This is a genomic window from Alcaligenes parafaecalis, from assembly GCF_026344135.1.
GTDB classification, from domain to species: domain Bacteria; phylum Pseudomonadota; class Gammaproteobacteria; order Burkholderiales; family Burkholderiaceae_B; genus Alcaligenes; species Alcaligenes parafaecalis.
Window position 1 is genome coordinate 1 of record NZ_JAPKNA010000007.1, and the last position, 56,914, is coordinate 56,914.

At 56.4% G+C, this 56,914-nt stretch carries 57 protein-coding genes (1 of these 57 cut by a window edge); 24 read left to right on the forward strand and 33 right to left on the reverse strand.

Translation table 11 applies throughout. The features are described from left to right. Positions 1–771: 771 nt before the first annotated feature. The 3 genes from OSH09_RS17480 to OSH09_RS17490 are packed head-to-tail and all read left to right on the forward strand — an operon-like array spanning position 772 to position 5,267. Complete coding sequence (locus tag OSH09_RS17480) at positions 772–2,850, forward strand: LamG-like jellyroll fold domain-containing protein (protein WP_266121716.1); 2,079 nt, start codon at positions 772–774, stop codon at positions 2,848–2,850. A 20-nt stretch (positions 2,851–2,870) separates the two neighbouring features. After that, a complete protein-coding gene (locus tag OSH09_RS17485; RefSeq protein ID WP_266121717.1) occupies positions 2,871–3,068 on the forward strand; it encodes a hypothetical protein in 198 nt (65 codons plus the stop codon). 21 nt (positions 3,069–3,089) lie between these two features. Beyond that, complete coding sequence (locus OSH09_RS17490; RefSeq protein WP_266121718.1) at positions 3,090–5,267, forward strand: phosphocholine-specific phospholipase C; 2,178 nt, start codon at positions 3,090–3,092, stop codon at positions 5,265–5,267. A gap of 145 nt (positions 5,268–5,412) precedes the next feature. On the opposite strand, the gene OSH09_RS17495 is transcribed toward OSH09_RS17490, so the two are convergent. From OSH09_RS17495 to OSH09_RS17515, 5 genes are all read right to left on the reverse strand, one after another. Beyond that, complete coding sequence (locus OSH09_RS17495) at positions 5,413–5,889, reverse strand: hypothetical protein (RefSeq protein WP_207875573.1); 477 nt, start codon at positions 5,887–5,889, stop codon at positions 5,413–5,415. A 24-nt stretch (positions 5,890–5,913) separates the two neighbouring features. Further along, entirely contained in the window at positions 5,914–6,456 is a 543-nt protein-coding gene (locus tag OSH09_RS17500) for a hypothetical protein (protein WP_207875574.1), read from the reverse strand. A gap of 64 nt (positions 6,457–6,520) precedes the next feature. Further along, complete coding sequence (locus tag OSH09_RS17505; RefSeq protein WP_266121719.1) at positions 6,521–7,294, reverse strand: OmpA family protein; 774 nt, start codon at positions 7,292–7,294, stop codon at positions 6,521–6,523. A 74-nt stretch (positions 7,295–7,368) separates the two neighbouring features. Beyond that, the gene (locus tag OSH09_RS17510; RefSeq protein WP_266121720.1) at positions 7,369–11,277 is read right to left on the reverse strand and encodes a YadA-like family protein; all 3,909 of its coding nucleotides are present in this window, start codon (positions 11,275–11,277) and stop codon (positions 7,369–7,371) included. After that, complete coding sequence (locus OSH09_RS17515) at positions 11,274–12,476, reverse strand: EAL domain-containing protein (RefSeq protein WP_266121721.1); 1,203 nt, start codon at positions 12,474–12,476, stop codon at positions 11,274–11,276. The genes OSH09_RS17510 and OSH09_RS17515 overlap by 4 nt, the downstream gene beginning before the upstream one ends. 665 nt (positions 12,477–13,141) lie before the next feature. On the opposite strand from OSH09_RS17515, the gene OSH09_RS17520 reads away from it, so the two are divergent. Then, on the forward strand, positions 13,142–13,705 hold the full coding sequence (locus tag OSH09_RS17520; RefSeq protein WP_266121722.1) for a recombinase family protein: 564 nt from the start codon (positions 13,142–13,144) through the stop codon (positions 13,703–13,705). A gap of 102 nt (positions 13,706–13,807) precedes the next feature. Here OSH09_RS17520 and gspF read toward each other — a convergent pair whose 3' ends face one another. Genes gspF through gspG form a run of 11 tightly spaced genes read right to left on the reverse strand, consistent with a single transcriptional unit; the run spans position 13,808 to position 23,760 of the window. After that, on the reverse strand, positions 13,808–15,010 hold the full coding sequence (gene gspF, locus OSH09_RS17525) for a type II secretion system inner membrane protein GspF (RefSeq protein WP_266121723.1): 1,203 nt from the start codon (positions 15,008–15,010) through the stop codon (positions 13,808–13,810). Between the two features lie 14 nt (positions 15,011–15,024). Continuing rightward, positions 15,025–16,443 carry a type II secretion system ATPase GspE gene (gene gspE / locus OSH09_RS17530; protein ID WP_266121724.1) on the reverse strand — a complete coding sequence of 473 codons (1,419 nt, stop codon included), beginning with the start codon at positions 16,441–16,443 and terminating at the stop codon, positions 15,025–15,027. Beyond that, a complete protein-coding gene (gene gspD, locus OSH09_RS17535; protein ID WP_266121725.1) occupies positions 16,440–18,734 on the reverse strand; it encodes a type II secretion system secretin GspD in 2,295 nt (764 codons plus the stop codon). The genes gspE and gspD overlap by 4 nt, the downstream gene beginning before the upstream one ends. A gap of 13 nt (positions 18,735–18,747) precedes the next feature. After that, positions 18,748–19,494, reverse strand: coding sequence for a type II secretion system protein N (gspN, locus tag OSH09_RS17540; RefSeq protein ID WP_266121726.1), 747 nt, complete (start codon positions 19,492–19,494; stop codon positions 18,748–18,750). Next, positions 19,491–20,042, reverse strand: a complete 552-nt coding sequence (gene gspM / locus OSH09_RS17545) for a type II secretion system protein GspM (protein WP_266121727.1) — start codon at positions 20,040–20,042, stop codon at positions 19,491–19,493. The genes gspN and gspM overlap by 4 nt, the downstream gene beginning before the upstream one ends. Next, positions 20,039–21,025: a GspL/Epsl periplasmic domain-containing protein gene (locus OSH09_RS17550; protein WP_266121728.1), complete on the reverse strand. Its 987-nt coding sequence runs from the start codon at positions 21,023–21,025 to the stop codon at positions 20,039–20,041. The genes gspM and OSH09_RS17550 overlap by 4 nt, the downstream gene beginning before the upstream one ends. Beyond that, positions 21,009–21,869, reverse strand: a complete 861-nt coding sequence (gene gspK / locus OSH09_RS17555; protein ID WP_266121729.1) for a type II secretion system minor pseudopilin GspK — start codon at positions 21,867–21,869, stop codon at positions 21,009–21,011. Before gspK ends, OSH09_RS17550 begins: the two co-directional genes overlap by 17 nt. Further along, complete coding sequence (locus tag OSH09_RS17560) at positions 21,866–22,465, reverse strand: PulJ/GspJ family protein (RefSeq protein WP_266121730.1); 600 nt, start codon at positions 22,463–22,465, stop codon at positions 21,866–21,868. The genes gspK and OSH09_RS17560 overlap by 4 nt, the downstream gene beginning before the upstream one ends. Beyond that, entirely contained in the window at positions 22,462–22,806 is a 345-nt protein-coding gene (gspI, locus tag OSH09_RS17565) for a type II secretion system minor pseudopilin GspI (protein ID WP_266121731.1), read from the reverse strand. The genes OSH09_RS17560 and gspI overlap by 4 nt, the downstream gene beginning before the upstream one ends. Positions 22,807–22,817: 11 nt before the next feature. Next, complete coding sequence (locus tag OSH09_RS17570) at positions 22,818–23,288, reverse strand: type II secretion system protein (protein WP_266121732.1); 471 nt, start codon at positions 23,286–23,288, stop codon at positions 22,818–22,820. Position 23,289: 1 nt separating this feature from the next. Then, positions 23,290–23,760 carry a type II secretion system major pseudopilin GspG gene (gene gspG, locus OSH09_RS17575; RefSeq protein ID WP_266121733.1) on the reverse strand — a complete coding sequence of 157 codons (471 nt, stop codon included), beginning with the start codon at positions 23,758–23,760 and terminating at the stop codon, positions 23,290–23,292. A gap of 127 nt (positions 23,761–23,887) precedes the next feature. Between gspG and OSH09_RS17580 the strand changes: the two genes are divergently transcribed. Further along, complete coding sequence (locus OSH09_RS17580; RefSeq protein WP_266121734.1) at positions 23,888–24,328, forward strand: hypothetical protein; 441 nt, start codon at positions 23,888–23,890, stop codon at positions 24,326–24,328. Positions 24,329–24,383: 55 nt separating this feature from the next. Continuing rightward, entirely contained in the window at positions 24,384–25,517 is a 1,134-nt protein-coding gene (locus tag OSH09_RS17585; RefSeq protein ID WP_266121735.1) for an HPP family protein, read from the forward strand. 89 nt (positions 25,518–25,606) lie between these two features. On the opposite strand, the gene hppD is transcribed toward OSH09_RS17585, so the two are convergent. From hppD to OSH09_RS17600, 3 genes are all read right to left on the reverse strand, one after another. After that, positions 25,607–26,683: a 4-hydroxyphenylpyruvate dioxygenase gene (gene hppD / locus OSH09_RS17590; RefSeq protein WP_222669489.1), complete on the reverse strand. Its 1,077-nt coding sequence runs from the start codon at positions 26,681–26,683 to the stop codon at positions 25,607–25,609. Between the two features lie 267 nt (positions 26,684–26,950). Continuing rightward, positions 26,951–27,700, reverse strand: a complete 750-nt coding sequence (locus OSH09_RS17595) for a sulfite exporter TauE/SafE family protein (protein WP_207875795.1) — start codon at positions 27,698–27,700, stop codon at positions 26,951–26,953. Positions 27,701–27,850: 150 nt separating this feature from the next. Then, positions 27,851–29,269, reverse strand: coding sequence for an aspartate ammonia-lyase (locus tag OSH09_RS17600; RefSeq protein WP_266121736.1), 1,419 nt, complete (start codon positions 29,267–29,269; stop codon positions 27,851–27,853). Positions 29,270–30,110: 841 nt separating this feature from the next. On the opposite strand from OSH09_RS17600, the gene OSH09_RS17605 reads away from it, so the two are divergent. From OSH09_RS17605 to OSH09_RS17630, 6 genes are all read left to right on the forward strand, one after another. Then, positions 30,111–30,668, forward strand: coding sequence for a MarR family winged helix-turn-helix transcriptional regulator (locus tag OSH09_RS17605; RefSeq protein ID WP_207875593.1), 558 nt, complete (start codon positions 30,111–30,113; stop codon positions 30,666–30,668). Between the two features lie 111 nt (positions 30,669–30,779). Continuing rightward, positions 30,780–31,385 carry a DUF2946 family protein gene (locus OSH09_RS17610; protein WP_266121737.1) on the forward strand — a complete coding sequence of 202 codons (606 nt, stop codon included), beginning with the start codon at positions 30,780–30,782 and terminating at the stop codon, positions 31,383–31,385. 20 nt (positions 31,386–31,405) lie between these two features. After that, positions 31,406–31,996 (forward strand): NUDIX hydrolase, encoded by a 591-nt coding sequence (locus tag OSH09_RS17615; RefSeq protein WP_207875595.1) that lies wholly within the window; start codon positions 31,406–31,408, stop codon positions 31,994–31,996. 2 nt (positions 31,997–31,998) lie between these two features. Beyond that, positions 31,999–32,727, forward strand: coding sequence for a leucyl/phenylalanyl-tRNA--protein transferase (gene aat / locus OSH09_RS17620; protein WP_266121738.1), 729 nt, complete (start codon positions 31,999–32,001; stop codon positions 32,725–32,727). 48 nt (positions 32,728–32,775) lie between these two features. Beyond that, positions 32,776–33,501, forward strand: coding sequence for an arginyltransferase (locus tag OSH09_RS17625; RefSeq protein ID WP_207875597.1), 726 nt, complete (start codon positions 32,776–32,778; stop codon positions 33,499–33,501). A 21-nt stretch (positions 33,502–33,522) separates the two neighbouring features. Beyond that, positions 33,523–34,557, forward strand: coding sequence for a quinone-dependent dihydroorotate dehydrogenase (locus OSH09_RS17630; protein WP_266121739.1), 1,035 nt, complete (start codon positions 33,523–33,525; stop codon positions 34,555–34,557). A gap of 133 nt (positions 34,558–34,690) precedes the next feature. On the opposite strand, the gene phaP is transcribed toward OSH09_RS17630, so the two are convergent. The 4 genes from phaP to OSH09_RS17650 form a co-directional block, all read right to left on the reverse strand. After that, on the reverse strand, positions 34,691–35,290 hold the full coding sequence (gene phaP / locus OSH09_RS17635; RefSeq protein ID WP_207875599.1) for a TIGR01841 family phasin: 600 nt from the start codon (positions 35,288–35,290) through the stop codon (positions 34,691–34,693). Positions 35,291–35,533: 243 nt separating this feature from the next. Next, positions 35,534–36,283: an IclR family transcriptional regulator gene (locus tag OSH09_RS17640; RefSeq protein ID WP_042486997.1), complete on the reverse strand. Its 750-nt coding sequence runs from the start codon at positions 36,281–36,283 to the stop codon at positions 35,534–35,536. A gap of 121 nt (positions 36,284–36,404) precedes the next feature. Next, the gene (locus tag OSH09_RS17645) at positions 36,405–37,214 is read right to left on the reverse strand and encodes a competence/damage-inducible protein A (RefSeq protein ID WP_266121740.1); all 810 of its coding nucleotides are present in this window, start codon (positions 37,212–37,214) and stop codon (positions 36,405–36,407) included. Further along, positions 37,204–38,022 carry an EI24 domain-containing protein gene (locus tag OSH09_RS17650; protein WP_266121741.1) on the reverse strand — a complete coding sequence of 273 codons (819 nt, stop codon included), beginning with the start codon at positions 38,020–38,022 and terminating at the stop codon, positions 37,204–37,206. The genes OSH09_RS17645 and OSH09_RS17650 overlap by 11 nt, the downstream gene beginning before the upstream one ends. A gap of 73 nt (positions 38,023–38,095) precedes the next feature. On the opposite strand from OSH09_RS17650, the gene OSH09_RS17655 reads away from it, so the two are divergent. Beyond that, positions 38,096–38,485, forward strand: coding sequence for a thioredoxin family protein (locus OSH09_RS17655; protein WP_207875602.1), 390 nt, complete (start codon positions 38,096–38,098; stop codon positions 38,483–38,485). Here OSH09_RS17655 and OSH09_RS17660 read toward each other — a convergent pair. The 3 genes from OSH09_RS17660 to OSH09_RS17670 form a co-directional block, all read right to left on the reverse strand. Continuing rightward, positions 38,465–39,844, reverse strand: a complete 1,380-nt coding sequence (locus OSH09_RS17660; RefSeq protein WP_207875603.1) for a DEAD/DEAH box helicase — start codon at positions 39,842–39,844, stop codon at positions 38,465–38,467. The genes OSH09_RS17655 and OSH09_RS17660 overlap by 21 nt on opposite strands. 113 nt (positions 39,845–39,957) lie before the next feature. Next, positions 39,958–40,293 carry an AzlD domain-containing protein gene (locus tag OSH09_RS17665; RefSeq protein ID WP_009460095.1) on the reverse strand — a complete coding sequence of 112 codons (336 nt, stop codon included), beginning with the start codon at positions 40,291–40,293 and terminating at the stop codon, positions 39,958–39,960. Next, positions 40,293–40,979: an AzlC family ABC transporter permease gene (locus OSH09_RS17670; RefSeq protein WP_207875604.1), complete on the reverse strand. Its 687-nt coding sequence runs from the start codon at positions 40,977–40,979 to the stop codon at positions 40,293–40,295. The genes OSH09_RS17665 and OSH09_RS17670 overlap by 1 nt, the downstream gene beginning before the upstream one ends. 286 nt (positions 40,980–41,265) lie before the next feature. Between OSH09_RS17670 and OSH09_RS17675 the strand changes: the two genes are divergently transcribed. Next, positions 41,266–41,478 carry a zinc-finger domain-containing protein gene (locus OSH09_RS17675; RefSeq protein WP_189391320.1) on the forward strand — a complete coding sequence of 71 codons (213 nt, stop codon included), beginning with the start codon at positions 41,266–41,268 and terminating at the stop codon, positions 41,476–41,478. A gap of 105 nt (positions 41,479–41,583) precedes the next feature. Next, complete coding sequence (locus OSH09_RS17680) at positions 41,584–42,675, forward strand: YheT family hydrolase (RefSeq protein WP_266121750.1); 1,092 nt, start codon at positions 41,584–41,586, stop codon at positions 42,673–42,675. A 34-nt stretch (positions 42,676–42,709) separates the two neighbouring features. Here the strand turns inward: OSH09_RS17680 and OSH09_RS17685 are convergent, their stop codons facing one another. From OSH09_RS17685 to OSH09_RS17700, 4 genes are all read right to left on the reverse strand, one after another. Then, positions 42,710–44,203 carry a M48 family metalloprotease gene (locus OSH09_RS17685; protein WP_207875605.1) on the reverse strand — a complete coding sequence of 498 codons (1,494 nt, stop codon included), beginning with the start codon at positions 44,201–44,203 and terminating at the stop codon, positions 42,710–42,712. A 17-nt stretch (positions 44,204–44,220) separates the two neighbouring features. Further along, positions 44,221–45,075, reverse strand: a complete 855-nt coding sequence (locus tag OSH09_RS17690) for a cytochrome c oxidase assembly protein (RefSeq protein ID WP_266121742.1) — start codon at positions 45,073–45,075, stop codon at positions 44,221–44,223. Between the two features lie 30 nt (positions 45,076–45,105). After that, on the reverse strand, positions 45,106–45,441 hold the full coding sequence (locus OSH09_RS17695) for a hypothetical protein (RefSeq protein ID WP_003803097.1): 336 nt from the start codon (positions 45,439–45,441) through the stop codon (positions 45,106–45,108). A gap of 341 nt (positions 45,442–45,782) precedes the next feature. Next, positions 45,783–46,232 carry a TM2 domain-containing protein gene (locus tag OSH09_RS17700; RefSeq protein ID WP_222669500.1) on the reverse strand — a complete coding sequence of 150 codons (450 nt, stop codon included), beginning with the start codon at positions 46,230–46,232 and terminating at the stop codon, positions 45,783–45,785. A gap of 149 nt (positions 46,233–46,381) precedes the next feature. Here OSH09_RS17700 and OSH09_RS17705 point away from each other — a divergent pair, with 149 nt between their 5' ends. The 6 genes from OSH09_RS17705 (at position 46,382) to ruvA (ending at position 51,694) form a co-directional block, all read left to right on the forward strand. After that, the gene (locus OSH09_RS17705; RefSeq protein WP_266121743.1) at positions 46,382–47,542 is read left to right on the forward strand and encodes an FAD-dependent monooxygenase; all 1,161 of its coding nucleotides are present in this window, start codon (positions 46,382–46,384) and stop codon (positions 47,540–47,542) included. Between the two features lie 95 nt (positions 47,543–47,637). Beyond that, a complete protein-coding gene (gene dusB, locus OSH09_RS17710; protein ID WP_207875609.1) occupies positions 47,638–48,633 on the forward strand; it encodes a tRNA dihydrouridine synthase DusB in 996 nt (331 codons plus the stop codon). Between the two features lie 55 nt (positions 48,634–48,688). Beyond that, positions 48,689–48,928 (forward strand): helix-turn-helix domain-containing protein, encoded by a 240-nt coding sequence (locus OSH09_RS17715; protein WP_003803089.1) that lies wholly within the window; start codon positions 48,689–48,691, stop codon positions 48,926–48,928. A gap of 26 nt (positions 48,929–48,954) precedes the next feature. Continuing rightward, positions 48,955–50,547 carry a bifunctional phosphoribosylaminoimidazolecarboxamide formyltransferase/IMP cyclohydrolase gene (purH, locus tag OSH09_RS17720; RefSeq protein WP_266121744.1) on the forward strand — a complete coding sequence of 531 codons (1,593 nt, stop codon included), beginning with the start codon at positions 48,955–48,957 and terminating at the stop codon, positions 50,545–50,547. Between the two features lies 1 nt (position 50,548). Beyond that, the gene (ruvC, locus tag OSH09_RS17725) at positions 50,549–51,094 is read left to right on the forward strand and encodes a crossover junction endodeoxyribonuclease RuvC (RefSeq protein WP_003803085.1); all 546 of its coding nucleotides are present in this window, start codon (positions 50,549–50,551) and stop codon (positions 51,092–51,094) included. An 18-nt stretch (positions 51,095–51,112) separates the two neighbouring features. Continuing rightward, on the forward strand, positions 51,113–51,694 hold the full coding sequence (ruvA, locus tag OSH09_RS17730) for a Holliday junction branch migration protein RuvA (protein WP_207875611.1): 582 nt from the start codon (positions 51,113–51,115) through the stop codon (positions 51,692–51,694). A 154-nt stretch (positions 51,695–51,848) separates the two neighbouring features. Here ruvA and OSH09_RS17735 read toward each other — a convergent pair whose 3' ends face one another. Then, positions 51,849–52,808 carry a threo-3-hydroxy-L-aspartate ammonia-lyase gene (locus tag OSH09_RS17735; protein WP_266121745.1) on the reverse strand — a complete coding sequence of 320 codons (960 nt, stop codon included), beginning with the start codon at positions 52,806–52,808 and terminating at the stop codon, positions 51,849–51,851. Between the two features lie 201 nt (positions 52,809–53,009). On the opposite strand from OSH09_RS17735, the gene ruvB reads away from it, so the two are divergent. Next, a complete protein-coding gene (gene ruvB / locus OSH09_RS17740) occupies positions 53,010–54,080 on the forward strand; it encodes a Holliday junction branch migration DNA helicase RuvB (RefSeq protein WP_207875613.1) in 1,071 nt (356 codons plus the stop codon). 4 nt (positions 54,081–54,084) lie between these two features. On the opposite strand, the gene OSH09_RS17745 is transcribed toward ruvB, so the two are convergent. Next, positions 54,085–54,906, reverse strand: a complete 822-nt coding sequence (locus OSH09_RS17745) for a hypothetical protein (protein WP_266121746.1) — start codon at positions 54,904–54,906, stop codon at positions 54,085–54,087. Between the two features lie 66 nt (positions 54,907–54,972). Then, a complete protein-coding gene (pyrC, locus tag OSH09_RS17750) occupies positions 54,973–56,031 on the reverse strand; it encodes a dihydroorotase (RefSeq protein WP_266121747.1) in 1,059 nt (352 codons plus the stop codon). 319 nt (positions 56,032–56,350) lie between these two features. On the opposite strand from pyrC, the gene OSH09_RS17755 reads away from it, so the two are divergent. Together OSH09_RS17755 and OSH09_RS17760 are read left to right on the forward strand one after the other, a co-directional pair. Beyond that, positions 56,351–56,629: an SWIB/MDM2 domain-containing protein gene (locus tag OSH09_RS17755; protein ID WP_009459783.1), complete on the forward strand. Its 279-nt coding sequence runs from the start codon at positions 56,351–56,353 to the stop codon at positions 56,627–56,629. A gap of 106 nt (positions 56,630–56,735) precedes the next feature. Further along, positions 56,736–56,914, forward strand: partial view of a cryptochrome/photolyase family protein gene (locus OSH09_RS17760; protein WP_266121748.1) — the 5' portion only. 1,267 nt of this gene lie beyond the right edge of the window; 179 of the gene's 1,446 nt are visible here — the first part of the coding sequence; its start codon is at positions 56,736–56,738; its stop codon lies off the right edge, out of view.

The following is a 56,914-nucleotide window of genomic DNA, read 5'->3' on the forward strand; positions in this document are numbered from 1 at the left end:
TTGAAAACCCTCCTCCCGGACGGTTTTCAAAGCCAGCCCAAACAACAAGTTCCAGCCATCACGATTCAAAACAGCAGTCCGCACATACAAGAACTCCGGGCATCACTCTACGCCCCGTTGAGAGCTGCTCGGGGTGCAGGCACAGGGGGCGCAGGGCGAGTCAGACTACTTGCCGCGGTCGGAGTGTTAATCGGGGATGCAAGCGGCCTGCTGTTTGAGCCCGACGCTTGTGGTTTGTCCGGGGGACAAACCACCGGGCGAGTTCAGGCTGCGCCCCGATTGACACTCCGACAAGGGCACCGACGCGCAGCGTCGGCAAGTAGTCCGCCCCAGCCCCCTGTGCCTGCACCTCGAGCAGTGGCCTACGAAGAATGCCCTCCGGTAATCCTCCCCTCAGTTACCCCCATCAATCCCCCCGAGCCTGCACTCCACCTCAACCCAAACCCAAACCCAAACCCAACAACTTTGAACCTAAAACATAAAAAAATCGCTCAAATCCCGCCACTCCCCCCTCCCCGTAACAAACCATCCATCAAACCGCCACATCCCCGCCAGGCCGCAGCCAGCCAACGCTCCCCCTCCCCCTACTCCCCCGCTAATCAGCCCACCCCATAAAACACAATCCAATCATCGGCGGATTTAGCCATCCGTTCACAGGGCAGTCATACGCCCTTCCTACACTGCCCGCAGTCCTGATCCGATGCCGACTGAGCAGCCCACCCCCACGCACAGTCCGGCCTCTCTTTTTTCCTTCTCTCCACGAGTGGCTGTATGACCTTCACCTCCCGTCCCCAAAAATCCCACACCGTGCAGCGCCTGCAGCAAGCCGGGATCTCCCTGTCCCTGGCACTGCTGCTGACCGCCTGCGGCAGCGGCTCCGGTGGTAACGATGGCCCGGCAAACCCCGGCGTCGACCCCGAAACCCCTACCGTCGAACCCGGCGACAAACCCCAGGCACTGGGCGGCAAAAAAGCCCTGATCGTCACCCTTGACGGCCTGAGCTACGAAGCCCTGCTGCAAGCTCGCCAGGCAGGCCAACACCCCGCCCTGAAAAACCTGACCATCGCCCCCGCCCAAACCGGTGGCTATGTCGGCACCGCCAGCGAACAGCGCACCTTGCCACTGCCCGGCTGGGCCTCCCTGATCACCGGCGTCTGGGCAGACCAGCACGGCCTGCGCGGTGTCGGCCAGGAAGACACCAAACTCAATAGCCCCACCCTGGTCGCTCAAACCTCCAAACCCACCCAGGCCGCCCTGGCCTTGAGCAATGCCAACTACCGCACACTGTGGAGCCAGGACCTGCAAGAAGGCCGCATCATCGAAGCTGCCAACTGTACCGACTCCGATAGCTGTGTCAGCGAGCAAACACAAAAGTACCTGCAAGAAGGCAAATCCCTGATTCTGGCCCAGATCCAGGCCCCCGCCCGCGCTGCCACCCAAGGTGGCCTGGGCAGCCCGGCCTATCAACAAGCCGTACAGGAGTCCCTGGCCTCGCTGGACAAACTGTTTGCCCTGATCGACAAGCGCAAACAGGCAGACGCCTCGGAAGACTGGCTGATCATTCTGACCACCAGCTACGGCCTGGACGAATTCGGCGGCACCACTGGCTCCCAATTCAACCGCAACAAGACCAGCTTTATTGCCACCAATAAAACCCTGGCCTCCCTGCCCGCCGCCGACAGCCAAATCAGCAGCACCACAGACATGAACACCCTGGCCGCCGTCATCGACATCGCGCCTACCGTCTTGTCACACCTGGGCCTTCAAAACGAGCAATACCGCTTCCGCGGCTCGCCCTTGCAAGCCGAAACCCGTGTACGCAATCTGGCCTTCAACAAACCGGCCGACAAGAACATGGTGGACCTGAACTGGATCCTGCAAGGCGAGGCCTCGCAAGAAATCCAGGTGATGCGCGATGGCAAGCTGATCGCCACCCTGCCCGCCGGTACCACGCAGTACTCCGATCCTTTACCCGCTTCGGACACCGCCCAAACCTACTCCCTGTACTACTCGGTCCAGGTGGGCCAAGCCGCCTCGGCCCTGAAAGCAGACGTAGGCTACCAGCCGCCCCCCAAACTGGCTGACACCCTGAAAAACGGTCTGCGCAGCTACTACACCTTCAACGCGCAACCCTTTACCGACGCCAAAGGTGGCAGCAGCCTGCAAACCTCCACACCTGCCGTCCCAGCCGGTCAGTTGATTGCCGGTGACTTCCTGGACCCCAGCACCGCCAAAGGTGGTCTGCGCATCGTAGGCAGCAATGCCGACAACAACGGCAACCGAGGCTACCGCCTGTCCATGAGCCGCGACCTGTTCACCTTGAGCAGCGTGCAGCAACTGACCATCGGCTTTTGGCTACGCACGCCCAACAACTGTCAGGGTTACGGCGCTTCCATCATGGCCAACAAGAACTACGACTCGGGCAACAACCCCGGTTTTGCGCTGGGCCTGTTTAACGCCGGTGGTTGCGACATCCGCTTTAACACCGGCTACGGTGGCGGCCGCAACGAGAGCCAGGGCTACAACATCACCCCCGATGAATGGGCCTATGTGGCCGTCGTCATCGACAAGGCCGAAGGCAAGATGCTGGGCCACGTATTCGATCCCAAGAAAGGCGCCCAATTTGGTTCGGTTGCCCTGGAAGCACGCACGCTGCAAGCCCTGGGTGGCACCGGCACGGGCGAGCTGGGTTTGAACGAAGACGTTACCGGCCAGTACTACAAACGCTGGGGACGCAGCGACATCAATATGGACTTTGGCGAACTGGCCATGTGGGACCGTGCCCTGAGCACGGACGAACTGACCAGTATTTTTGAATCGCGCCAGCCTCTGTCCAGCCTCCAACCCTGATCGCCACGCAAGGACTTTTCATGACTCCCAAGAACGCTTCATTCACCTTTGAGCGCATAAAACGCGCATCCGTCCTGTTGATGTTCTGCGGCCTGCTGGCTGCTTGCAGCAGCGGTAGTGACAACGGTGGCTCGGACAACCCCGGCTCGCCCGAAGAGCCCACCGAGCCCGGCAAACCCACGCCAGAACCCGCGCCGCAACTGAAATGCGCCCCTTGATTGATTAAGAGATTAAGCACAATGACTTCACGCCGCACCTTCCTACGCAATATGACGGGCGCAAGCCTGGCTGCAGGTTCCCTGGCTGCTTTTCCTCCCAGCATCCGCAAAGCCCTGGCCATTCCCGCCAACAATAAAACAGGCACGATCAAAGACGTCGAGCACATTATTGTTCTGATGCAAGAGAACCGTTCGTTCGACCATTACTTCGGCACCTTGAAAGGTGTGCGCGGTTTTGGGGACCGCTTCACCATTCCGCTGCCCAATGGCCGCAACGTCTGGCAGCAGAACGTCAGCTCCACTGAAACAGTCATGCCCTACCACCTGGACAGCACCAAAGGCAATGCCCAGCGTGTCAACGGCACACCGCACTCCTGGTCCGACGGTCAGGCCGCCTGGGATCATGGCCGCATGGATTTCTGGCCCAAGCACAAGAACCGCCACTCCATGGGTTTCTACCGCGAAGCCGAAGTGCCGTTCCAGTTCGCCATGGCTAACGCCTTCACCCTGTGCGATGCCTACCACTGTTCGATGCACACCGGCACCAACTCCAACCGCATGTTCCTGTGGACCGGCACCAACGGCCCATCGGGCAGCGGCGAATGCACGGTAAACAACGCCTGGGACAGCCTAGGCCCGTCCTTGCTGGGTTACGAGTGGAAAACCTACCCCGAGCGTCTGGAAGAAGCCGGTATTAGCTGGAAGGTGTACCAGAACCTGCCTGACAACTTCACCGACAACTCGCTGGCGGGTTTCAAGCAATACCGCCGCGCCAACGAAAAGTCCCGCCATCCGCTGACTCACCCACCTTACGAGCCCTCGGACAATATCGACAACCCGCTGTACAAAGGCATTGCCAACACCATGCCCGATGGCGGTTTCTTCGGCCAACTGCGCAAGGACGTGGAAGAAGGCAATCTGCCCCAGATTTCCTGGGTGGTCGCTCCCGCCAACTACTCTGAGCACCCAGGCCCATCAAGCCCGGTGCAAGGTGGCTGGTATACCCAAGAACTGCTGGACGCGCTGACCGCCAACCCCGAGGTCTGGAGCAAGACCGTTCTGCTGGTCAACTTTGACGAGAACGACGGCTTCTTTGACCACGTGCCTTCGCCTTCTGTTCCGTCCATTGATCCGGCCACCGGCAAGTCGGCTGGCAAGACATCCTTGAGCGCAGAAGAACTCGCGTTTGAGTACTACAACTACCCCAGCCCCAAAGGTCTGCTGGGCCAGCCTCCCCGCGATGGCAAAGCCTTCGGGCCGGGTGTGCGTGTTCCCATGTACGTAATCTCCCCCTGGAGCCGAGGCGGCTGGGTGAACTCCCAGGTGTTTGACCACACTTCGGTCATCCGCTTCATGGAAGAGCGCTTTGGTGTGATGGAGCCCAACATCAGCCCCTACCGCCGTGCCGTCTGCGGTGACCTGACCACCGCCTTCAACTTTACCAGTCCGAACAACGAACCACTGCCTACGCTGAACGGCCGTCGCAGCCGTCAAGACGCCGACTCCATCCGCAGCGCCCAGGAACGTCTGGCTCAAGTGCCGCAACCCGTGGACAACCAGCGCATTCCCGTGCAGCAAACCGGCGTGCGTCCATCGCGAGCCCTGCCATACGAACTGCACGTCAGCGCCCGTTGCGACAGCGAAAAAGGCGTCCAACTGCTGTTCTCCAACACGGGTAAAGCAGCCGCTGTTTTCCACGTTTACGACAAGCTGAACCTGGACCGTATCCCCCGCCGCTACATGGTCGCTCCTGACCAGATTCTGGACGATGTCTGGGACGTACAAGCCGATAACCTGGGTCACTACGACCTGTGGGTACTAGGACCGAACGGCTTTCACCGTCACTTCCGTGGCGATGTCAGCGTGCTGAGCCAAGCCGAAGCCGCCCGTCCCGAAATCCGCGTCTGCTACGAGGTGTCCAAGGGTGATATCTATCTGGAAATGATGAACGGTGGTCAGTCCGCCTGTACTTTCACCATCCAGTCCATGGCCTACCGCGAAGACGGCCCATGGGAAGTCACGGTTGAACCGGGCAAGCAATCCAAGCAATCCTGGACCCTGAAGTCCAGCGGCCACTGGTACGACTTTGTCGTGCGCAGCAACAGCGACCCGAGCTACTACCGTCGCTTTGCTGGCCGAGTGGAGTTTGGTGAGCACGGCGTCAGCGATCCAGCCCTGGGGATCCCCGCCTACCTGTAAGTGTTAAACGCCCTAGCTCTATAGTTTCACCGTCTGACTATGTGTGCGTGCGCACCACGCACACTTTTTACCCCGATGTCCGCATTTGGCATCGGGGCTTTTTTTTACTGACGTGAAACGTGAATGTCTGCTCTTCCCGGTACGTCTAGCGGGAAAAGCGCGACCTCAGGTTCAAACCAATGTAGTGCCTTCTACGTTGCCTCTTCCTTTTCATCGCGACTCTCTCATCATTGATGGGAGCCGCTGGCTGGGTACTTCCCAACTCAATCACGGTTCTTAACACAGTGGAGTACGCACTACGGGCAGGTAAACAGCTTTCTGCCCCCGCATACAAAGCACGCTCACAGGACAGTGGGGATTCATCAGCCAGAAAAAGGATGGCGACATTATCCAACTGACGCATCGCCGAGATCACGTCATAGACATCAAACGCGCTCTCGCCCTCCCCATCAATAATCAGAATGCGCAGGCGCTTTCCGAGCATGGCAAGGTCCGTAGGGCTGGTTGCTACCGTCGTGCACACCCCTGAGCCAGCCAGATAATCATGCAGGGCCAGCATATCGCCCACACGCGATGATGCAGGCTGTGCAATCAGGAGAAAAACCACATCAAAATCATACATAGGGCGCGATACGCAGTCCTGTTATCACTGACCACCCTGCATCAATTTAATAATGGCCTGTGTATGCTGGGCATTCTGGGTTCCGATCAGCAAACGTCCGTCGGAAATCGTTTCACTGATACGGGCCACGCTGACCAACTGCCCTTGCACGCTTAAAAGAAGATAGTGACCTTGCGCCTGAGCCGTGACGCTGCGCAGCTTGGTAATGCCGTTCTGATTCATCTCCAGCAAAAGAAACGTACCTTGATCTTGTGCCGTCACCGGGGTGACACGATGCAGATCGGCTTGCGTCAACACCGGCTGAGGCAGCGCATACAGAGAGGTTCCCCCCACATCCACCGCAACCAAGGGCGCTTCCGCTTTTTCCTGCGCCAGATGCAGGGTAATCACGGCTGAAGATTGATTACGAGCAGCCGTTGCCGGGCTGGCATTCGTCGACACCGCCGAGCTTTGCATGGCAGGCGGAGCAGGATCGACCGGTTCGGGGATACGACGAGGTGCCGTTTGCTGACACGCCGCCAAGCCGCCTGCCAGAACCAGCACAGCTAATTTGTGCAGAATATTCATTGTTATCTCGGTACATGGCGCGCACCCAGCCTGGCCAGGTGCGCGCGCTGTTGCTGCATCCAACTTAGCGTTGGCCTTGAACTGCAATATCAACCCGACGATTCGGTGCCAGGCAGGCAATCAAATCACGGCGATTGTGCTGATCACACTGCACCAGAGGTCGGTCCTGACCAAAGCCTTGCGTCACAATCGCGGCGGCTGGAATGCCTTGTGCCGACAAGGCCTGCCGCACTGTCTCGGCACGCTGCTGCGACAAGCGTTGATTGGATGCCGCATTCCCGATCCGATCGGTATGACCAGAGACCGTCACCTGTTCGATGTCAGACATTTGCTTTAGCTGACCGGCAATATCGCGAATTGTCGCCACGCCTGCGCTGGTCAAGGTCGCACTGCCAAATGCAAAAGCCACATCCCCGGAAAGCGAGAATGGCTGAATCGTCGCCATTTTGGGCGTCGCATCCAGAACAGCAGCACAATCGCTGGGCTTCCAATAGAAGCTGCGACCCAGCTTGTCCTGATCAAACAGCACCTTGAACTGACAAGTCTTGATGCCCTGTACCGTGTTGAAGTGAAACAGGTAATCCCACTCCCGAACCTTGAAGCCTTCAGCAAAGTGCGGGCGACCTAACAAGTCATAAAGCTGATCACGCGTCACACCTTCCCGAACCTGACGCAGATTGTCGATATTGGGATAAGAGCCCGTGTGAAAAGTCGCTTTGTCCACGTCAGGAAACACCGGGTTTTCTGTGTGACCATCCGAGTCCACCTGACTCAAGGTGCCGCAACCAGCAAGCACCAGACTGCCAAGCAAAGCAGCCCCAAACCAATTTTTTTTCATGATCTGAATTCCTTCAAAAGTGTGTGCTGTGCATCGGCGTCCATACGCCGATGCACCGTAGAGTCAGGGCTGGATTACCACTGGTAGCCAACACCCACTGCGCCGCCATAATCACCGCGCGAGGTGGTATTGCCCGAGAGCTTATAGACCCATTTACCGTTATCGGTAATGCCGGAGAAGCCAATAGCCATACCGGACTCTCCACGCCAGGTGCCACCGGCCATGGACATCATGTGTTTGCCCGGCAAATAAGCCTGAGGCAGCGACGCTGTTGCCATTGCGGCAGCCACACCTGCACTTAATCGGTTATCCAGACGATTGATATCGTGGCGAATATTGTTGATCTGGCCTTGCAGATTGCCCGCAACCTGATTCAACTGGCTCACGTTCACCGCATCGGTATCATTGATGCCCGCCGCCACATTGGTAATGTGCTTGCCGGACATATTGATGCCGTTCTCGTTGATGATCGGCCCACCGTTATTGATCTGAATTTCATCCGCGTGAACATTCACCGCCGTAATGGAATTGACCTTCAGATCCTGGGACACCGACACCTTGATATCAGCGCCAACGGTCTGGCCTGCACCATTGACCCGGTCCGTCTTGGAAATAACGATGTTGTCACCCTCAACAAAGCCCACCGTGTTGCCATTGTGGATAGGTGTACCGTCGCCGGAGCCATTGTTGCCGCCACCAGGGCCATTGCCGTTGCCGTTGCCATTGCCGTTGCCGTTGCCGTTGCCGTTGCCGTTGCCGTTGCCGTTGCCGTTGCCGTTGCCATTGTCATTGGAACCACCGGTATTGCCGTCTTCCTTGCCGGGAGCTGGCGCCTCCACATTCCAATGCATGCTGTCCAGAACATCTTTCAAGGATGAGTGCTGGCCACCGTTGTAGGCAAAGGAGCCGTTTCCATCCAGACCAATGAAGGACTCGATAGGCTGGAGCTGTCCGTAGTTCACGGCATCGGTCGGATTGCGACCAGCGGCAACATTGGTAATGCGCATATCACCCGCATTGATACCAGCCAGGGTAATGCTGGGGCCATTGTGAATGGTCAGGCCGGTATTACCCAGATGTACGTCATTGCCTACCGCAACACCTGCGTTGTTGATGACGGTATCGCCGGTCTTCAGGCTGCCATCAGCACCCAGATCGATGTCCTTGTTCAACTTGACTTCAAGCTGCCCATCATCATCGGTCCCGGTCTGTTCAACCGCGATGTTCTTATCCCCTAAAAACGTCACCTGGCCATATGGACCGATGTTGACGCTATTACCGTCAGCATCCGTCACGTTCCAGCCTGCATTGGCAACGTCTGAGACCTTTTTCAACTGCGACATATTTACAGCATCGGTGTCATCCTTACCAGCGGCCAGATTGGTAATCCTCTTGCCACCCATATTGATGCCGTCACCGTTGATGACTGGGCCATTGTTGATGGTAATGCTGTCCAGATCCTTCAGGTTCTTGGCTAACTGAATGCCCAAGCTACCATCGTCTTTCTGAACCACACCGATGTTGTCATCGCTAAGGGCATTCAGGTCAGCACCGCCAAACAGACCCAAGGTCTCGTTAAGCTTGCGCTCAACCACCTTGCCGTCATCCCCCACGAAGCGCAACCCGTCATTCAAGGTCGCCACTTCTTCGATGCTGCCATCGGACTTCTCGTAGACGAGGCGTGTCTTGCTCTTACCATCAACACCATCGTTACCGGCCAGACCCGGCGCCCCCTTCGCCACCGTCAGATCGGCACCTGCGCCGTCTTTACCGGTCATACCGATGGAGCCGTCCTTACCATTAATACCCACTCCAGGCTTACCATCTACACCGTCTTTACCCGGTGTCCCGTTTTCACCCAGGATAATGGTCTCCAGACCCGTAATGTCCTTGGACAAGGCAACACGAATCGCACTGTTGCCAGACGCATCCTGCTCAATCTGAGTCATGATGTTCTGACCAGCGTCAAACTTAGACCAATCGGTATTCGTCTGGGCACCAGCAACTGTAACGGTGGAGCCCAACTTGGAGGCCAATGGACCACCAGCATTAGCACTGAACTTCAAGCCCTTATCAGTCAGGGCACCACTTACTTGAACCAGTTGATCTTCCGTTGCAGCTTGACCGCTAGTAAAGTTGTTTAGATCAAAGGTCTTGTTGGTTAATCCGCCAATCGTACCGGTATCACCATTAATCACGACAGAGTTCTTACTACCAACCGTCACCTTGTCGCCCGCAATCACCGTCGTACCGGCATCATCCTTCACGTTGATATTGCCTGCACCCACAGTGCTGCTGTTGCTACCGTCAGCCACCTTGAAGCCATCATTATTCATTACGGCATGACCAGTAGTCACGCTAGTAAGGTCTAGATTTTCTTGGGTCTTTACTGTAAAAATTGCCTGACCTTCGGTGCCTTTTGACTCCTCTACACCGATATTCTTACCTGCTTTAACAACAGTGCGAGCGGCCAAAAGGGCATCACCAACATTATTGTAATTATTGCCACCAATATTATAAGTGGGATTGCTAACCCCCCCTGTCTTCGGATCATAGGTTGAACCACCGCCTAGGTTTTCAGCAAAATCACCACCAGTTTTATCGGTAATTGCTTTATGCATCTTCAGCTGAGATACATTTACTGCATCAGTGTCTGCACCACCAGCTGCTACATTTTGCAAACGCCTTTCTTTACCTGCACCTCCAACAACGCTGCCCACACCATTACCAATAGAAACGGCGCCCGTAGCGATTGCACCAGCAGCCCCGGACTTATACAAAAAGGCCTCGTGAGTTGTATAGTCATTGGTGGTAGATTCTGTACCGATTGCAATGCTGTTTTTATGATTCACCGAAGATTTTGAACCGAGTGCGACACTATCAGCAAATTTAGCTTTAGCACCAACACCAACTGCAATCGAGTTGTTTTGATAAGCTTCTGACAAGCTACCTAAAGCCAATGCATTTACACCAAGAGCTTTAGCGTTTGGCCCCATGGCAAAAGAACGATCACCCTGACCTTGGGAATACGCACCTAAAGCAAACGCATCCTTACCAGAGGCATTAGAAGTTGCACCCGAAGCAAAAGTATTCTCACCTGTTGCTTTTGCCTGATAGCCCATTGCTGTCGAATTTAAACCGCTTGCTTCAGCATGAGCACCAATTGCTAGCGAATAATTACTCTTGGCATTCGCGGCTGCCCCAAAAGCTATGGCGTCTTGCCCTGTCGCTAGAGTCTGCTCACCCTTCATGTAAACAGTGCCATTTTGGGTTCCCGTACTACCTGCTCTATCAATGTCTGCAGCACCAATAGCGATAGAACGCTTACCGGTAGCTGTTGCTGAGTGTCCTACCGCAAGAGATCCAAGTCCAGTTGCTGCAGCGACGTTACCAATTGCTTGTGCAAAATCTGCCGTAGCAGCAGTCTGACGCCCCAGCGCTAACGCAGCATTACCAGTAGCCAATGCTGTGGGGCCGATTGCCAACGATGCAACATTTTGTGCTTTTGCTTGCGAACCAATAGCGATTGCAAATTGAAGCCCGTCATTCGCTGCTCGAGCGCCAGTTCCTAAAGCGATAGAACCTCTTTTAGCTTTAGCGCCTTTTCCTATAGCAACAGACTCATAGTATCCGGTTGTATCTATGTTTTTATTGTATGGATTTTCTCTATCAAAAAAAAATGCATTTAAATCATCTTTATCATCAGCTAAAGCGTTGCAACCAATAGCAATTGAATTATTCTTGCCTGCGTTAGCTTTAGCGTCGCCCGTACACTTCGAAATAGCAGTCCCAGCGCCCGTGCCACCGCCAATGCCAGTGGCCGCCCAAGAGCTGCCCATGGCCAGCGCACCGGTCGCCAATACCGCGCCCGCTACCGCCGCCTTGACCGAGCCAGACCGCTTGCTCCTGGCCCTTTTGTGTTCAGAAACGGCAACAAATGTTCCCGTTTGCTCATTCCAGATGGTTTTATAGACGTGATTCATCTCTGTTCCTGATCCTTTAAGGAATAACTGTTGAGTGCAAAGTTGGGGTGTGTGGGGTTTAAACTGTCTCGAACGAACAAGGGTTCCGCCCCTTCCCATGGGGGGTGAACACAAGGAGATGCGATTAGGTAGCCCTGGACGGCGTGCACACCGGCATCAACGCTCAACTGGAAATCCAGCTCCGTTTCAATGCCTTCTGCGATGACGTATTGGCTGATGCTGCAAGAGGTCTGAACCCAGGCGTTCAGGGCAGCGACACCGTCCTCGTGCCGTGCTTGATTCACCAGGGACTTATCGATTTTTATGACGTGAGGACGGATCTGACGGGCCAGATCCAAGGTGTTGAATCCGGCTCCAATATCATCAATGGCGACTTTGCAGCCCACGCTGCGCAAGGAGCAAAGCAGCTTGACTGCGGCCTCTTGGTCAAAGACGCGGGCCGTCTCCGTGATTTCCAAAGTCAGACGACTGGCTAACTGCGGAACATTGCCCAGCCCTGCAATCAACAACCGCCACCACGGCCCGTGCTGCAAGGACAAGGGAGAAATATTGCAGGCCAGGTGTATGTCCGGATAACGCTCCAGTAGCTGCAACACCGACCAAAGGACACTGGCATCAAGACGTTCCGTAATATGCAAGCGCTCAATCGCCTGCACAACGGGGGCACACGAGGCTGACTGGAAGCCTGAGTCGTCATCGTCCCAGCGCAACAGGACTTCGTAATACAGAACTTTTTCTCGGTTCTGGACAAATACAACGGGTTGAAATGACAGAGCAATCTTGCCGTCTTGCATATCTGCAAAGAAACGGGTTACCAGAGCCATGTCTTGTCGCGTCTGTTCGCAGTCCTGCGACTTGAGCTCGGAAAAGGCAATCGTGCTTGCCAGCGAGCGCAGATGAGGAAGGCAAGCCGGCTGGTCGACGGATGCTTCCACCCAGGCCAGTACCACATTCACAAGGATGCGCTCAGCGCCACACCTGACAGGCTCATAGCACAGGGCCGCCTTGCATCGCTCGAGGAACAAGTCCCTGTCAAACTGGGTAGGCAAGCGGCAATCCGTCAAGCCAATCAGCACAGCATGATCAAGTACCAGAATGTCGCCACGCGTTACGCCATAAGGACGCAGACGCTCCTGGATGGCAGACAAAAGGGCTTGTCGAAACAAACGCGCATCGTACGCTTGCGCTAGAGACTGCACGCTTCGCAGTCCTAACAGCAGATAGCTGCATGAAGGGGCAACTTGCTGCAACCAGAAAGACAAAGACTCTACCGATTGGACGCCCATTACGCGCCTCGCATCGCTGGTCGGCACTCTGGACGCTGAGCCTGAATCAGCGTCTTACTTTCAACCGGGTCACAGTCAAAAAGCCTCCTTTATGTCAACATCCAATTCATAACAAATCGGCATTTCTATATGTGTAAATTACGCTGAAAAGGATCATTTCGATGCGCTATTCGGTTGGGACTAAAAGGAGGCTTCTTGTCAAAATCTCAAGCCTATTCATGCCTTTTCTTAACCATTGTTAACGCTTGCCTATGGCGGGCTGCAACGTTCTTCAGAAAGTGCATCGACCCAGACCTGCTGCGAGTTGACACATATGTCGCAGTCGCTAACACTTACTCAGTATCTGCATCAGAAACAAAGCGTTCATAAAAATTACGTAATAGTTTTTATTGCAGTACGAGCGACCTCAATCGCCGTTTACGTGGCAGCAGGTTTGCATATAGTTAGTAAAACTTGACATCGTGTGGCCAAAACTCCACTAGACCATCTTGAATTTACTGACGTCGATTGCACTGAGATGTAGTCGAAGGGGGGGGAAGGAGAAGGAGGCCACGCCTTGCGCTAGGAAGATGGGCATTATGAGCAAGAAATATGGGTATGCACGCGTTTCAACACAGGACCAGAATCTGGACCTGCAGATCGCGGCGCTAAAAAAGGTGGATTGTGATAATATTTATACAGATAGAGGAATATCCGGTTCTAAAACAACAAGACCAGGATTGAATAACCTGCTGCAAAAATTGAAATCGGGCGACACTCTTATTGTTTGGCGTCTGGACAGACTAGGCAGATCACTACGTTATCTGGTCGATACGATCGATCGTTTAGGCAAAGAAAATATCCATTTCATTTCCTTGACGGAAAATATAGACACCACGACATCGGGCGGCAGATTGCTTTTTCATATGATGGCCGCCCTGGCCGAATTTGAACGATCGCTTATCAGCGAACGTACTCGTGCAGGAATGGCGGCTGCACGCGCCAATGGCAGGCCGCTAGGCAGACGCCCAGCCTTATCGCCAGCCCAACATAAAGAAGCTCTTATTGCGCTGACCAATCAGATTCCGCTGGAAATCGTTGCGGAAAAATATGACGTACACCCCAGGACAATACGCCGTATCAAAGCCATGTCCTCATCATAGCCAGGACAGTGCAGGAAACTTGAAAAGTAGCAAGCATTGCCGCCAAACACCAATCTGGCGGCAATACTCTGCGTAGAAAGCAAGCAGGAACACTACCGCCTTTTACTGCACCAGCTGATTCATCTCAATAATCGGCAACATCACGGCCAGCACAATCAGCAGCACCAAACCACCCATCAGCAGAATCATCAAGGGTTCCAGCAAGGCAGTCATGGTTAGTGCTTTACGTTCCAGTTCAGTCGACAAAGTTGTCGCCGCACGGTCCAGCATGGGAGCCAGCTCGCCGGTTTTTTCCCCACTGGCAATCAGTTGTACTAATAGTGGTGGGAACAAGGCGCTGCGTTGCAGCGCGCTGGCTAAAGGCAAGCCTTCACGCACACGAATGGCTGCCTGGTTCACGGCATCGCGCAAGGCCAGATTGGATACAGTACGTCCGGCGGCTTCCAGAGCGGTCAGCAAGGCGACATTGCTACCGGCCAGAATCGCCAAGGTCGCCGCAAAACGAGCGGTATCCACGCCCAGCAGATAGCCTCCCAGAACAGGCACACCTAACAAGCGTCGATGAAACGCCAGCTTCAAGGCCGGTTGTCGCAGCAGAAAAGCGACCAGCACGGCGATCAGCACCAACACAATAAACAGCACCAGCCCCCATTCACGCAGCAAATCGCTGGCGCTGATCATGACGCGAGTCAACATGGGCAGTTGCTGCTTGGCCTGGGTAAAAGCTCCCACCACTTGCGGGACCACATAGCTCAGCAAGAACACCACCATCGCTACCGAGATCAGGCTGACGATGGCGGGATAGATGAAGGCCGTCAGCACCTTGCCCCGCAAGGCCCCACTGTCTTCGATAAAGCTGGCCAACCTGTCCAGCACTTGCTCCAGCTCGCCCGATTGCTCCCCGGCACGGACCAATGCCCGGTAGATTTCCGGGAAGTCGCGCGGGTGATTGGCCAGGGCATCGCTCAAGCTTTGGCCTGCGCGGATATCGGCACGTAAAGCCGCCAGAAGTTGCACCAGGGGGCGACGTGTGGCTTGTTCGATCACCACGCCCAGGCTGGCTTCCAGAGACAATCCGGCTGCCACCAAACTGGCTAATTGACGTGTCAGCCAGGACAACTCGGTACGGCGCAAACCCACGCTGCGGGCACGGGCCGCAGCCCGGCTGCGTCCGGCTTTCAGGGAAACGGTCAGCAGGCCTCGGGCCAATAATTGCTGGCGCGCCAGTCGTTCACTATCGGCCTCCAGCACGCCACGCTCGCTACGCCCGGCCTGGTCTACTGCTTCATAGTGATAGGTACCCATCTTGTGCTGCCCGCCTATAACTCGCGCGTCACGCGCAAGACTTCTTCAGTGGTGCTGATGCCCTGCTCCACCCAGCGCTGGGCGTCTTCTCGCAAGCTGCGCATACCCGATTCGCGGGCGGCCTGGCGCAAGGCGGGCTCCGCCCCCGCTGCATTCAACAAGTGTTGAGCACGTTCATCGATCCGATAGAGCTCATGAATGCCGGTACGGCCCTGATAACCGGTATGGGCACAGTGCTCGCAGCCATGCGGGCTGGCATGATACTGACCATGCTCGGCAGGCACACGGCAATGTCGGCATAGCTTGCGGATCAAACGCTGGGCCAGGACCCCACGCAAGGTCGAAGCCAGCAAGAAAGGCTCCACCCCCATATCCACCAAGCGTGTCGCGGCCGAGACTGCATCGTTGGTGTGCAAAGTCGCCAGGACCAGGTGACCCGTCAAGGATGCCTGCACGGCAATCTGCGCCGTTTCCAGGTCACGGATTTCCCCAATCATGATGATGTCCGGGTCTTGCCGCAAAATGGCACGCAAGGCTCGCGAAAAACTCAACTCAATCCGGGGATTCACCTGCGTCTGGCCCACGCCCGGCAGGTCATATTCAATGGGGTCTTCAACCGTCAGCACATTGCTGCGCGCCGTATCGACCCGGCCCAGTGCGGCGTACAAGGTGGTGGTCTTGCCGCTACCAGTAGGGCCGGTGACCAGCACAATGCCGTGCGGTTGATGAATCAGCTCATCCAACTGCGCCAGAATATCTGGCGCCATGCCCAGGCGCTCCAGCTCCAATTGCCCGGCTGACTTGTCCAGCAAACGCATCACCGCCCGTTCGCCGTGTCCGGTGGGCAAAATTGATACGCGTAGATCCAGGGCCCGCCCCCCTACTTTCAAGGCAATACGGCCATCTTGCGGCAAGCGTTTTTCAGCAATATCCAAGCTGGCCATAATCTTGATACGCGAGACCAGGGCACCGTGCAAAGCACGCCGTGGGCTGACAATATCGCGCAAACGGCCATCCACGCGGTAACGCACAACGGAATGGGTTTCATAAGGTTCCAAGTGAATATCACTGGCCCCATCGCGCACTGCCTGAGTGAACAAGGCATTGATCATGCGGATCACCGGCGCATCGTCCTGGTTTTCCAGCAAATCAGTGACGGCGGGCAGCTCCTGCATCAGGCGATCCAGGTCTACCTCGTTGGCTGCCGCATCCACCACACTGGCGGCATCATCGCCCTGCGCGTAACTGGCATCAATCAAGGTATCCAGTTCCGCGTCCAGTATTTGCCGCTCCTGCAATTCAGGATAGCGCCGCCGCAGTTCCACCAAAGCCCAATCCGGTGTTCGCTCGCTAATCACCAGCGAACCCACCCCTTGCTGTTGCGTCAGCACGGCCCGGTGCTGGCGTGCCCAGGAGTACGGCAAACGGGTCATAGGCTCTCTCGCAAGTCCACGGCACCACTGCTTGGCGGCAGAACCATGTGCCCTGCATCCGGGTGGAACCAGGTGGAGCGATCCGGCAAGCCCGTCTGTACAGCGCGCATATAGTTGTAGCGGTCCAGAGACAAGCTCTGGCTGTCTTGAGCGTTACGCACGATATGAGGGCGCAAAAACACCATCAGATTGGTTTTGGTGCGCTTGCGTTTTTCGTACTTGAACAGGTTACCCACCAGCGGAATATCGCCCAGCAAGGGAACGGACTGCGTGCCGTCCTCAATCGAATCTTCCAGCAAACCGCCCAGCACAATGATCTGGCCGTCATCCACCAGCACATTGGTGCTGAGCGCACGTTTGCGCGTGACGGGCGAGTTGGCCGATACGGACATGGCGGTATCAATACTGCTGACCTCCTGGTACAGCGCCATCTTGACGGTGCCGCCCTCCGAGATCTGCGGACGCACTTTCAAGGTCAGGCCTACATCTTCACGCTGAATGGTCTGGAAAGGATTGCTGGCCCCATCGCCGGTGGTGGTGTATTGGCCCGTCACAAACGGAACGGTACGGCCCACCATAATGCTGGCCTCTTCGTTATCCAGCGTCATCAGATTCGGAGTGGACAGAATGTTGGTGCCACCCTGACGTTCCAGCGCACGCGCCAGCACACCCAGGTTGACGACCTGCTGGCCCAGCACATTCACCGTGCCTTTCACTACACCCAGGCTCAAGCCTGCCGCCAGCGAATCCAGTGTGGTCGCCCCGGCCTTGGTGATACCACTGCCGCCCAGATTGGCACCACCTACAAAGCCCGAGCCGTCGGCAATATTGCCGCCCCCGGTCATCCACTGGATGCCGAACTCGGCCGCATTTTCTGCGTTCACTTCCACAATCAGACTTTCCACCAGAACCTGAGCGCGACGTTGGTCCAGTTGATCAATCACTTCACGCAGGCTACGGTACACCGGATCAGGTGCCGAAATAATCAGCGTATTGGTGGACGGATCGGCCTGCACCGTGGCACCGCCTGCACTGAACGCCACAGTTCCACTCGCATTGTTCACAGCACTCAAACCCGCTTCACCTTGTGGCTGGGCTGGGGTCGCTGCTGTATTCATAGCCTTGGCACCACCTGCCATGCCGGTACTCGGTGTTGGCGCCAGACTATTACTTTTCTGCTGTGTCCCGGTAGAGGACGTCCCCGAGCCGGATTGCCCAGTCAAGGCCGCGCGCAACACTTCAGCCAACTGCACAGCCTGAGCATTACGCAGATAAACCACATGCAAATTGCCCTTATTGCTCTCCGGGCTGTCGATGCGTCGGATCAGATCACGCGCCAGATCCAGACGAGCCGGACTGCCTGCCCGCACCAATACAGAATTGCTGCGCGGGTCGGCCACGACGGTAATGCGTTGCGCTACATCATTGCCGGGCGTATCCAGCATTTGCGAGGCCAAGGCCGCCACATCCAGCGCCACACCATAGTCAATCGGGATGATGTCGGTGTTCAAACCGGCAGGGGTATCGATCCCGGCAATCACCTGCGCAATACGATCCAGATTGTCGCCGTAGTCCGTGACAACCAAGGTGTTATTGGAGGGATAGGCATTGATAGGATTGTTGGGCGAAATCATGGGCCGCAACACAGGCACCAGGGCTGTGGCGTTTTCATAGCGCAAGGTAAAGACACGGGTCTCCAGCTCGCCACTGCCGCTGGCTCCCGCCCCGGCGGCCCGCACTGCACCGCCTTGCTGACGGGCCTCGGCTTCAGGCACCACGCGGCTGACCTTGCCATTACGAAGCACGGCAAAACCTTGCATGCGCAACGCAGACAGCAGCATTTCATAGGCTGTGCGTGCATCTACGGGGACTTCAGACACCAGGGTCAACTGGCCTTTCACACGCGGGTCCACGATGAAGTTCTGCCCGGTGAAACGCGCCAGGGCCGCCACCACGCCATCCAGCTCGGCATCCACAAAATTCAGGGTAATGTCATTGCCTTGCGGGAACTGAGCCGGGTCAGGCAAATCGATCGGGGCCGCGCTGCCTCCTACCCGCTGCGGAACCCGACGGGTAACAGCAGGCGAAGGCGTATTGCTGGTAGCAAAGCGCGGATCACTCTGGCTGCTGCTGATCGGTGCCTTGCCTACGGAGGCAAAAAAAGAAGAAGGATCCGGGCCAGGATCAGGTTTCTGACCATTGCTGGCACAGGCGCTCAACAGCACGGCCGCACCCAGGCTTAAAAGGAAGCGAGGCTGCAATCCAGGAAGTCGTTTAGTCAAGGTACTCATAGTCAAAATATCGTTATTCCTGCTTGCTAGTCGTTGTGGCGATTCGCCATTGGGTCACACCCTGACGTTGAGGCCCCAGGGCCTCTAATAATTCTTTGAAGCGTTGATCATCGGCTTGTTTGGCTTGAGCGCGTCCTTCAAACAGCCCGCCATCCGGCCCCCACTGACCTTGTCCTGCCAAGGTCAAATCCCCCGCCAGTGTTCGCAGGCTAAGCTGCACGCCCTTGCCCTTGCGGTTGACGGTCAATTGGTAATCGCCCAGTTCGGCTTGAGCGGCCAAAGCGGATCGTGCATTGCGCCAATCCAGTTCCAGCAAGGGTCCGGTTTCGGCGGCCAGTGCTTGGCTGGGCCAGCGCAATTGCAACTGTCCCTGTGGCTGCACGGTCTGCAATAAAGGATGCAGACGCCCCAACAGCGCGGCGGGAGCGGTCAGGCTTTGACCTGAAATGCGCCAACCTTGCAGGCTGGCTTGCAAACGCACGGGCTGATCGAACCAGGCATGGCTTAACTCCATCTGCGGCCAGGGCGTCAAACGCCAGCGCCAGCTAACAGGGCCAGGGACAGTGCGAGCCAACAAACCCGAGCCCACTACCAATAAGCCCTGCCCAGAAGCCAGGCTGCCATGCGCCGTTTCCAGCCGTAAGGGCAATTGCTCCGCTTGCCAGACCAGCATCACGCGGGCAGGTAAAAACGGCACTGCGGCCAGGAGCAAGAGCAGCGTCAATAATCCCCAGGCACTTATCTTTGCCAGCTTTTTCATGATGGCTCTCCCGCACGCAACACAATGCGGCCATCCAGAAGGCCCGCGCGTTCACGGCTATCCACCACGGAGCGACTCATGCTGACTTCCTGCACCGCAAAGCCCAGAACACGGGGGGCATGCATCAACCAGTCCATCAAGGCAGGCGCCGCCACAGCCTGGCAGACCAGAACCCGCTGCTCAGCCTGCGCCTCCTCTGGCTGGCACTGGCTACCCAAGGTTTGCAAACTACGCTGCAAGGCCTTGTCTTGCCCTTGCGCATCAAGCGGCGCTACCAGCTCTTTATCCAGAACCTGAATCTGGGCCAGCACGGTTTGTAATTGCGCCATCTCGTACTGCAAGCGGGGCAACTCCTGCTTGGCCAAGGCCAGATCACGCACCGCAGGCCGCAAGAGCAGCAACCACAAAAGCATCAGCACCAACAAAGCGCCCAATACCGACAAGGCCAGTTGATCCCGGCGGCTCAGGGCCTGCCAATACTGTCTGGCGGTGGCCAGCTTGCCTTGCAGGTTCAGCAGTACGGGCTTCAAAGCAGTGAACTTGTTCATTGCTGCGCCCCCTGCTGATTGGACTGCTGGGCCGCTTTGCTAAACCCAATTTCCCACTGCCGCGCCGATTCGCCCTGCTTCCATTCCAAATCAGATTCAGCCGCCAAAGGCTGTGCAGGCAGCTCGCTGGCCAGGGTCAAATGCAGTTGCTGATCTTTGAAATTCAATGCCCTTACCTGTCCCTGCAAAGCTGGCCACTGCACCGCACTGGCCATCAACAAACGATCAAAGGGGGCCGAGGCGGGGCTTTTCTCGGCCAGCAAACCATCACGGTGCTGTCTGGCCTGAGTCAAAGGCGCGACGATAACGGGCAGGTGCGGTAAAGCTTGTCGCACAGCCTGCTCCATCTGGGTCTGCGTCTGCTTCATCTGCGAGCGCAAGGATTGCGCCTGCTGCTGCAACACCAGCGTCCAGCTCAACACGGCTGCCAGGGTCCACCACAGACTTTGACGCAGCACACTGCTTCCACCGCTTGATGCCATCTCCGGCATCAACAAAGAGCAAGCCGGTATGGTCAGGCTTTGGCCTTGTCCTTGCCGGTCTTGCTCGTGGCCGTCCGACCAGGCGTACACAGCACTCAAGGGCAAGCCGAACTGACAAGCCTGCTCGCCCAGTGCCAACAAGGGCTGACGCTCCGTCCAGGCCAACTGGCTCATTCCCGACGGCCCGGCGGCAGAGCAGGCCACCCACACCTGTTCGATCGGGCTTAAACACATGGGCTCGACAGCACTGCACGCCACCGCCTGACGTCGAGAGGCGCTGACCGAGGGAATACGCGCTTCGGTGACCGTCGCCATCCCTGCAGGCAAGACCAATTCCAAGGAACGGGCCAAGGCTTTCAAGGCTTGCACCTCTCCCCGCCCCCGGCGCAGCACTTTGGCGCGCTTGTCTCGCAGCACAAAATCCACCGGCTGATCCAGCCGTGGTGGAGAGTCCAAATAAATACGCAGCACTTTGCTCATCACATCAACGAACCCAGACAATCCGGCTGCGATCCGCTGCCCTGTTAATCAGGGCCTGGGTCGCTACCCGGCTATGGTCAAGTCGCAACTCTCCACTTAATAAAAACCATTCACTGCGCACGGTCAGCGTTTGCCCTTCCAGCGCCTCCTGACGTTGCAAACGGGCTTGTACATCGGCCTGATCCCGGAACCACTGGCCCCGGTCACGCTGCTCCAACAAGCCACGCCACTCCACAAGACTGACCGAAGGCTGCACGGCGGCCAGAACCTGGGCGCTGGCGGTATTCACATTCAAGGATTTGGCCTGCGGCAAATAGCTCAGATAAGGTTCTAGCTGCTTGGCCTGTTGGACCGCATTCGGAAAAAAATCCTGCAAATGAGAAGGCCACGGGGCTTGTCCGGCCTGTGCCCGTTCTAGTCGCTGGGCCAGCTCCAAAGCCAAAGAAGGCGGCTGCTGCACACTGCCCAGCAACTGCTCAAGCGCCTGCACGTAAGGAGCCTGCACTCGCCCATCACGCAGCAATAAAGCAAGATTGAATTTGCCCTGTTCGTCCTGGATGTAGCCGGAGAAATAAGCCGCCCGGGTCTTGTCCGGGGTCTCTATCTTCAGCTCGCTCAGGGCCTGAGCCCACAGTCCGCCTTTATGGGTCACCGCCGAACGCTGCGAGTCCAGACGCAGCACCAGCACCGCCCAATCCAGCGCACCGCGCAACAACCAATTGGCCTGCAGGTAATCGCGCTCACTGGCCAGTTGTGTGGCCAAGCCACTTTGGCGTTGCACGATGCCCATGGTGGCAATCGACACCGCCATCACGACAACCAGCGCATTAATCACCGCCATGCCTTGTTGGGATGGGCGCTTCATAGCAACATCACCACTTTGCGGTAAGGATGCTCTTGCCCTTCCAGTTGCACCGTCAGCTCTATGCCAGTCGCGGCTGCCCCGGCTTGCTCTGGCCAGGGCCAACTTTGCCAGCCACGTGCCGGAATCCAGATACGCACATTCCAGGCGCTCACCTGCTCCAGCACATCTTGCAATGGGCCCAGCTCTGGCAAGGGGTACACCGTTCCAGCCTGGGCAATGGCCCGCTGCAACACGCCTTGCTGCAAACGCCATTGAATTTGCTGGGTGCCCGCCCCCGCTTCAGCACGGCGTTCAATCATCAGAATGGCGGGCCCCTCGCCCTGCGCTTGCCAATGAATGCTGGGTGGCAACACCGCTATCGCACCAGTTGGATCGCTTGGACGAGGCACGGCAGGCAGATGCAACTCCAGATCCCGGCCCATTTGGGACAAGGTATTGAACAAAGCCTGGGTCTGGCGCGCCTGTCGGCTTAGCTGCTCATCTGCATGTAAAACAGCATCCAGACCACGCCAGGACATCAGGCTGATCAAGGCCATAATGGTCAAGGCCACCAGCATTTCCACCAGCGTGAAGCCTTCCTGGCCAGCGTCTGTCATGGCAAGGACGCCAAAGTCGCGTGCAGCTCGGCCAGCACAGGGCCTTGGGGGACAAAAGCCTGCACCGTCACCTGACGAAAGAAGCGATTGGCCGTGGCCTGCACCACTTGCTTGCATTGCAGGTTCAAGGAACCCTGACGGCAAGGAGCTACGGTTTCACCTGGCTCGGGAAACAGACGCCGCAAACGCATTTCCGCCACCACACTGTCTACCGCCAGCAAGGCCACACTGCGCTCGTACATAGCCTGGCTGCCAGACGCACTCAAACCCAGTGCCCGCAAGCCCGCCGTCAACGCGACCGAAACAATCGCCAGTGCAATCAATACTTCAATCAAACTCATGCCACGCTCTGTCATGACTGCACATCAAAACGGCCTGTCGGATCGCTGCGTAAATGCAGGACCTCGTGGCCATCATCCAGCTCCAACTGCCGTGGCGCGGACAACCATTCATTCACAAAAACCCACGGTCCTACTGGCTCCAGGCGCACACGCACCGAGTCCAAAGACCAGGATCGCTGGGGAAATAACTGGGCAAAGCGGGCTTGATCGCGCAGCCAGCCCGGTGTGGGGCTGCTGCCATCGGTGACGTCCGGAATCAGGCTGAAACGATAGCCTTGCTGATCTGCCGTCCAGGCCACTTGACGACCACTTTCACGTACATAGCCTTGCAATTCGGCCAGACGCAAGGCCAGTTGACGGGCTTCCCGCTGCAAGCCCTGATCGCGGTCCAGTACCAGCACACTTAAACCTGCGCTGCTGACAATGCCCACGATCAGCAAGACCACCAGGGTCTCGATCAAAGAAAAGCCCCGCTGTGTCACATCAGTCCCAATTGCCTATATCGGCATCACTGCCAGACCCACCGGCCTGCCCGTCCGCTCCCAGCGAGAACACATCAATCTCGCCATGCACGCCGGGTTGCAGATATTGGTAAGGATTGCCCCAAGGGTCGCTGGGCAAGCGGTCCATATATGGACGCCAGTTACGCGGCTCGGGCGGCTGGGTGGGACGCTGATACAGCGCCGACAAGCCTTGAGCCGTGCTGGGGTATCGGCCGTTATCCAGGCGGTACAGCTTCAGCGCCTGTGTCAACGCCGCGATATCCTGACGAGCCGCCACGGCACGAGCCTGGTCAGGACGGTCCATCAGACTGGGGACAACCAGGGCCGCCATAATGCCCATGATGACCACCACCACCATGACCTCAATCAAAGAGAAACCTTGTTGAGCGCGGGACTGAACAGATCCAGCCAAACGACGTGCTGGACTGCGAGATAAAGTAGATCGAGACATGAAGGAAATAAGTCACCCAAAAAAACTCAAGCTCTTGTCATACGGGCTTCATGCAGCACACGCACACTAAGAGCCCTTAAGACAGCCATACGGGCCGTCTGCGAAAGCACTATGCGATGCAGTCTAAATGGGTATTATTTCCGCCATATTTCCGTCACATCTTTGGCTGCGTTTGTGTCAGGCCGGTATCGCGCTGGCTTTGCTCAACCTGCTGATCAACCTGTATCTGCCATCGGACGGCACGATTGCGCCGGTGCTGGATGAAGACCACCGCGAGCAGATCAGCACGCATCAGATCGCGCAATGGTTTGGAGGCAGCACCGCCCTTCCTGAGCTGCGCTTGCACGGCATGATTGTGAGCGGCCAGACTGGCGCGGCCCTGCTCAGCATCAATCAACAGCCGGTACGTGCGTATCGCCCTGGTCAGGAGCTGGCCCCCGGCGTGCTGCTGGATTCGCTGCAGCGTGAACACATTGTGATTACGGTTGATGCCGTACCCCAACAAATCGCCACCGAGCGCAAGGGCCCGGCCATCATTCCCGGTATTCAGCACGGGGCTAAGCCCTGAAGTGAAGTGTTAGCAGTATGATTTAAGGCTGTTTTCCTACTTCCCCCTGATGGGTATGCCTGCTTTACTTCGTCACTGGTTTGACAGCCTGCGCCCCAAGTCGCTGGCCATTGCACGTCCTGAAATGCTGCGTGCCACGCTAGGCGCCACGCTTAGCGTGCTGATTGTTTCCTCCCTTAGCCTGTCCCTGTCAGATTTTGCGCACACACATCACTGGCTGGTGGCGTCCCTGGCTGCCAGCGCCTTGCTGATTTTTCTGGTGCCGACCAGTCCCTTGGCCCAACCCTGGAATGTATTGCTGGGCAATCTGGTGGGCGCCTTGACCGGGATCACTTGCGCCATTCTCCTGCCCCACCCGATTGCCGCCATTACGACGGCCGTGTGTGTGGCCACGCCCATCATGCTGGCCCTGCGCTGCGTGCATCCACCCAGCGTAGCCATGGCCGTGTTCCCGGCGCTCAATGGCATTCAGAACTACGACTTTGTGCTGTTTCCGGTGCTGTTTGATTCCTGCGTGCTGATTCTGCTGGGGATTTTGTACAACCGGCTGACGGGGGTTGCGTATCCGCCTGTTCACAAGCCAGCAGCCCGTCCCGCTACTATCCCGTCCCGTTTTACTGACCAGGATTACGATGCAGCGCTAAGCCATTACAACCAGACGCTGAATATCAGCCACGATGATCTGGAAAAGCTGGTCAGCTATGTGCATCAGTCGGCCTTTCGACGCAATCTGGGCACACGCCGCTGCGCGACCTTGATGAATGATTCGCCCCTGTCCTGCCAGATCAGCACGCCCTTGCAACAAGCCTGGGACATGATGCGCGAGCGCAAGGTCAAAGCCTTGCCGGTGCTGGACCAGAACAAGCATGTGATTGGTATTTTGGCTTTATCAGACTTTTTGCAACGTGCCGGGCTGGATCAGCCGGACAATCTGCGCCAGCGCATCAAGCGCTTTTTAAGTCCCCGCCAGCGTTCGGCCCCGACAGTGGCCGAGATCATGACGACGCCCGCCGTCACCGCCAATGCAAACTGGTCCGTTGCTGAGTTGATTCCTTTATTCAGCCAAGGCCGCCATCGCCATATGCCGGTGGTCAATGATCATAAAGAACTGGTGGGCATGATTACCCAATCGGATCTGATGCTGGAATTGTTCAGAATCTTGCAGCCCTCACGAGCCAAGCAAGAGTAAATAGGCAAAAAAAATCCCCACTGTTCGGCAAACGCCACACAGTGGGGATAGATTCATACCAGCGCTTTTAGCGCTAGAACCGAACCGTCTTAATCAGCTTGCAGTACACCACGGCGCAACTGATCGCGCTCGATGGACTCGAACAAGGCTTTGAAGTTGCCTTCGCCAAAACCATCATCGCCCTTGCGCTGGATGAACTCGAAGAACACAGGGCCCATCACGGTTTCCGAGAAAATCTGCAGCAAGAGACGGCGGTGGCCACCTTCCGATGTGCCATCCAGCAAAATGCCACGGTTCTGCAGCTCTGCTGTTGGCTCGCCGTGCGCAGGCAAGCGGCCTTCCAGCATTTCGTAATAGGTTTGTGGGGGCGCTGTCATAAAGCGCATGCCCATGGCCTTGAGCTGGTCCCAGGAGGCGATCAGGTCATCGGTCAGGAAGGCGACGTGCTGGATGCCCTCCCCATTGAACTGCATCAGGAATTCTTCGATCTGGCCCGAACCCTTGGCCGACTCTTCGTTCAGAGGGATACGGATTTTGCCATCGGGAGCCGTCATGGCTTTGGACGTCAGACCGGTGTACTCGCCCTTGATGTCGAAGTAACGAATCTCGCGGAAATTGAACAGGTGCTCGTAGAACTGGGCCCAATAGGCCATGCGGCCGCGGTACACGTTATGGGTCAGGTGATCGATCTCTTTCAGGCCCGCACCCACAGGGTGGCGGTCCACGCCTTCCAGGTAGACGAAGTCAATATCGTAAATGGAGTTACCTTCGCCAAAACGGTCGATCAGGTACAGAGGCGCGCCGCCAATCCCTTTGATCGCAGGCAAACGCAGTTCCATAGGGCCGGTAGGAATATCAACAGGCTGGGCGCCCAGTTCCAGTGCACGCTCATACGCTTGCTGCGCATCACGCACCCGGAACGCCATGCCGCAGGCCGAAGGGCCGTGTTCGGCAGCAAAATAAGCAGCGTGGCTCTTGGGTTCTTCGTTCAGGATCAGGTTGATCTCGCCCTGACGGTACAAGGACACTTTCTTGGAACGGTGTACCGCCACTTTGGTGAAACCCATCATCGCAAACACAGGTTCCATCACGCCAGGCTGGGGGGCAGCAAATTCGATGAACTCAAAGCCCATCAGGCCCATTGGATTTTCAAACAAGTCAGTCATAGCAGACTCCAACTGTAATCAGGTAATCAAGGATGGCGTAAAACGCCTTGAAACTTGGGCTCAAGCCTTGCAGGGGGGCGCGCAGGATACCCCACGCACACTGCGTGCCAAGTGATCACCAAACAACAATTGAAATCCCAGAAACCTCACAGGCTCTGCTCCAGTGGGCGGGAACCCGAAATGCGCTCCCAGTGCCGACACTTATTATGAGGGGTACAGGCCCGTATCGAATATAGAGCATTACCCTAGAGGCTTAAACCACCTGCCTTAGCGCGCCAGCAACTGAGGGACGGATGACAGCAACATCGCCACCCCGGACAGGGTTAATAGACTTAAAACAATGGCGCGGAATGTGCTTTGGCTGATACCCACATACAGACGTGCGCCCGCCAATACGGGAATCAGCACCGCCAGCATGACCAGCCCGATCGAGGGCAGCATGGACGGAAGAATAGAACCGGAGGCGATATACGCCAGCAAGGTCACGGACAAGGTGGCCAGATTGAAGTTTTGAATCACGGCACGCTGCTCGTCTTTGGGCAGGCCCGTCATGGTGGTCCATAGGGTAGGAATCACCCCGGTCATCCCGCCCAGACCGCCCATCACACCACCAATCAAACCCGCCAGGGCATTGGCCAGGCGACTGCGCACGCGCACATGGCCCAGACGACTGGACATCAGCATGATGGGGCACCAGATCACCATCAAGGTGCCCAAAAACGCCTTGAACACCGCCGCATCCAGAAAAGGCAGCAGATACGTTCCCAAAGGCACGCCGAGCAGGCCACCGAACAAGAAAGGCAAGAGAATCTGCCAGTACGACGTGCGTCGCCGGGTAAAGGCGGCAATCATCTGTCCCGTCCAGGCACCACACACCGCCAGCACCGCCGCCAGTTGGGGCTCCAGAAACCAGGCCCAGCAGGACATGGCCACCATACCGAAGGCAAAGCCCGACAGGCCCTGCACAAAACCCGCCACAATGGCGCCAAAGGCAACCGCCAGATAAACCGACTCCATATTCCCCTGCTGCTCCTGCATGTAGACAAGGCCACAGTATCCCTCTTCTACAAAATGAGCGGGCAGAAAAAAGCCTCCAAAATGGAGGCTTCCCAAACTAAAACCGGCGTCGGCCAACTTAGGGCCAAATCAGGCCTGGTTCAGATTGGTTCAGGCTGGGTCAGCAGCACGCAGATCACGAGGTTGGATCAGCGATTCAGCACGCAACACATCGTTCAGGGTCTCGGCGTCCATCAAACCACGCTTGAGAACCACGTCACGAATATTGGCACCGGTCTGGAAGGCTTCAGCGGCCACCGAGGTTGCCGCTTTGTAACCGATAAACGGATTCAAGGCAGTGACCAGGGAAATGGAACGCTCAATATTGCTTTCCAGGCATTCACGGTTGGCAGTGATACCCACCACGCAGAACTGGGTCAGCGTGTCGCACGCATTGCTCAACAAAGCCATGCTACGCAGCAGGGAGTGAATAATCACAGGCTCAAACGCGTTCAACTGCAATTGACCGGCTTCAGCAGCCATTGTCACGGTCATGTCAGCGCCGATAACTTCAAAGGCAACCTGGTTGACCACTTCCGGGATCACGGGGTTGACTTTACCGGGCATGATGGACGAACCAGCTTGCACGGCGGGCAGACAAATTTCACCCATACCAGCACGAGGACCGCTAGAGAGCAGACGCAAGTCGTTGGACAACTTGGACAGCTTGACGGCAGCACGCTTCAACACGCCCGACAGGTGCAGGAAACCGCCGCAATCCTGGGTAGCTTCGATCAAGTCCGCAGAAACGCGCAGTTGAACGCCAGACAGATCGGACAACGCAGCCACAGCCAACTGAGCGTACTCAGGATGAGCCGTGATACCCGTACCAATCGCAGTACCACCCAGATTCACGTCGCACATCAGTTTGCGCGATTCTTTCAGGCGCACAATGTCTTCGTTAATCATGGTGGCAAATGCGTTGAACTCCTGACCCAGGGTCATGGGCACAGCGTCTTGCAACTGGGTGCGGCCAATCTTCATGTACGAGGAGAATTCCGCGGACTTTTTCAGGAAGGCATCACGCAGACGCTCCATGGCGGCAAACAACGGGTCCAGCGAACGGTAGGCAGCCAGGTGCAAAGCCGTTGGGTAGACGTCGTTGGTGCTTTGGGCCATGTTCACATCTTCATTGGGATGAAGATATTGGTACTCGCCGCGCTTGTGACCCATATGTTCCAAGGCCAGGTTACAAATAACCTCGTTGGCATTCATATTGGTCGAGGTACCTGCGCCACCCTGAATCATGTCTACCACGAAATGCTCGTGACACTTGCCAGTCTGTACGGCCTGACATGCGGCCACAATGGCGTCGTGCTTATCCTGTTCCAGCAAACCCAGTTTGAAATTGGCCTGAGCAGCGGCCTGCTTGACCAGCGCCAAAGCATTAATCAGTTCCGGGTAAGTTGAAATAGGCGTACCGGTAATGTGGAAATTCTCCTTGGCACGCAAGGTATGAACACCATAATAGACTTCATCGGGGACTTGGCGGTCTCCCAGCAAATCATGTTCGATACGGAACTGACTCATAATTCCTTCGTTTCCTTAATAACGATAGCAAGACTTTTTTGATACGCCTCATACTCGATCCCGGACTGTAAACGGAACAAAGCCCTACCATTTCTTGCGAACTTGGCAGGGGCTCGGGGACATGCTGGCAAATACCGCTAATAAGCTTTGGATAATGCTTGTATCCAAATCCGGAAAGCAAAGGCCCGTAAAAAACGGGCCTCTATTGCAATCCGCCAAGCGGGGTGAATGATCCAACCGCCTTTTTTGAAGGCATCGTCGAGCTCGGGAAGCGCTGTGAACATTGTAAACGCCGTGCGCTCGCATGCGCGTCGTTTTGCGGTTTTTCTTGGTTTGCGCCGCCTTATCTTCCTGACTGACAGTTGAAAACCTGCTTACTTTAGCGGTGTATCTCCGATATAGCTCACTCATCTTGTTGGTAACAAGAGTCTGGCACTTTGAACACGAGCGTTGCGTGCTTGCATCATTTTGATGCGTTTAAGCCATAAGACTCACAACACACGATCAAAAGTCATGTCCTTGCCTACTCAGTTTGAAGTCCCGAAACCTTGCAGTTTGAGAAAAAACGGAAGGCGAAAGAGTATACACAGGCATTAAGACTATTCTATAAACGCATGGCCGCTTATACTGAAAAAAACTGGTCTTATTTTACTAAATGAAAATTCCTGATCAATAAAAGATGTTTAAATCAGTAAAAATGGAATTAAAAAATAAGATAAATTTCCACATTAAAAGCAGCGGCTCAGTAATAAAAGAAAGCAAACCTGATTTTATTGGGTTTTGTTGATTCTTTCTAAATAACTACTGCTCTTTGCCGCGCACTCCTTAACGGCACAGCACTATGAAATTACTCGATCTGAAATACCAAACTATCCTGAGCGAATCCCACCGCCAGGCTCACCCCAAAACCGAGGATATCGAACTGTGTTTACGCGTTCTGTCGCTGGCCTCCAGCATTAATCGCGCTTCCAGCACAGTTCTGAATGAGTTTGGCCTGTCCGAAGGCCGTCTTGTCCTCCTGTTTTTGCTTAGCCGCCAGCCCTCTGGCCTAAGCCCTGCCCTCCTGGCAGAACAGGCAGGCGTTACCCGCGCCACCATTACCGGCTTGCTTGACGGGCTGGAACAGCAGCAACTGCTGGTGCGCCAAAACAATACCTCGGACCGCCGTGTGCTCACTGTTAAACTCACCGAAGCCGGACAAGAGTTGTGCGAGCACCTGCTGCCCTATTACATCGAGTGGCTCTCGGGTGTCTTTAGCCATGTGCCCCAGGATGTGCGCGAACGCTTGTCCAATTTGTTATCCAGAGCCCTGAAAGGCGATGACACCCCGGAAATCAAAGTTGAAAAGCCTCTTTCGCACGGAATCCCCGGAACCATGCAGCGCAGTTATATGGCTTAAGGCATCAACCCGCCTTGCCCAGGGGCTGACTTTCCTGTCAGCCCAACACCATCAAGGGTGGCACCGATACGGTTGCCACCCTTTGTTTTCGTCCCTGCAAGGCTGATGCTTATGGATGCTGCTGTTATTGATGCCATGAAAAAATGGCCCAATGTACCTGCCGTCAGCGGGTATATTTCTTTGGATCAGTCCGGCCATTGGCGACATCATCCGGCTGGCGATGCCAACCAGCATCCCGATCAGATTGGAGAGCGTATTGCCCATCAGGGCTTGCTGGCATTTTTCAATCGCAACTACCAATCGGATGAGCAAGGCCGCTGGTTTATCCAGAATGGTCCACAGCGCGTCTATATACGTCTGGATGCCGCCCCCCTGATTGTGTCTTTGGCAGAAGATCAGGCCCATTTGCAAGACCACACCGGCCGCCCGGTCGAGACCATCCAGGCCTGGTTCATCAGTGCTGATGGCATGCTGTATCTGCGCATATCAGCAGGCCCGGCCTTGCTGGCAGGCCGCGATATGCCCGCTCTGCTGGAACAGCTACGAAATCCGGCGCAACAAGGGCTGGACAGCCTGGACCTGGAGCAGCCCAATCAAAGTACTGGCTGGCATTTACCCGCCTACCCCACGCCGAGTTCCCTGACAGTCTGGTCTTCCTGCGTGTCGCCCGCCGAGGAATTGGCGTATATTGTTTTGCCAGAGCCCGATCCCACTTGAACCGCCATCACAGAATCTGCATGACCCAGCCATCCGCCTCTTTCTACTTCCCCGCCCCACGCACACAAAACTTCTGCAATCAATGCGGCAGCAAACTGACACGCCTGGTGCCACCGGACGATAACCGCATGCGCGATGTCTGCGAAAGCTGCGGTGCTGTTCACTACCAGAACCCCCGCAACGTGGTGGGTATTGTGCCTATGTGGAAAGACGATCAAGTCTTGCTGTGCCGTCGTGCCATCGAGCCACGCTACAACACCTGGACGCTGCCAGCCGGTTTCATGGAGCTGGGCGAGACGCTGGGACAAGGCGCTTTGCGTGAAATGGCTGAAGAGGCCGGTGCCCAGGTCGAGCCGGGCCCTCTCTTCACGGTTATCAGCGTGCCCTACGCCGAGCAAGTCCATGTGTACTATCTGGCCAAAGTCACCAGTGATGTACTGGACCCCGGCCCGGAATCTCTGGAAGCCCGCTTCTTTCACCTGGACGACATCCCTTGGGACAATCTGGCCTTCCGTACCGTTAGCGCCACCTTGGAGCGCTACGTCGCCGACCACAAGGCAGGCCGCTTCCAGATTCACGAATTTGATATCGCCCCCCGCGACCACGACTGATCATGTCGCTAGTATGGGTCGCTCCTGATCAGGCCCTGCCCAGCCCTGAACACGCCAGCCCCGAAGGGCTGGTCGCCGCCGGATTGGATTTAAGTGTTCCACGCCTCCTGGAGGCCTATAGCCAGGGCATGTTTCCCTGGTACAGTCCAGGCGATCCGGTTCTGTGGTGGTCCCCCGATCCGCGTATGGTGCTGGAAGTAGATCACTTCAAGATATCCCGTTCGCTAGGTAAAAAGCTTCGGCAAATCGCGCGTCAGCAATACGAAGATCATCCCCCCATCCGTGTCACCTGCGATCTGGCCTTCGAGCAGGTCATAGGCCAGTGCGCAGCCCAACGAAGCGCCACTGGCACATGGATCAGCCCGGATATTCAGCAGGTCTATACCGACTTGCATCACACCGGCTACGCCCACAGCATAGAAACCTGGGTGGATGACAAGCTGGTGGGTGGTTTGTATGGTGTGAATCTGGGCCGCTTCTTTTTTGGTGAATCCATGTTTGCCTTGCAAACCGATGCCAGCAAGATCGCCCTGGCCCATCTGGTGGATTTCCTGAAATTTGCCGGTGTGCCTTATATAGACTGCCAGCAAGAGACGGCCCATCTCGCCAGCCTGGGTGCCAGCCCCATTCCCCGAGCAGATTTCATGGATGCCCTGGCCTGGGCCAAAGACCAGCCCAGCCCGGTCTGGCCGCGTGGGGCTTTGCAACTAAGCCTGCCCCCAACTTGCTAGGCTGGCGCGAGCATCCCATAATGGCTCTATCACGCTTGGCAGAGTCGCATGAATTATCCCAAAGCACCCACCAGCCCCCAAACGCTGCAATTCTATTCCACCGCCAGCTATCGCTGCAGCTATCTGCCTGAGCAGCAGGCCCGCTCCCTGGTTGCCGCTCCTGCACACCTGATTAACGACACGGTTTACTCCAAACTGGTCCAGCAAGGCTTTCGGCGTAGCGGCACCTTTACCTACCGCCCCTACTGCGATCAGTGCCGCGCCTGCCTGCCCTTGCGCTGCGACACCCTGCACTTTCAACCCGATCGAACCCAGCGCAGAGCCAAAAAACGTCACGGCAATCTGATCGTGCAAGATCTGCCCCTGCACTGGAATGCCGAACACTACGAGCTGTACCGTCGCTACCAGGCCAGTCGCCACCCCGGCGCAGGCATGGACGAGGACGACCAGTCCCAGTACGCCCAGTTTCTGCTGGCCAGCCATGTCACCTCGCGCCTGCTGGAGTTTCGTGAACCCGACGGCACCTTGAAAATCGTGGCGGTCATCGACGTGCTGCAAGACGGGCTTTCCGCCGTCTATACCTTTTTTGATCCCGACGACACCGGCAGTCTGGGCACCTACGCCGTGCTCTGGCAACTGGACTATTGCCGTCAACAATCTCTGCCCTGGCTCTATTTAGGCTACTGGATCGAAGAAAGCCGTAAAATGGCCTACAAAACCCGCTTTCGCCCCTACCAGCTCCTGATGAAAGGTCGTTGGGAATGGCTGGCTTAACGTCCTCTTTTATCGATCCCCATGTCTGCCCTATTCAGCCTTTATCCCTTGGCTCGCCGGGTGCTGTTCAGTCTGGATGCTGAACACGCTCACGAACTGACTCTGAAATCCCTGCATTGCGCCCACCAAACCCCTATTTTGGGTGGTTTGCTCAAAGACCTGCCCAGCAAACCTCTGGAACTGATGGGTCTGAAACTGCGCAATCCTGTCGGTCTGGCCGCTGGTCTGGATAAAAATGGCGCGCATATTGATGCTTTGGGCGCACTGGGCTTTGGTTTTGTCGAAGTCGGCACTGTCACCCCGAAAGCACAGCCGGGCAACCCCAAACCACGCCTGTTCCGCTTGCCTGAAGCCAATAGCCTGATCAACCGCTTTGGCTTTAACAACCACGGCCTGGATACCTTTATTGAGAACGTCTGCCGCAGCCAGTTTCGCTCGCAAGGCGGCATTCTGGGTCTGAATATCGGCAAGAATGCGACTACCCCCATCGAACAGGCCGATCAGGACTACCTGACTTGCCTGCGAGCGGTCTACCCTCACGCGGACTACGTCACCGTCAATATTTCCTCGCCTAACACACAAAACTTGCGTGCTTTGCAGGCTCAGGATGAACTGGCCCGTCTGCTGGGTGCCTTGCAATCACTGCGCACCGAGCTCGCCGACGAGCATAAGCGCTACGTACCTATTGTGGTGAAAATTGCCCCCGACCTGGATCAATCGCAGATTGATGCCATTGCCGACACGGTGCCGTCTCAAGGTCTGGATGGCATTATTGCCACCAACACCACCTTGTCGCGCGATGCGGTCCAAGGCTTGCGACATGGTCAGGAACAAGGCGGTTTGTCCGGCCCACCCGTACACGAATTGTCCTTGAACGTGATTCGTCGTCTGCGCGAGCAACTAGGCCCCGACTTCCCCATTATCGGGGTAGGCGGTATCGAGTGCGGCCGCCAGGCTCAGGAAAAAATCCAGGCAGGTGCCCAGGCTGTTCAGTTGTATACCGGCTTGATTTACAAAGGCCCGGCTCTGATTTCCGAGTGCATCCGCGCTCTGTAAAACGCACATTGCCCGCTTTATGCGGGCAATAGCATCCTGTCCTGCAGCACCGCCTGCATTGCGCACAAGAAAAAAGCCAGCTCATTGAGCTGGCTTTTTCTTTAGCACCTGATCAAATCAGGCAAGCAAATGCTTACTTCTTGCTGGTAGCAGCCGTTGCAGCAGCGGCAGCCGCTTCAACAGTTTTGTTGCTGGCTTCAGTGACTTGAGCAGCAGCTTTCAAGCTGGCGTTAGTAGCAGCCTGGATGTTGCTCTCAGCAGCATCAGCAGCTTGGCGAGCAGCTTTAACAACGGTTTCAGCCGCGTTGGAAGCCGTAGCGAAAGAAGACTTCAGCAGAGCAACAGCGCTTTCAGTGCCGGTAGGCGCATTCTTGGCCAGTTGGTCGATAGCGTCAGCAGCGTGTTGCTGGCCTTGAGCCAATTGAGCTTCAGCGATACGCGACAGGTTCAGTTGCAGATCGGAGAAAATGTCGTACACGCTTTTGCCGTATTCCAGAGCTTGGGCAGCGTTAGGCTTGGCCACGGTTTGTGACAGGGCAACAACGTCTTGCACGTCTTTGGCATTGATGGCTTGCTGGGATTGGCCAGCCGCTTGTTCCAGCGAGCTGCGCAGCAGATTCAGATTCAGACCAACCAGCTTTTCAAAGCCTTGCAGCAATTGACCTTGAGCGGCGAACAGATTGTTCAAGGTAGCTTGTTGGGATTCCAGTACGTTTTGTGGAATAGCACTCATGATGTTTTCCTTGGAGATACGTGGCCTGGGTCAAGCCAGCGTGAAATTAGTGTCAGTGTTACTAGACAAGGGTCTGAAGAAGGCCCGGCCCATTCGCAACTACGCAAGGCAAACCTTCTATGTTGCAACGCAACAATTCAACTTTAAGCGCTATCCAAATCAAAGTCAACGGAATTTGTTGCGCTGCAACAAAACAGTGCTGAGCTTATCGTCAAAACGCATAAACAGCGTAAAAACACAGACTTAGCGCTGCTTGTCGTATCCCAGAGTTTCGGAAATTTTGGCAGCCGTGCTGAGCAGAACGGGAATCCAGTCGTCGTGCAAACGCTCGGCAGGAGCCGACAAGGACAGGCCCGCCAGGAGCTTGCCGGTGTCGTCGTACACGCCAGCCGCAATACAGCGTACGCCCATCTCCAGCTCTTCATTGTCGCGGGCGTAACCCAGACGACGAACTTGGGCCAATTCTCGTTCCAGCAGTTCCAACTGAGTAATGCTGTTACGGGTCGCCCCTGCCAGACCGGTGCGCATCACATAAGCGCGAACCTGACGCGGTTCCCAGGAAGCCAGGAACAGCTTGCCGGTCGAGGTCAGATGTAAAGGCGCGTGCCCGCCAATGGCGCGCACCACCTGCATGCCGGAGCTTTCACTCCAGGAGCGTTCTACATAGACAATTTCATCGCCCTGCTGCAAGGACAGATTCACCGTTTGGCCGGTGTATTTATGCAGCTCGCGCATCGGAGCCAAGGAGGCCGCACGTACGTTCAAACGTCCTTTGACCAACGAGCCCAACTCCAGCAGACGCATGCCCAGTCGGTACAAACCGCTGTCCACCCGTTCAACATAGCGCCCCACCACCAGATCGTTAAGGATACGGTGAGTAGTCGATGTATGCAGGCCGGTTGCCGCCGCCAGATTCTTCAATGCGACAGGCTCAGACTGCTTGGCCAGTTCGTCCAATAGAATCATGGCGCGTTCCAGAACCTGGATCGACATCTGACCACCATTGCTGGACGACGCGCTAGAAGGCGTAAAGGAATTTGTTGTCATTATTAGGAGAATTATGATGCAACGCAACAAATTCCATAATATGAAATGGCCGCGCGCTTGGCAAGCGCTATTTTAGCGCAGGGCTCAAGCTCCCGCCCAGGTCCAACACCTGTTGCCGCAAATAAGCCAAGGCTTCGGCCGCCGCTTCCGGCTCCCCTTTCACACCCAGATCAATATGCGGCTGCCCGCCCGACTCGCCCACGCTAGGCAAGCTGAAGGCTTTCACGCCCGGCCAGTTCAATTCCACATGCTCCATGGCAGGCGTAATCCGGGACTCCGGCAAGTTGAAAGCCAGAAAAGAATGCTCCACCCGATGAGCCAAATGGTGCAACTCCCGGTAGCGGGTATCCAGCGTCCACTCCATCATGGGCCAGGCCATGATCGGAAAGCCGGGCATGAAGGTGTGATTGCGAATAAAAAAGCCAGGAATCTTGTTATAGGTATTGGGCACAATCTCTGCCCCTTCCGGGAACACTCCCATCTGCAAACGCTGCTGATTCTCGGGCAAGGACATATCGGCACTGCCCACCCCATTGCGCTCGTTTTCAGCACAACGCTCGGTAATCAAGGCGGCGGCTTCAGGATGCAGCTTCAGAGCCACGCCCAAGGCCTTGGCCGCAGCCTGACGAGTCTGATCATCCGGTGTGGCTCCAATCCCACCACAGCAAAATACAATATCCGGTGTCGCAAAACTGTGCTCCAGGGTAGCGGCAATTGTATCCAGATCATCGGGGATGATCTGTGCGCCCCCCAATTGCAAGCCCCTGGCACCCAGCAGCTCGATCAGCTTTGAAAAATGTTTATCGTAGCGACGTCCCGACAGGATTTCATCGCCAATGATAATCAGCCGAATAACGGCTTGATCCTTAGTTGTCATGGTCAATAAGCGGATGAGAAGCCGCAACTGCCTCTTGCTGGCGCAGGCGACGGAGGTTTTCCAAAGAGAAGTGAGCAAACACCAAGGCCGAGAACACAGGCAGAACCAGCCAGGCAGGTGGAATCAGGTTCAACAAGGCAAAGATCAGGCCAATCAGCCAATATTGGCTATTCAGGCGGGACCACAGAAATTTGCGCTCCTGGACATTTGCATGCTCTACCAGCGAGTCCACCCGCAAGATACGCGTCAGGGCAAAGACCCACCACAACACGGGCAGAATCAGCGCAAACGGCGGGAAAATCCATAAAGGCAAAGTGACCAGCCAGCCCAGCACAAACAAAGTACCAACCCAAACAGCGTTCCAGACACTCACCACCGTCGCGTTATGGCCTTGCTTGATCACATCGGGATAGTCTTTCTGCTGCAAATGGCCCAGCACCAAAGGCATGACCAGCACAGCGGCAATGATCAGGCCCAGCACACCGGCAATGGGCAGCAAGATACCCAGCGCCAGCAACGGCGCCAAATACACTTTCAGAGAAAACAGGCCCAGGCCCACCAGCCACTGGTCGACAGACTCAAAGGCATTCCAGCCTCCCAGCAGTTCCAGCAACCAGTTCTGGATCGGCGTCCACAACAGCCAGCTCAGCAAAATCAGGCCCACAAACATGATCAGAAACGGCATGACCAAGGCAATCAGCATGCGAGGTTGAAATTGCGAGACCAAGGAACGCTTGAAGGCGGTAGAGACGCTGGCCCAGCTACCTGTGGGGCCCGATCGCGATGGGGCAGACGAAGAAACGGACATACTGCTCCTGCTAAGCAAAATCGATTACCCGAGTATCATAGACACAGTCGCTTCTTTTTGTCTGTATGAAATTATGGCCTTGTTCAACGCTCAACACGATCTGCCCGCCCTGGCGGCCCACCTGCACGCCGAGCCCGATGCTTTGCTGATTGCCTGTTTCTGTGCCGAATGGTGCAAAACCTGTCAGCAGTACCAACCTGCTTTTGAGGCTTTGGCCACACAGTTTCCTCAGGCCTGCCTGATCTGGATCGATATTGAAGAGCAGCCCGAGCTAGTGGGCGATGAAGATATTGAAGATTTCCCCACGCTGCTGATCCAGAACGAAAATGGGACCGTTTTTTACGGTCCCATGCTGCCTCATATCGAACATCTGGAGCGTCTGGTGCACAGCATCTCAGAACGCAGCCCGGTGATTGAGGCCGGGCCAGGGGATTTGCGCGCCTTAGTAGCGGCCGCCGCCTAACAAGACACCCACCGAGCGCTTGCGCGCTGCATTGGAAGGTGTGCTCACTGCTGGCTTGGGTGCTGCCGCGTTTGATGGCTCGTAAGGCTTGAGGAAAAACTCGTCCACAGGTGGCGTGTTCGACTGATACGAACGACGCTCACCACGCTCGTGGCGGTTATTGCTGGAGCTGGAACGAGACGAAGCCACTGAAGGCAGATCCAGCTTCAGGCGCGGCACAGCCGTCCCGATCAGTTTTTCAATTTCCAGCAGCAGATGCTCTTCATCTGGAGCCATCAAGGCGATGGCTTCACCCGACGCACCTGCTCGACCTGTACGACCGATACGGTGTACGTAATCTTCGGCGTTGTAAGGCAGGTCCACGTTGATGACGCAGGGCATACCGGCCACGTCCAGACCGCGTGCAGCCACGTCTGTTGCCACCAGCACATCCACCGTACCGGCCTTGAAGGCCTCCAGGACTTTCATCCGTTCCAACTGACTTTTGTTGCCGTGGATGGATTCAGCCTTGATGCCTTCACGCTCCAGATAACGGGCCAGTTGTCCGGCACCGATCTTGGTATTGGAAAAGACAATGGTTTGAGTCAGCTTCTTGGTCTTGACCAGATGCACCACGGCGCGACGCTTGTCGTCTGCCGACATGGGGTAAACCACCTGGGTCACGGTAGAAGCGGTTGCGTTGCGGGCGGCTACTTCGATCTCGACAGGATCATTCAGGAAGTTGCGGGCCAGCTTGCGAATTTCCTTGCTGAAGGTTGCCGAGAACAGCAAGCCCTGGCGGCTCTTGGGCAGCAAGGAAACAATACGGTCCAGGTCGGGCAAAAAGCCCATATCCAGCATGCGGTCAGCCTCGTCCAGCACCAGAATGCTGACCTGGCTTAAATTGATCGTGCGCTGGTCAATATGATCCAGCAAACGGCCTGGGGTGGCGATGACAATTTCAACACCACGACGCAGGGCTTCTTTTTGCGGACCAATATCCACGCCACCAAACACCACGGTCGAGCGCAGCGGAACCGATTTGCTGTAGAGCGCAATGCTCTCAGCCACCTGGTCGGCAAGCTCTCGGGTCGGCGTCAACACCAAAGCCCGCACAGGGTGGCGGGCAGGCGAGGCGCTGGTCGTGGCGTGTGCCATCAGACGATTCAGGATGGGCAAGGAAAAGGCTGCCGTCTTACCTGTCCCGGTCTGAGCGGCCCCCATCACGTCACGGCCAGCCAGCACCACGGGAATCGCCTCGGCCTGAATAGGCGTAGGCTTGGAATATCCCGCCTCGGTAACGGCGTTTAATATTCCAGGGTGCAGACCGAAATCAGCAAACGTAAGGTCATTGGGGGTCGAAGGAGTTTTATCTGTCATGTACGCAAAAAGTCGGCTTGCCACGAGTGGCAAGCATTTGTAACAATCCTATTTTAACTTATGCCCGCCTGCTTCAACAGCAGCACGGGCGTGTAAGTACTCGCGTCAGGATTTTATGGCATCACGGCACGTATCAGCCAGAACGCCACCATCCCGGCCACGATTACCCAAACAGCATTACGGGTACGGATAAACACCAGCACAGCTACCAGGCTGGCCAGCGCTTTAATATCCAATCGGGGGGTGTCGCCGTAAGCCCAAGGCAAAAGTTCCGGGATAATGATTGCTGCCAGAGCAGCCACCGGAGCAAAGCGCAAGGCGCGCCGCATACGTTCGGTCAGGGGCAGCAAATCACCAAACATGAAATAGCCTGAGCGGGTCAGCAAGCTGCACAACACCAACAGGGCGATTGCACCCAAAACGTACCAATCATACTGCCAATCGCTCATCACCGTGCATCCCTATGCCGTTGCAGTTGTTCTGCCGCCACGCCTGCCAACACCCCGCCAAGCACGGCTGCCACCAGTCCCAAACGTAAAGGCAAGGCCTGTCCGACCCAGGCAATCACACTGGCGGTGATCAAACAGGACCACATGGCGCGGTTATTGACCAAGGGAATCAGGAGCGCCAGCAAGGCCAGGATCGCGGCGAACTCCAAAGACCAGGAGGCGGGTACATAAGCGCTCAATACAATCCCGGACAGGGAGGCAATTTGCCAGCTTAACCAGCCTGGCAAAATAATTCCCAGGTAGTACCAGAGATGCTCGCGCGAACCGCGCTCTTTGGAGTCTCCATATTTGGACATGAACAGCACAAACACCATATCACTGGTGATATAGCCCAAACCCAAACGCTTTTTCCAGCTCAGGTGGCGGAAAAACGGCTGCAGGGCCGCCCCAAAAATAATGAAGCGGATATTGACGATAAAGCCAGCGGTAAAAATCAGCCACAAAGGCGCATGGGACTCGATCAGCGGCAAAGCCGTCAGTTGGGCCGAGCCCGCATAGACAAACAGCGTCATCAAGGTCGCCTCAAAGCCACTCAAACCCGACTTGACCATCGCTACCCCGGTCACAAAGCCCCAGACAACGGTGGCAATCATGGCGGGAATAAAGTCGATGAATCCGGCGCGCATATGCACACGATCCTGTGCACTAGGCAACAAGGCCGATATTCTTGTTATGGCTGACACGCCGTCTCCTGAGATGCGCTGCCCACGTGCTGTAAACAGCAGCGACAGCTTTGCTTATGATTTTTCTTATTCTAGAAGCAAAAGCGGGACACGAACATCTTGCTCTCTTGATAAGGTCACGAAAAAACAGGCCGGGTCTTGCTACAATCGCTAGTCTACGCACGTAAAGTTCGGCACCGCCGTTGCGTGCAAGGTATTCTTACCCCTCTCATTGTTTATCAGGAACCCTATGAGCGCCGCTATCGAACCTAAAAAAGCAGATCACGAACTGATTATGGTCGGAGCCGACGAACTGCCCGTGCATTGCCCCCGTCCAGGCGGCACTCTGTGGAACATGCACCCTCGCGTGTATATCGATATCAGCAAAACCGGCGAAGCCGCTTGTCCTTACTGTGGTGCCCGCTACCGCCTGAAAGAAGGCGAGAAGGTTCACGGTCATTAATTTCTGAATCTGGCTTCGTTGGACCCTACTGCTCCCCCCTCTGGCAATGCGATAGAGCCGGGCCCTGCGCCCGGAGCAGACGCGCAACCCTGGCGTCACACAGACGTGGTTGCCCGTCTGGATTCCAGCGCCTGCCCCCTGCCCGCCTGGTTACCTGGCGGGCACGTACAGACTATTCATGGGGCATTTTTTGCCCGCCATCACCACATCGCCTTTGTACGTCAGCGCATTGATACGCCTGATGGCGACTTTCTGGATCTGGACTGGACCGGACCCGGACTGTTTGCAGACAAACTGGCCAGTGGTGCTACAGCCCAACCCGACGCCCATCTCGCCCGCACGGCGGCCCGCCGCTGGATGCAGCCGCAAGATTGGGACAGCCTGCCCAGCAGCGCCGACACCCATGCCCTGGTCTTGTTTCACGGGCTGGAAGGCAGCAGCCGCAGTCACTACATCCAGGCCATTGCGCAATACTTCCGCGCCCGTGGCTGGATTGTCGTGGTGGCTCATTTCCGGGGTTGCTCGGGCTTTCCGAATCGCATGGCACGCGCCTATTACTCGGGCGACTCGGAAGAAATCAGCTTTATTCTGAATACCGTTCGCGGCCATCTGCCCAATGTACGCTGGCACGCGGCTGGCACCTCGCTGGGTGGCAATGCCATGCTGAAATATATGGGCGAAGCGGGCGACGAAGCCTCCTGGCTGCAAGCCTGCGCATCCATTTCAGTGCCGCTGGATCTGGTCACGTGTGGCCGCTACTTGTCCGAGTCCCGCATGGGGCGCTGGTTCTACTCGCCTTACTTTCTTAAAAGCATGCGCAGCAAGCTGCAGGACAAGGCTCACCGCTTTCCAGGCATGGTCGATACAGCACGCCTGAACCAGGCCCGTACCCTGCGTGACTTCGATGATATTTATACCGCGCCCATGCACGGTTTCAGCCATGCACTGGATTATTGGACACGCGCGTCCAGCAAGCCTTTACTGCGCAGCATCAAAGTCCCCACGCTGGTCTTGAATGCCCGCAACGACCCCTTTGTGCCGCATGCCAGCTTGCCAACGATTCAGGATTGCTCGGATTCCATCTTGCTGCACCAGCCAGCTCAGGGTGGGCATGTAGGTTTCATCACAGGCAGCATCCCCGGCAATATGGGGTGGCTACCTGCACGGCTGGCCCGCTTTTTTGAAACGAATAGCTAGGTTTGCGTAAAGCGGGCTCCGGCCTTCAAGAACCTCAGGAACGGAAGCGTTCCAACAAGACACGCTCACTTTCCACGCGCTCGCGCAATTGGCGAATTTGCGTATCCAGCTCCGATTGCTGATAAAAGTCTTGAGTCAAATTACGGGCCTGCTGCAACTGTTCCACTGCTGTCGGTAGTGCCCCCACCAATTGGTAGTACTCGGCCATTGTTCGGCGCGCTTTGACACCATCACCCAGACGATCATAGGTTTGAGCCAGTAACTGGTGCAGTTGCGGCTCATCCGGCCACTGCTTGATGCGATCCATCAAGAACAATTGCGCCTGATCGTTTTGCCCCAGTTGCTGCAAGACCTGCACATAGGCCAAGGCGACACCCTGGCTCTTGGGCCAACGCTGCCAGGCTTGTTTGGCCAAGCTCAAGGCACCTTGCACATCGCGATCCGCAATCGCTATACGAATGTCCAGGGTATCCAATTCAGGAGCTTGATATTTACCCTGGGCACGCGCTTCTGCCAGGTGAATACGAGCCTGCTCATAATCCTGACGGCCCTGCGCAATATAGGCCAGACCATACTGAGCGGCCGAACGCTCCAGATCACTTTGTGTCTGATTCGTGCTTTGCAAAGCCTGCTCCAGGACGCGCAAGGACTGCCCACCTCCAGCTTGCATCACCATCAATTTGGCGCGGATATACCAAAACGAAGAAGTGTCCTGGTAATTACTCTCCGGCAGACCCCGCACCCGGTTACTGATATCCGATTCACGTTGCAGCGACATGGGGTGAGTGCTGGCATATTCATTGGCCGTTGCACGCTCGTTCAGGCGCGAAGCTGCCGCAAGACGCTGGAACATCTGCACCATGCCTTGAGGCTCGTAACCGGCCTTGAGCAGCATCTCGAAACCAACCCGGTCGGCCTCCTGCTCGGCCTGACGCGAAAAGCCCAGTTGCCTGTCCACGGCAGCGGCCTGACCAAACGCGGCCGCCCCCATCGCCAAATCCCCGCTACCGGCCAAAGCTCCCAACAAGGCTCCGGCCAAGGCAGCAATCAGCAAATGATTGCTTTGTGCACTTTGTGTAATACCACGAGCGACGTGACGTTGCGCCACGTGGGCAATTTCGTGGGCCAACACCGAGGCCAGTTCGGACTCGGATCTGGAGGCAGTAAACAGCCCACTATGAATACCGATATAGCCACCGGGCAAAGCAAAGGCGTTAATGCTGTTATCACGCAAGGCAAACACCGTAACCGGCTGTGCCATCGCTGGGCCATACTGGGCCAGCTTGCGTCCCATATCGGTCAAATACTGATTGATATCCGGGTCCGACACATACTCAGGCGAACGCCTGCCCTGCTCCATGATGGCATTGCCCAGAGTACGTTCCAAAGCGGGAGACAACTCGGCGCCCGAGGCCGCCCCCATGGACGGAATTCCGATAGGCTGCGCCTGTACAGGCAGCACTGGGCTAAACGCCAGCGACAGCGCCAAGGCTAGAGACAGCATGGAACGGACGGGTTTGGACTGCATGGATACTCCCGACAAAATCAATTGGCCCTGGCCATCATAGCGCCTGTTCGTGCCCGAGATTCTGGCAAACGGTGACGAGCTGACAAGCGCATCAAGGTGCCCAAGGCATACAAAAGACCAAACACTTCCACCAAACCGGCCAGCACCCACATAATCAGGCCCCCCATGACCTGATCGGCCAAGGCATCCATTCCCGGAATGGCACGGCCGCATAAATCAAAAATGGGGTAAAGATCGTACTCGGTAAAGGTGATGATGGCGCCCACAATCATTTGGGGCACCATCGTGATGACCGGCGAAAGTATACGCCCACCCACCGACAGCCGGGCCGGTGGCGAAGGTCGACGATCAAGAATCAGGTTCCAGTACATGATCCCGCTGATCACCACAGACCAGTTCATCAACCGGTACAAACGCCAGTCCAGCATGGAATAGAACTGCACGGTCGGCAGCATCCAGATCAGGACCAGGAAAACAAACAGGAAAGCGACCAGCACCGGGTTGGTCAACACAGCCTGCACACGCCGCCCAGTTGGACGACGCAGCCACTGCGCCAGAGCACGACGCCAGCTCAAGGGCAAGCCAGCTCGCAAGGTTTGCCCCGGATACGCCCCCATCAGGAACAAGGGCCCCAGATGATGCAGGATCAAATGCTGGGCCCGATGGATGAAGAACATGCGCTCGGCGTAATAATCCAGGCGCGTGTGCAGGGAAAGATAGAGGAGAATCAGGCCAATCCAGAAAAAGGACTGGCGCAAAAGATTGGGGCGGTGAACTTGCCGCCCCCGGACGTACAAAGCGATGACCAGCAAAAAGGTCAAAAGCAGAACAGGAGAAAACTCCCAAGGTGTCAGCCAGTCAAGCAAGGACATAGCAGCGCCATCCGCAAATCCAGTTGCGGTTTAGTTTATAGCAATACGCTCCCGTCCTGCCCACTTCACATTCAGCACACCGGGATAATCCCGAATCAGCCGTGCTCGTTGCATCAGCTCTGCTCGCAGTTCAGGCGGGCAGGTCAAGGTAACGCAGGCCGTGTCGTGTGTATCGGAGTGGTCTACCTGTACATTGGCCACGCGGATACCCGCGGTATTCAGGTCCGAGTAGATACGGCGCCGGATCTGGGCCAGATCGCCACGAGGACACACAACCGTCAAACGGGAGACGGACAAGGGTGCACGGGCACGCAGGGCAGAAGCCTGGATGCCGGCACGGCGCAAAAAGAGATCGAAAATACGCATACATTCCCCCTATTGCACATTAAAGTTGCAACACATCAGGATTCGGAAAGCCAAAGGCTTTCTTAGAGAATGAAATGGCGGGGAATTTAAGGCAGCAGAGTAGCTGCCTGAGACACCACGCCCTGAAACTTCCAGGACGCGGCAAGCTGTGAAGGAATCAGCGGGCCTGAACGCGCCTGGACAAGGTTAAGTCGAAAATGGTTCGACTAGCACTGTCGCCGGGGTCGGGATTCACCACACAGCTCCTATAAAACGAAAGAACCCGTATTGTAACGTGAGCCAGGCCCCTCTACAAGGGAAGTCCTGTGAAAAACCTTTACTTTACAAGGCACTTGATGTGTTTAATACACAGACAGATCCAGCCAGCCCATATAGCGATAAAAGGCCATGATGATGTGCACCAGCCAGAACAGGCTGATATTGGCAAAGGCAACTGTAGACACCACTGCTGTCAGAACACTGGGCCAGCCATGCTGATTATGCTGATCGCTTTGCGGGTTGTAGATGGCATCAAAATTTTGCGGGCTGCGCAGGGCCAGAATCACGGCCTCCACAATACCGGCGCTAACCGGCAGGATCAGCAAATTGGGAAACAGGGAGTCCAGACCGTGTTGAAAAACGATGCTTCCCAGGACGGCCAGCCCCGTAAAAACCAGCGGACCATACCAGAAGCGCCTACCCAAATAGCGGTGGTGTGCGCCCACCGCGCCTAATAATAGAGACAGCCACGCGGCGGTGACTTTATGGCGAAAAGGTTTGGTCTGTTCAAGAGACAAAGTCTGGTGAGACATGCAGGGCATCCAATCCGGGCTTGTGCCAGAGCCTGTCAAGATGACAAGGCCCCACGCATTGCGCACAGCTACCATTTGCTTAAGGCCAATTTGGCAGCCACCTTCCCGTACAATACCCGAATTACTTCCTTGCCGTCATGAGGTCCCCCATGAATGCCACCGACTACGACATCGCCATTTGTGGCGCCGGTCCCGTAGGCGCATCTTTGGCGCTGATGCTGGCTGCCCAGCACCCAAGCCCATCACGCATCGCCGTCCTGGGGAAAAACTTCAATCTGGCCAGCACAGAACATAGCCAAGGCGATCCACGTACCCTGGCCCTGAACCACGGTAGCCGCCGCTTGATTCTGAATCAACTCAAGGCCTGGCCCGAGCGCGCCGCCTTGATGCGCACCGTGCATGTCTCCCAAAAAGGACGTCTGGGCCGTTGCCTGATTCAGGCAGATGAGCTGGGTGTGCCCGATCTGGGCGCGGTCGTTCATTACGATGATTTGCTCTGGGCCCTGCACGCCCGGCTTCGAGACAGCGGCGTCACCTTGCTGTCCGCCCAGGAAGCTCGGACACATTCCGCCCCCAAACAGATTCTGATTGATCACGATGCAGGTCAAGCCAGCGCCTTGATTGCGGTGCAATGCGATGGCGTACGCCCCACCGGGGTACGACGCGATTACGGGCAGCACGCCTTGCTGACCACGGTACGCGCCAGTCAACCCCAAACCGGCTGGGCTTACGAGCGCTTTACAGAACACGGCCCCTTCGCCGCCCTGCCTCACCCGGACGCCCCGGATCTGTACGCTATTGTCTGGTGCAACAGCCCCGAACGCAGTCAGTCCCTTGCTGAGCTTCCCGTTGAGGAGTTCCAGGCTGAAATGCGGCAAGCCTTTGGCGAACGACTGGGGCATCTGGAACTGGTATCCAAGCGCCACATTTTCCCCCTGGCCTTTCATGCTGGCCCCAGCCGCTTGTCCGAGCGCCTGTTGGCCGTCGGTAATGCCGCCCAGACCTTGCACCCCGTTGCCGGTCAGGGCTTGAATCTGGGCTTGCGTGATGTCGCGCAATTGTCACAGTGCCTGGCAGCCTGGCAAGCGGATTGCAGTCAAAACCCCGATCCGTTTTTGGCACGCTATGCCCGTCTGCGTCGCCCCGATCGCTGGTTGACTGCCGCCATCACCGACACCTTGCCGCGCCTGTTTGCTACCAAGAACCCCTTGATCCAGCATGCCTGCGGTCTGGGACTCTTGGCGATGGATACACTGCCTTTCGCCCGACAACCTTTTGCCCGGCAACTGCTGCAAGGCATGCGCGCCTAAGCACTGGCATTGCACAGGCCCCGATCCGGGGCCTACCCCCTTTCACTTGTAAGTCCTTGCCCACGAACCCGTGTCGCAGGGTTAAAATCTCCCCCATGCGTATCGGCCCCTGGACCCTTCCCAACCCTATTTTCATTGCTCCCATGGCTGGAGTCACAGACAGACCTTATCGTCGTCTGTGCAAAACGCTGGGTGCCGGTTATGCCGTCTCGGAGATGGCCGCCAGCAACAAGCGTTTATGGGATAGCGTTAAAACCGCCAGACGCCTGAACCACGAAGGCGAAGCCGATCCGGTCGCCGTACAGATTGCCGGTTCCGACCCTGAAATGATGGCCGAAGCGGCTGTGTTCAATATCAGCAAAGGTGCCCGTATCATCGATATCAATATGGGTTGCCCGGCCAAGAAAGTCTGTAATGTGGCCTCGGGTTCCGCCCTGTTGCGCGACGAACCACGCATCGTTGAAATCCTTGAGCACGTTGTCAAGGCATGTACTCCCTACCAGGTTCCGGTTACACTCAAGACCCGTACCGGCTGGGATGCGCAATCGCGCAATGCTGTTCGTATTGCCCGCTTGGCCGAGGATATCGGCATCGCCGCCCTGACCTTGCATGGTCGCACCCGCTGCGACTTCTACCAGGGCCACGCCGAATACGACACCATACGCGAAGTCAAAAACAGTCTCTCTATTCCGGTCATCGCCAATGGGGATATCGATAGTCCCGAAAAGGCAAAATTCGTACTAGAGTACACCGGAGCGGATGCCGTCATGATCGGTCGAGCCGCGCAAGGACGTCCCTGGATTTTCCGGGAAATCCTGCATTATCTCGAACATGGCGTACATCGGGCAGCCCCCACCTTTGGCGAGTTGCGCGATTGCATGATCGAACACCTGCAAGACCATTACGCTTTCTACGGGCAGCACACTGGAGTACGTACTGCCCGCAAACATATTGGCTGGTATCTGTCGGATATGCCGGACTCCCGACACTGGCTGGATCAGATTAATCGTATCGAAAACTGTGCAGATCAATTAGAAGCCATTACTCACTGGTTTCAAGAATGCGAACTGGACCAGCCTTACCTGCAATAAAAGATCGCTGTGTGGCTCTTTTGTATTTAAGTACTACGTATACCTTCAGAAAAAAATGTCAACGACCAACCCACTAGAACAGTCCGTACGTGAACGCCTCGAACGCTATTTCGCCGATCTGGGCGAATCCGAGCCACGCGATCTGTTGTCGATGGTCATCTCCTGCGTGGAACGGCCTGTCCTGCAAGTTGCCCTGGAGAAATCCGCGGGCAACCAATCCAAGGCCGCAGAAATGCTGGGCATCACGCGCAGCACTTTGCGCAAGAAGCTCAGCGCCCACAATCTGCAACCCTGATTCCTAACTCTCACGTCTCACCTTCCATGAAAATCCAGACAGCTCTTCTCTCTGTCTCCGACAAAACCGGTATTGTCGAATTTGCCCAAGCACTCGCCCAACGCGGAGTGCGGCTTCTATCCACGGGCGGTACTGCCAAGCTGCTGGCCCAGGCTGGCCTGAGCGTCACCGAAGTGGCCCAGCACACCGGTTCGCCAGAAATTCTGGATGGCCGTGTCAAAACACTGCATCCCAAAATTCACGGTGGCCTGCTGGCCCGTCGCGACAGCGCCGAACACCTGAAGACACTGGAAGAACACAGTATTGACCGTATCGATCTGCTGGTCGTCAACCTCTACCCCTTCCGTGAAACCATTGCCAAGCCTGGTTGCACCTTTGCCGATGCGGTAGAGAACATTGATATTGGTGGCCCCGCCATGTTGCGTGCTGCTGCTAAAAACCATGGCACGCCTGAAGGTGGCGCCTGTGTCGTCATTGACCCTGTCGATTACGAGCGTGTACTGGCTGATTTGGATGGCCCTGCTGGTCACCCTTCTTACGGCCTGCGTCTGGAACTGGCTGCCAAAGTCTACGCCCACACTGCCGCTTACGACGGTGCCATTGCGGCTTACCTGACTAGCCTGGCTCAAGCCGAGCCTGCCCAGGACAGCGCCCCCGAAGTGAACACCTGGCCCAATGTGCTGACCATTCAGCTCAAACAGGAACAGACTCTGCGCTACGGCGAGAACCCGCACCAAAGCGCGGCCTTCTACACAGACGGCACCATTGGCGAAGGTTTGCTGGGTCGCTACAAGCAACTGCAGGGCAAGGAACTGTCCTACAACAATATTGCTGACGCCGATGCCGCCTGGGAATGTGTACGCAGCTTTGACGCGGGCGCTTGCGTCATCGTCAAGCACGCCAACCCTTGCGGTGTAGCCTTGGGCGAAACCGCCGAAGAGTCCTATCGCAAAGCATTCCAAACCGATCCAACTTCAGCCTTTGGCGGCATTATTGCCTTCAACCGCGAAGTGGACGAAGCTGCTGCCCAGGCGATCAGCAGCCAGTTTGTGGAAGTGCTGCTGGCACCTTCCTACACTCAAGGCGCTCTGGACGTGTTTGCTGCGAAAAAGAACGTGCGCGTGCTGAGCATCCAGCCCGGTCAGGCTCACAACGCTTTTGACGTCAAGCGTGTCGGTGGCGGCTGGTTGGTGCAAACGCCCGACACGTTCCGCGATAACACCGAAGGCTTCAAGGTCGTGACGCAAGTCCAACCTACTGCCCAGCAAATGCAAGACATGCTGTTTGCCTGGAACGTGGCCAAGTACGTGAAATCCAACGCTATCGTGTTCTGCGGTCAAGGCATGACACTGGGCGTAGGCGCTGGCCAGATGAGCCGTGTGGACTCTGCCCGCATCGCGTCCATCAAAGCTGAAAACGCTGGTCTGATCCTGCAAGGTTCGGCAGTCGCGTCCGACGCATTCTTCCCCTTCCGCGATGGTCTGGATGTGGTTGCCGAGGCGGGCGCCACCTGCGTGATTCAACCCGGCGGCAGCGTGCGTGATGACGAAGTCATTGCCGCCGCCAACGAGCGTGGAATTGCCATGGTCCTGACCGGCACACGCCACTTCCGTCACTAATATGCGAATCCTGGGCATAGACCCTGGCTTGCGTCGCACTGGTTTCGGAGTGATCGACGCCCAGGGGCCCAGCTTGCGCTATGTGGCCAGCGGGACCATCGTGGTCCCGCCTGATCTGCCTCTGGCAGAGCGGTTAAAGCTGATTCTGACTCACATCACTGAAGTGATTGAGCAAAGCAAGCCCGATACCTCTGCCATCGAAAAAGTCTTTGTGAACAGCAACCCTGCCTCTACCCTTTTACTAGGGCAAGCACGGGGCGCCGCCTTGTGCGCGCTGGCCGTAGGTGGGCTGGATGTACATGAATACACAGCTTTGCAGATCAAGAAAACCGTCACCGGCAGCGGTCATGCTGCCAAAGAACAAATCCAACTGATGGTACAGCGACTGCTGCAATTAAATGGCCTGCCCGCACCGGACTCGGCCGATGCACTGGCCTGCGCCATCAGCCATGCCCATCACTCCAGTGTGGTGGGTGGCCTGCAAAAAAGCGGAGCCATAACAACAGGCCCGCGCCGTCGCATTCGCGCTGGCCGGATCTTGGGTTAACTCTCCAGAAGGAATGTCATGATAGGTCGCATCCGGGGTACCTTGATCGAAAAACAACCACCCACCATCTGTGTGGATGTAGGTGGTGTCGGTTACGAAATCGATGTTCCCATGAGCACGCTCTACCAAATGCCAGAACTGGGTGCACAGGTCAATCTGTTCACTCACCTGGCCATTCGTGAAGATGCCCACGTACTGTTTGGCTTTTCCAGCCTGAACGAGCGCAGCACCTTCAAGGCGCTGATCAAAGTGACGGGTATTGGTGCTCGCACTGCCCTGTCCTTGCTGTCGGGTATGAGCGCTGAAGAACTGGCCGATGCTATTACGCGCCAGGAGACCTCCCGTCTGGTGAAGATTCCTGGCATAGGCAAGAAAACCGCCGAGCGTCTTCTGCTGGAACTGCGTGGCAAACTGGGTGCAGACCTGGGCAGTGGTGGCACAGTCAGCGCCGTTCCCAATAGCCGTGATGATGTACTGCACGCTTTGGAAGCCTTGGGCTACTCCAACAAGGAAGCCACTATTGCTGTCAAAGCCTTGCCGGATGATATTGATGTATCGGAAGGGATCAAGCAGGCATTGAAGTCTCTGTCACGCGCTTGATACGAAGCTGCAATGTATAAAAAGCCGGGCCATTCATAATGAATGGCCCGGCTTTTTATCTATTCATAAGACAGCGTGGCGACTGAGCTTTTATTGATGCGATGATTGGCTGGCCTATCGGCTTACTGCCTGCATCTGCAAACCACTCAATTCATCAAGCGAGCAGACGCCCCAAGGCAGATACATCCACATTCCCGCCACTGATCAGCACGCCAACTTTACAGCCTTGCAAATCACCCTGACGCATTACCGCGGCGGCACCCAAACAACCTGTAGGCTCCACCACCATCTTCATACGCTCCGCAAAGAAACGCATGGCCTGAACCAGCTCAGCATCGGGTACGGTCAAAATGTCCGTGACCATGCTGCGGATCAGCTCAAATGTCATGGGAGCCAGCGCTTGCGTCAAAGCCCCATCTGCAATCGATGCGGGTGGCGCAATTTTGACGATCTCCCCACTACGCAAAGACTGCTGCGCATCATCGCCCGCCTGCGGCTCTACCCCAAAAACCTCACAAACCGGTGCTATGGCCTTGGCGGCCAGCAAGCAGCCCGACAGCAAACCGCCCCCACCTAAGGGAACATAGAATTGCTGCAAATCGGGCACCTCCTGGAACAGTTCCAATGCCGCTGTGCCCTGCCCAGAAATCACATCAGGATGCGCAAAAGGCGGGATCAAAGTCAGACCCTCGCGCTCCACCAAGTCCTGGGCAATCTGGGCACGGTCTTGGGTCAGGCGATCGTACTCAATCACTTTGGCCCCGTAACCGCGCGTCGCAGCAAGCTTCAGAACCGGCGCATCCGAATTCATGATGATGGTGGCCGGTATACCCAAGAGCTTGGCTGATAAGGCCACGGCCTGAGCATGATTACCCGAAGAAAATGCCACGACACCGGCTTTTTTCTGTTCATCCGTCAAACGCGCCAGTGCATTGAAACCACCTCGGAACTTGAAAGCACCAATACGCTGAAAGTTCTCGCATTTGAAGTAGACTTCGCCATTCAGGCGCTCGTTCAATGTAGTGGAAGTCAGGACCGGGGTGCGGTGTGCCACAGGCGCCAAGCGTTCTGCGGCAGCCACAACATCAGCAAAATCAGGTAACTCCAGGGACATGGCTAAAATCTCGTTTGAAAATTCCAACCCACATTATGCGGGATGCCAAGCGAAGCAGCCTAGACCCATCGGCACAAAACGATCCTCCCTGTAGAAGACCGACGATTTGCATAAGCACTCTGTGCACGCTGCCACGAGCCTCAATACTCAGGCGGCTAGCGCTTGGTGTACCATACTGTATATTCAATCAGCGTAGTCATCATGGCCATACACTCCGATTCGCTCTCCAGCCTGCCTTCTGAACAGCGCATCATTACGCCCAAACCCTTGTCGCCCAACGAAGAGTCCATCGAGCGCGCCTTACGGCCCAAGATGCTGGAGGACTATGTCGGGCAAGCTCGTGCGCGTGAACAGCTAGAAATTTTCATCGCTGCTGCTCGACAACGTCAGGAGGCCTTGGATCACGTTTTGCTGTTTGGCCCGCCCGGTCTGGGTAAAACCACTCTGGCTCACATCATTGCCCATGAAATGGGCGTGAATCTACGTCAAACCTCCGGCCCCGTGCTGGAGCGCCCTGGCGATCTGGCTGCTCTGCTGACGAATCTGGAACCCAACGACGTCCTGTTTATTGACGAAATCCACCGTCTCTCCCCCGTTGTCGAAGAAATTCTGTACCCGGCCCTGGAAGACTTCCAGATTGATATTTTGATTGGTGAAGGCCCGGCCGCCCGCAGCGTCAAACTGGATTTGCAGCCCTTTACCCTGGTCGGCGCGACAACCCGAGCAGGCATGCTGACCAACCCCTTGCGGGACCGTTTTGGCATTGTCTCCCGTCTGGAGTTCTATGACGTCAAGGATTTGACGCATATCGTGGCGCGCAGCGCCCGCCTGCTTAACGTCAGTACGACAGACGAAGGCACTTACGAGATCGCCCGCCGCTCTCGCGGCACACCCCGTATTGCCAACCGACTCTTGCGCCGGGTGCGCGATTACGCCGAGGTCAAAACTGGCGGCGTCATCCATACCGACTGCGCACAAGCCGCCCTGTCCATGCTGGAAGTGGACCCGCAGGGCCTGGATTTAATGGATAGAAAACTGCTGGAAGCCATCATCCATAAATTTGACGGTGGCCCGGTTGGGGTAGACAGCTTGGCCGCTGCCATTGGTGAAGAGCGCGACACTATTGAAGATGTCATCGAACCCTATCTGATCCAGCACGGCTTTTTGCAACGCACCCCCAGAGGCCGCATTGCCACCCTGAACACCTGGCGTCACTTGGGGCTAACGCCACCACGTAACACTCAGGGTCAGGAATTGTTCGACGCCGAATAAGTGTTTAGCCCCGCCGAGCCCAGGGGCGAAACACCAATAGCAAGGTAATCGCAATCGACACGGCGGCAGCCAGCAACAAGGCTGTCAGCCAATGAAAGTGGGTAAAGGTCAAGGCCAGCATGGTACAAAAACCGGCCAGACTCCCCGTCCCCCACAAGGCCGAACGCAAGGTCGCAACCAGGCTGGCAGCGCCCAGCGTTTGATGAATCGTCACGGCCACCACGGTATAGCCAATAGGGAAGGCCATAATCAGCCCCGACAAGCTAGACCCCAAGCGTGAACTGCTGGTTGTCACCACAGCCACCAAGAGACCAGCCAGTGTCCCTCTGAATATCAGCAGCCCCCACCCCGCTTTAGCCTTGCTGGTTCCCTTCATCCCTGCCAGGTGACGCGACACGCGCAAGCTGAAAGCGGTAACGGCAATAAACAAGACCAGGCCTAGCCAAGGCTGTATCGGCATGAAGGACAGCAAAAAAGCAGCGACCGCCCAGCCTGCCACCGCACACAACAAGGTACGCCAGGGCGATAAGGTAGGAGCACATAGAATAATGAGCAGCAAAAACAGTTGAGTCGCGCTAAGCGAATACACGGCATAAGTTGCCGCCTGCTGCACATAATCGGCCGGAAATTGTTGGGCCAGAAAATAAAAACCGGGGCCCAAGACCATGGGCAAACCGGCCAAGGCGCCACCGATCAAGGGACCGAATGCCCCGACAGACCAGGACACCAGCACCACAACCAATCCAGTAGCCACCATTCGGACCGCCAAGGCGGACCATTCAATATCAAGAAAAACAGTTTCCACGGACTTATCACGTGAGGACATCCGCTATAAAGACCTGCCCGCTCAAATAGGACTAATACCATTTGAGCCGGGCAGCTTCTCTATAACTTAGCCCACCACACTCCAGTCCAGGGCCTGACCGGCTGCGAGCGGGATCAAAGGCTCGCCCGCCATTTCCACGGATTCGGGAATCATGAACTCGGCGCGTTGCAGCGTCATTGTGCCTTCATTGACGGGCAGACCGTAAAAGGCGGGACCATTCAGGCTGGCAAATGCCTCCAGCTTATCCAGACGCCCTGCCTTGTCAAAAGCACTGGCATACAGCTCCATCGCGTGTAGTGCGGTATAACAGCCCGCACAGCCACAGCTTTGCTCTTTGCGGCTACGCGAGTGCGGTGCACTGTCCGTACCCAGGAAGAAACGATTGCTGTCGCTAGTAGCAGCCGCAAGCAATGCCTGGCGGTGTTTCTCGCGCTTCAACACGGGCAAACAGTACCAATGTGGTTGCAGGCCGCCTTGGAACAAGGCATTACGGTTATAGAGCAAGTGATGAGCGGTGATGGTCGCGGCAACCGGGCCGTCAGCCTGGCTGACATAAGCTGCACCCTCAGCCGTGGTCAAATGTTCAAACACCACCTTCAGCTCCGGGAAAGCCTTGCGCATAGGAATCATCACGCGCTCGATAAATACGGCTTCACGGTCGAACAAGTCGATGCTTGGGTCAGTGACCTCACCGTGCATCAACAAAGGCATACCCGATTCCTGCATCTGGGCCAGAGCCTTGGAACAGTTTTTCAGCAGATCCGTCACACCGGCGTCGGAGTTGGTCGTGGCACCGGCAGGATACAGCTTCACCCCATGCACCACCCCGCTTTCCTTGGCGCGAACAATTTCCTCGGGTGGCGTATTGTCAGTCAGGTACAAAGTCATCAAAGGCTCAAACTTGCCGACATACTCGGTTTTGGCCAAGGCGCTCAAGATACGCTCGCGGTAAGCCAGCGCCTGTGCCGTGGAGGTTACCGGCGGGGTCAGATTAGGCATGACGATGGCCCGGTCAAATTGTGCCGCGGTATGGCCCAAGACCGATTCCAACACGGCGCCATCGCGCAGGTGCAAATGCCAATCGTCAGGACGACGGATGACCAGGGTATCCACAGTAGGGCTCATATCTTTACTCAATATCAAACAAAGGACCCGCGCTTTTCACCATCAGTAAAGCAACAGGCGCCACAATTGCCTTCCAGCAGGCCGAATCCATTATTATGCTACAGCTACCTGTGCTGCGCATGATTGGCACAGGAATCCCGAGCCCAAATCCATAGTGCGTTGCAGCAGCCTGTAAACACTGGAAAAATTGCTTACAGACCGGCAAAGCTCCGACTCACAAAGGGCTTGGACGTATAGGGAGTATCACGGTATGCTGACAGACAAGTCGTGCCCTAGCGCATAACCCGCCCCTTCAACTCGTTTCTCAGGAGTTCCGTTCATGGCCAGCACTGAAAAAAAGCCTGCTACCCGCAAACCCAATGCAGCCTTCATGAAACCACTCACTCCTAGCCCAACACTGGCTGCGGTGATTGGCTCTGGCGCGCTGCCGCGTACTGAAGTTACGAAGAAAATCTGGGAATACATCAAGAAACACGATCTGCAAGATCCCAAGAACCGTCGCAACATCAATGCCGACGCCAAGCTGCGCCCTTTGTTCGGCAAGGATCAGGTCTCCATGTTTGAACTGACCAAGCTGGTCAGCGCTCACCTGAAATAAGCACGGGGTGCCCAGGCACCTCTGGCAATATCGGGCCGCGTCGCTGAGCTTTCAGCCGCGGCCCTTTTTTATACGGCGGCATCAAGCCCCCTGCTTTTTCGTCTTCATGCCGATTCAATCTATTACTCCCCCCCAGACAACACCACACGTACTGTGCTGGCTACGCCGTGATCTGCGCCTGCACGACCATGCGGCCTTGCACCATGCCTTAAAAAGTGGCCTGCCCGTGGCCTGTGTATTTGTCTTTGACAGCACTATCCTGCAATCCCTGCCTGCAGAGGATGT

Bases quoted from the DNA above. Each gene is read 5' to 3' on its own strand.
- OSH09_RS17625 (WP_207875597.1), top strand. From the start codon at position 32,776: ATGAATTATCCCAAAGCACCCACCAGCCCCCAAACGCTGCAATTCTAT.
- OSH09_RS17695 (WP_003803097.1), bottom strand. From the start codon at position 45,441: ATGCGTATTTTCGATCTCTTTTTGCGCCGTGCCGGCATCCAGGCTTCT.
- OSH09_RS17700 (WP_222669500.1), bottom strand. From the start codon at position 46,232: ATGTCTCACCAGACTTTGTCTCTTGAACAGACCAAACCTTTTCGCCAT.
- OSH09_RS17715 (WP_003803089.1), top strand. From the start codon at position 48,689: ATGTCAACGACCAACCCACTAGAACAGTCCGTACGTGAACGCCTCGAA.
- OSH09_RS17665 (WP_009460095.1), bottom strand. From the start codon at position 40,293: ATGAGCGATTGGCAGTATGATTGGTACGTTTTGGGTGCAATCGCCCTG.
- gspG (WP_266121733.1), bottom strand. From the start codon at position 23,760: ATGTCTCGATCTACTTTATCTCGCAGTCCAGCACGTCGTTTGGCTGGA.
- OSH09_RS17670 (WP_207875604.1), bottom strand. From the start codon at position 40,979: ATGCGCGCCGGATTCATCGACTTTATTCCCGCCATGATTGCCACCGTT.
- aat (WP_266121738.1), top strand. From the start codon at position 31,999: ATGTCGCTAGTATGGGTCGCTCCTGATCAGGCCCTGCCCAGCCCTGAA.
- OSH09_RS17505 (WP_266121719.1), bottom strand. From the start codon at position 7,294: ATGAAAAAAAATTGGTTTGGGGCTGCTTTGCTTGGCAGTCTGGTGCTT.
- OSH09_RS17685 (WP_207875605.1), bottom strand. From the start codon at position 44,203: ATGCAGTCCAAACCCGTCCGTTCCATGCTGTCTCTAGCCTTGGCGCTG.
- gspF (WP_266121723.1), bottom strand. From the start codon at position 15,010: ATGGGTACCTATCACTATGAAGCAGTAGACCAGGCCGGGCGTAGCGAG.
- gspE (WP_266121724.1), bottom strand. From the start codon at position 16,443: ATGACCCGTTTGCCGTACTCCTGGGCACGCCAGCACCGGGCCGTGCTG.
- OSH09_RS17495 (WP_207875573.1), bottom strand. From the start codon at position 5,889: ATGTATGATTTTGATGTGGTTTTTCTCCTGATTGCACAGCCTGCATCA.
- gspN (WP_266121726.1), bottom strand. From the start codon at position 19,494: ATGAAAAAGCTGGCAAAGATAAGTGCCTGGGGATTATTGACGCTGCTC.
- OSH09_RS17510 (WP_266121720.1), bottom strand. From the start codon at position 11,277: ATGAATCACGTCTATAAAACCATCTGGAATGAGCAAACGGGAACATTT.
- OSH09_RS17560 (WP_266121730.1), bottom strand. From the start codon at position 22,465: ATGACAGACGCTGGCCAGGAAGGCTTCACGCTGGTGGAAATGCTGGTG.
- hppD (WP_222669489.1), bottom strand. From the start codon at position 26,683: ATGACTGACTTGTTTGAAAATCCAATGGGCCTGATGGGCTTTGAGTTC.
- OSH09_RS17640 (WP_042486997.1), bottom strand. From the start codon at position 36,283: ATGTCGATCCAGGTTCTGGAACGCGCCATGATTCTATTGGACGAACTG.
- OSH09_RS17610 (WP_266121737.1), top strand. From the start codon at position 30,780: ATGGATGCTGCTGTTATTGATGCCATGAAAAAATGGCCCAATGTACCT.
- purH (WP_266121744.1), top strand. From the start codon at position 48,955: ATGAAAATCCAGACAGCTCTTCTCTCTGTCTCCGACAAAACCGGTATT.
- dusB (WP_207875609.1), top strand. From the start codon at position 47,638: ATGCGTATCGGCCCCTGGACCCTTCCCAACCCTATTTTCATTGCTCCC.
- OSH09_RS17650 (WP_266121741.1), bottom strand. From the start codon at position 38,022: ATGTCCGTTTCTTCGTCTGCCCCATCGCGATCGGGCCCCACAGGTAGC.
- OSH09_RS17580 (WP_266121734.1), top strand. From the start codon at position 23,888: ATGGGTATTATTTCCGCCATATTTCCGTCACATCTTTGGCTGCGTTTG.
- gspI (WP_266121731.1), bottom strand. From the start codon at position 22,806: ATGAGTTTGATTGAAGTATTGATTGCACTGGCGATTGTTTCGGTCGCG.
- phaP (WP_207875599.1), bottom strand. From the start codon at position 35,290: ATGAGTGCTATTCCACAAAACGTACTGGAATCCCAACAAGCTACCTTG.
- OSH09_RS17690 (WP_266121742.1), bottom strand. From the start codon at position 45,075: ATGTCCTTGCTTGACTGGCTGACACCTTGGGAGTTTTCTCCTGTTCTG.
- OSH09_RS17605 (WP_207875593.1), top strand. From the start codon at position 30,111: ATGAAATTACTCGATCTGAAATACCAAACTATCCTGAGCGAATCCCAC.
- OSH09_RS17585 (WP_266121735.1), top strand. From the start codon at position 24,384: ATGCCTGCTTTACTTCGTCACTGGTTTGACAGCCTGCGCCCCAAGTCG.
- OSH09_RS17485 (WP_266121717.1), top strand. From the start codon at position 2,871: ATGACTCCCAAGAACGCTTCATTCACCTTTGAGCGCATAAAACGCGCA.
- OSH09_RS17615 (WP_207875595.1), top strand. From the start codon at position 31,406: ATGACCCAGCCATCCGCCTCTTTCTACTTCCCCGCCCCACGCACACAA.
- OSH09_RS17645 (WP_266121740.1), bottom strand. From the start codon at position 37,214: ATGACAACTAAGGATCAAGCCGTTATTCGGCTGATTATCATTGGCGAT.
- ruvA (WP_207875611.1), top strand. From the start codon at position 51,113: ATGATAGGTCGCATCCGGGGTACCTTGATCGAAAAACAACCACCCACC.
- OSH09_RS17755 (WP_009459783.1), top strand. From the start codon at position 56,351: ATGGCCAGCACTGAAAAAAAGCCTGCTACCCGCAAACCCAATGCAGCC.
- OSH09_RS17630 (WP_266121739.1), top strand. From the start codon at position 33,523: ATGTCTGCCCTATTCAGCCTTTATCCCTTGGCTCGCCGGGTGCTGTTC.
- OSH09_RS17675 (WP_189391320.1), top strand. From the start codon at position 41,266: ATGAGCGCCGCTATCGAACCTAAAAAAGCAGATCACGAACTGATTATG.
- OSH09_RS17660 (WP_207875603.1), bottom strand. From the start codon at position 39,844: ATGACAGATAAAACTCCTTCGACCCCCAATGACCTTACGTTTGCTGAT.
- ruvB (WP_207875613.1), top strand. From the start codon at position 53,010: ATGGCCATACACTCCGATTCGCTCTCCAGCCTGCCTTCTGAACAGCGC.
- OSH09_RS17705 (WP_266121743.1), top strand. From the start codon at position 46,382: ATGAATGCCACCGACTACGACATCGCCATTTGTGGCGCCGGTCCCGTA.
- OSH09_RS17745 (WP_266121746.1), bottom strand. From the start codon at position 54,906: ATGTCCTCACGTGATAAGTCCGTGGAAACTGTTTTTCTTGATATTGAA.
- pyrC (WP_266121747.1), bottom strand. From the start codon at position 56,031: ATGAGCCCTACTGTGGATACCCTGGTCATCCGTCGTCCTGACGATTGG.
- OSH09_RS17520 (WP_266121722.1), top strand. From the start codon at position 13,142: ATGAGCAAGAAATATGGGTATGCACGCGTTTCAACACAGGACCAGAAT.
- gspK (WP_266121729.1), bottom strand. From the start codon at position 21,869: ATGAAGCGCCCATCCCAACAAGGCATGGCGGTGATTAATGCGCTGGTT.
- ruvC (WP_003803085.1), top strand. From the start codon at position 50,549: ATGCGAATCCTGGGCATAGACCCTGGCTTGCGTCGCACTGGTTTCGGA.
- gspM (WP_266121727.1), bottom strand. From the start codon at position 20,042: ATGAACAAGTTCACTGCTTTGAAGCCCGTACTGCTGAACCTGCAAGGC.
- OSH09_RS17595 (WP_207875795.1), bottom strand. From the start codon at position 27,700: ATGGAGTCGGTTTATCTGGCGGTTGCCTTTGGCGCCATTGTGGCGGGT.
- OSH09_RS17655 (WP_207875602.1), top strand. From the start codon at position 38,096: ATGGCCTTGTTCAACGCTCAACACGATCTGCCCGCCCTGGCGGCCCAC.
- OSH09_RS17480 (WP_266121716.1), top strand. From the start codon at position 772: ATGACCTTCACCTCCCGTCCCCAAAAATCCCACACCGTGCAGCGCCTG.
- gspD (WP_266121725.1), bottom strand. From the start codon at position 18,734: ATGAGTACCTTGACTAAACGACTTCCTGGATTGCAGCCTCGCTTCCTT.
- OSH09_RS17500 (WP_207875574.1), bottom strand. From the start codon at position 6,456: ATGAATATTCTGCACAAATTAGCTGTGCTGGTTCTGGCAGGCGGCTTG.
- OSH09_RS17735 (WP_266121745.1), bottom strand. From the start codon at position 52,808: ATGTCCCTGGAGTTACCTGATTTTGCTGATGTTGTGGCTGCCGCAGAA.
- OSH09_RS17490 (WP_266121718.1), top strand. From the start codon at position 3,090: ATGACTTCACGCCGCACCTTCCTACGCAATATGACGGGCGCAAGCCTG.
- OSH09_RS17600 (WP_266121736.1), bottom strand. From the start codon at position 29,269: ATGAGTCAGTTCCGTATCGAACATGATTTGCTGGGAGACCGCCAAGTC.